General features: G+C 74.0%; 51 protein-coding genes and 2 pseudogenes (1 of these 53 cut by a window edge). 25 read left to right on the top strand and 28 right to left on the bottom strand.

Annotated elements, in window-relative coordinates; genetic code table 11:
• Nucleotides 1–2043, top strand: the 3' portion of a protein-coding gene (locus EDD32_RS00265; RefSeq protein ID WP_123919984.1) for an ATP-dependent DNA helicase RecG. It extends 180 nt beyond the left edge of the window; 2043 of the gene's 2223 nt are visible here — the last part of the coding sequence; the start codon falls outside the window, past its left edge; the stop codon is at nt 2041–2043.
• A gap of 91 nt (nt 2044–2134) precedes the next feature.
• Here EDD32_RS00265 and EDD32_RS00260 read toward each other — a convergent pair whose 3' ends face one another.
• Genes EDD32_RS00260 through idi form a run of 7 tightly spaced genes read right to left on the bottom strand, consistent with a single transcriptional unit; the run spans nt 2135 to nt 7912 of the window.
• Nucleotides 2135–3025, bottom strand: coding sequence for a prenyltransferase (locus EDD32_RS00260; RefSeq protein ID WP_123913596.1), 891 nt, complete (start codon nt 3023–3025; stop codon nt 2135–2137).
• Nucleotides 3022–3408, bottom strand: a complete 387-nt coding sequence (locus tag EDD32_RS00255; RefSeq protein WP_123913594.1) for a lycopene cyclase domain-containing protein — start codon at nt 3406–3408, stop codon at nt 3022–3024. The genes EDD32_RS00260 and EDD32_RS00255 overlap by 4 nt, the downstream gene beginning before the upstream one ends.
• Entirely contained in the window at nt 3405–3746 is a 342-nt protein-coding gene (locus EDD32_RS00250) for a lycopene cyclase domain-containing protein (RefSeq protein WP_123913592.1), read from the bottom strand. The genes EDD32_RS00255 and EDD32_RS00250 overlap by 4 nt, the downstream gene beginning before the upstream one ends.
• Entirely contained in the window at nt 3743–5386 is a 1644-nt protein-coding gene (gene crtI, locus EDD32_RS00245; protein WP_123919982.1) for a phytoene desaturase family protein, read from the bottom strand. Before crtI ends, EDD32_RS00250 begins: the two co-directional genes overlap by 4 nt.
• A 41-nt stretch (nt 5387–5427) precedes the next feature.
• Entirely contained in the window at nt 5428–6303 is an 876-nt protein-coding gene (locus EDD32_RS00240; protein ID WP_123913590.1) for a phytoene/squalene synthase family protein, read from the bottom strand.
• Nucleotides 6300–7322, bottom strand: coding sequence for a polyprenyl synthetase family protein (locus EDD32_RS00235; protein WP_123913588.1), 1023 nt, complete (start codon nt 7320–7322; stop codon nt 6300–6302). Before EDD32_RS00235 ends, EDD32_RS00240 begins: the two co-directional genes overlap by 4 nt.
• Entirely contained in the window at nt 7319–7912 is a 594-nt protein-coding gene (idi, locus tag EDD32_RS00230; protein ID WP_123913586.1) for an isopentenyl-diphosphate Delta-isomerase, read from the bottom strand. Before idi ends, EDD32_RS00235 begins: the two co-directional genes overlap by 4 nt.
• A 78-nt stretch (nt 7913–7990) precedes the next feature.
• On the opposite strand from idi, the gene EDD32_RS00225 reads away from it, so the two are divergent.
• Nucleotides 7991–8497, top strand: a complete 507-nt coding sequence (locus EDD32_RS00225; RefSeq protein ID WP_246005900.1) for a MarR family winged helix-turn-helix transcriptional regulator — start codon at nt 7991–7993, stop codon at nt 8495–8497.
• Between the two features lie 7 nt (nt 8498–8504).
• Here EDD32_RS00225 and EDD32_RS00220 read toward each other — a convergent pair whose 3' ends face one another.
• The 7 genes from EDD32_RS00220 to EDD32_RS00190 all read right to left on the bottom strand — a co-directional run bounded on the left by EDD32_RS00220 (nt 8505) and on the right by EDD32_RS00190 (nt 14982).
• Nucleotides 8505–9272, bottom strand: a complete 768-nt coding sequence (locus EDD32_RS00220) for an anti-sigma factor (protein WP_123913584.1) — start codon at nt 9270–9272, stop codon at nt 8505–8507.
• Entirely contained in the window at nt 9259–9867 is a 609-nt protein-coding gene (locus EDD32_RS00215) for an RNA polymerase sigma factor (protein ID WP_123913582.1), read from the bottom strand. Before EDD32_RS00215 ends, EDD32_RS00220 begins: the two co-directional genes overlap by 14 nt.
• 1 nt (nt 9868) lies before the next feature.
• Nucleotides 9869–10369, bottom strand: coding sequence for a class F sortase (locus tag EDD32_RS18665; RefSeq protein ID WP_170175150.1), 501 nt, complete (start codon nt 10367–10369; stop codon nt 9869–9871).
• A gap of 287 nt (nt 10370–10656) precedes the next feature.
• Entirely contained in the window at nt 10657–11460 is an 804-nt protein-coding gene (locus EDD32_RS00205; protein WP_123913580.1) for a DUF4397 domain-containing protein, read from the bottom strand.
• 160 nt (nt 11461–11620) lie between these two features.
• Complete coding sequence (locus EDD32_RS00200; RefSeq protein WP_123913578.1) at nt 11621–12448, bottom strand: tryptophan-rich sensory protein; 828 nt, start codon at nt 12446–12448, stop codon at nt 11621–11623.
• Nucleotides 12445–13956 carry an SDR family oxidoreductase gene (locus EDD32_RS00195; protein WP_123913576.1) on the bottom strand — a complete coding sequence of 504 codons (1512 nt, stop codon included), beginning with the start codon at nt 13954–13956 and terminating at the stop codon, nt 12445–12447. Before EDD32_RS00195 ends, EDD32_RS00200 begins: the two co-directional genes overlap by 4 nt.
• Before the next feature lie 39 nt (nt 13957–13995).
• Nucleotides 13996–14982, bottom strand: a complete 987-nt coding sequence (locus EDD32_RS00190; RefSeq protein WP_123913574.1) for an LLM class flavin-dependent oxidoreductase — start codon at nt 14980–14982, stop codon at nt 13996–13998.
• 132 nt (nt 14983–15114) lie between these two features.
• On the opposite strand from EDD32_RS00190, the gene EDD32_RS00185 reads away from it, so the two are divergent.
• The 8 genes from EDD32_RS00185 to EDD32_RS00150 all read left to right on the top strand — a co-directional run bounded on the left by EDD32_RS00185 (nt 15115) and on the right by EDD32_RS00150 (nt 20475).
• The gene (locus EDD32_RS00185) at nt 15115–15567 is read left to right on the top strand and encodes an LbetaH domain-containing protein (protein WP_123913572.1); all 453 of its coding nucleotides are present in this window, start codon (nt 15115–15117) and stop codon (nt 15565–15567) included.
• Between the two features lie 39 nt (nt 15568–15606).
• Nucleotides 15607–16188, top strand: a complete 582-nt coding sequence (gene rsmD / locus EDD32_RS00180; RefSeq protein ID WP_123913570.1) for a 16S rRNA (guanine(966)-N(2))-methyltransferase RsmD — start codon at nt 15607–15609, stop codon at nt 16186–16188.
• Nucleotides 16189–16248: 60 nt separating this feature from the next.
• Nucleotides 16249–16767: a pantetheine-phosphate adenylyltransferase gene (gene coaD / locus EDD32_RS00175; protein WP_123913568.1), complete on the top strand. Its 519-nt coding sequence runs from the start codon at nt 16249–16251 to the stop codon at nt 16765–16767.
• A complete protein-coding gene (locus EDD32_RS00170) occupies nt 16764–17270 on the top strand; it encodes a hypothetical protein (protein ID WP_123913566.1) in 507 nt (168 codons plus the stop codon). Before coaD ends, EDD32_RS00170 begins: the two co-directional genes overlap by 4 nt.
• A gap of 71 nt (nt 17271–17341) precedes the next feature.
• Nucleotides 17342–17926 carry a YceD family protein gene (locus EDD32_RS00165; protein WP_123913565.1) on the top strand — a complete coding sequence of 195 codons (585 nt, stop codon included), beginning with the start codon at nt 17342–17344 and terminating at the stop codon, nt 17924–17926.
• A complete protein-coding gene (rnc, locus tag EDD32_RS00160; protein WP_123913563.1) occupies nt 17923–18720 on the top strand; it encodes a ribonuclease III in 798 nt (265 codons plus the stop codon). Before EDD32_RS00165 ends, rnc begins: the two co-directional genes overlap by 4 nt.
• Nucleotides 18713–19726: a bifunctional DNA-formamidopyrimidine glycosylase/DNA-(apurinic or apyrimidinic site) lyase gene (gene mutM / locus EDD32_RS00155; protein WP_123913561.1), complete on the top strand. Its 1014-nt coding sequence runs from the start codon at nt 18713–18715 to the stop codon at nt 19724–19726. The genes rnc and mutM overlap by 8 nt, the downstream gene beginning before the upstream one ends.
• A gap of 134 nt (nt 19727–19860) precedes the next feature.
• Nucleotides 19861–20475, top strand: coding sequence for a response regulator (locus EDD32_RS00150; protein ID WP_123919976.1), 615 nt, complete (start codon nt 19861–19863; stop codon nt 20473–20475).
• 60 nt (nt 20476–20535) lie between these two features.
• Here EDD32_RS00150 and EDD32_RS00145 read toward each other — a convergent pair whose 3' ends face one another.
• The 5 genes from EDD32_RS00145 to EDD32_RS00125 are packed head-to-tail and all read right to left on the bottom strand — an operon-like array spanning nt 20536 to nt 28547.
• Nucleotides 20536–22281, bottom strand: coding sequence for a GAF domain-containing sensor histidine kinase (locus EDD32_RS00145; protein ID WP_123913559.1), 1746 nt, complete (start codon nt 22279–22281; stop codon nt 20536–20538).
• On the bottom strand, nt 22278–24224 hold the full coding sequence (gene cydC / locus EDD32_RS00140) for a thiol reductant ABC exporter subunit CydC (RefSeq protein ID WP_123913557.1): 1947 nt from the start codon (nt 24222–24224) through the stop codon (nt 22278–22280). The genes EDD32_RS00145 and cydC overlap by 4 nt, the downstream gene beginning before the upstream one ends.
• The gene (gene cydD, locus EDD32_RS00135) at nt 24221–25960 is read right to left on the bottom strand and encodes a thiol reductant ABC exporter subunit CydD (RefSeq protein WP_123913555.1); all 1740 of its coding nucleotides are present in this window, start codon (nt 25958–25960) and stop codon (nt 24221–24223) included. Before cydD ends, cydC begins: the two co-directional genes overlap by 4 nt.
• A gap of 4 nt (nt 25961–25964) precedes the next feature.
• The gene (gene cydB / locus EDD32_RS00130; protein WP_123913553.1) at nt 25965–27029 is read right to left on the bottom strand and encodes a cytochrome d ubiquinol oxidase subunit II; all 1065 of its coding nucleotides are present in this window, start codon (nt 27027–27029) and stop codon (nt 25965–25967) included.
• A gap of 24 nt (nt 27030–27053) precedes the next feature.
• Complete coding sequence (locus EDD32_RS00125; protein ID WP_123913551.1) at nt 27054–28547, bottom strand: cytochrome ubiquinol oxidase subunit I; 1494 nt, start codon at nt 28545–28547, stop codon at nt 27054–27056.
• A 508-nt stretch (nt 28548–29055) separates the two neighbouring features.
• Here EDD32_RS00125 and EDD32_RS00120 point away from each other — a divergent pair.
• The 7 genes from EDD32_RS00120 to EDD32_RS00090 all read left to right on the top strand — a co-directional run bounded on the left by EDD32_RS00120 (nt 29056) and on the right by EDD32_RS00090 (nt 38254).
• Nucleotides 29056–32676: an Rne/Rng family ribonuclease gene (locus EDD32_RS00120; RefSeq protein ID WP_123913549.1), complete on the top strand. Its 3621-nt coding sequence runs from the start codon at nt 29056–29058 to the stop codon at nt 32674–32676.
• Nucleotides 32677–32832: 156 nt separating this feature from the next.
• Entirely contained in the window at nt 32833–33468 is a 636-nt protein-coding gene (locus tag EDD32_RS00115; protein WP_123913547.1) for a DUF6318 family protein, read from the top strand.
• Nucleotides 33469–33737: 269 nt separating this feature from the next.
• Entirely contained in the window at nt 33738–34328 is a 591-nt protein-coding gene (locus EDD32_RS00110) for a PKD domain-containing protein (RefSeq protein ID WP_123913545.1), read from the top strand.
• Nucleotides 34329–34410: 82 nt separating this feature from the next.
• Nucleotides 34411–35799 (top strand): ABC transporter substrate-binding protein, encoded by a 1389-nt coding sequence (locus tag EDD32_RS00105; protein ID WP_123913543.1) that lies wholly within the window; start codon nt 34411–34413, stop codon nt 35797–35799.
• Nucleotides 35771–36706 carry a carbohydrate ABC transporter permease gene (locus EDD32_RS00100; protein ID WP_123913541.1) on the top strand — a complete coding sequence of 312 codons (936 nt, stop codon included), beginning with the start codon at nt 35771–35773 and terminating at the stop codon, nt 36704–36706. Before EDD32_RS00105 ends, EDD32_RS00100 begins: the two co-directional genes overlap by 29 nt.
• Nucleotides 36707–36731: 25 nt before the next feature.
• Nucleotides 36732–37550 carry a carbohydrate ABC transporter permease gene (locus tag EDD32_RS00095; protein ID WP_123913539.1) on the top strand — a complete coding sequence of 273 codons (819 nt, stop codon included), beginning with the start codon at nt 36732–36734 and terminating at the stop codon, nt 37548–37550.
• A gap of 50 nt (nt 37551–37600) precedes the next feature.
• Nucleotides 37601–38254: an SDR family oxidoreductase gene (locus EDD32_RS00090; protein WP_123913537.1), complete on the top strand. Its 654-nt coding sequence runs from the start codon at nt 37601–37603 to the stop codon at nt 38252–38254.
• On the opposite strand, the gene EDD32_RS00085 is transcribed toward EDD32_RS00090, so the two are convergent.
• Together EDD32_RS00085 and EDD32_RS00080 are read right to left on the bottom strand one after the other, a co-directional pair.
• Nucleotides 38193–38696, bottom strand: coding sequence for a hypothetical protein (locus tag EDD32_RS00085; protein ID WP_123913535.1), 504 nt, complete (start codon nt 38694–38696; stop codon nt 38193–38195). The genes EDD32_RS00090 and EDD32_RS00085 overlap by 62 nt on opposite strands.
• A gap of 34 nt (nt 38697–38730) precedes the next feature.
• Complete coding sequence (locus tag EDD32_RS00080) at nt 38731–39468, bottom strand: Type 1 glutamine amidotransferase-like domain-containing protein (RefSeq protein WP_123913533.1); 738 nt, start codon at nt 39466–39468, stop codon at nt 38731–38733.
• Between the two features lie 308 nt (nt 39469–39776).
• Here EDD32_RS00080 and rplU point away from each other — a divergent pair, with 308 nt between their 5' ends.
• The 4 genes from rplU (at nt 39777) to EDD32_RS00060 (ending at nt 42428) form a co-directional block, all read left to right on the top strand.
• Nucleotides 39777–40097, top strand: coding sequence for a 50S ribosomal protein L21 (gene rplU, locus EDD32_RS00075; protein ID WP_123913532.1), 321 nt, complete (start codon nt 39777–39779; stop codon nt 40095–40097).
• 52 nt (nt 40098–40149) lie between these two features.
• A complete protein-coding gene (gene rpmA, locus EDD32_RS00070) occupies nt 40150–40407 on the top strand; it encodes a 50S ribosomal protein L27 (RefSeq protein ID WP_123913530.1) in 258 nt (85 codons plus the stop codon).
• Between the two features lie 134 nt (nt 40408–40541).
• On the top strand, nt 40542–42074 hold the full coding sequence (gene obgE, locus EDD32_RS00065) for a GTPase ObgE (protein ID WP_123913528.1): 1533 nt from the start codon (nt 40542–40544) through the stop codon (nt 42072–42074).
• A gap of 108 nt (nt 42075–42182) precedes the next feature.
• Entirely contained in the window at nt 42183–42428 is a 246-nt protein-coding gene (locus tag EDD32_RS00060; protein ID WP_123913526.1) for a hypothetical protein, read from the top strand.
• Nucleotides 42429–42443: 15 nt separating this feature from the next.
• Here the strand turns inward: EDD32_RS00060 and EDD32_RS00055 are convergent, their stop codons facing one another.
• The 3 genes and pseudogenes from EDD32_RS00055 to EDD32_RS00045 form a co-directional block, all read right to left on the bottom strand.
• A complete protein-coding gene (locus EDD32_RS00055; protein WP_246005898.1) occupies nt 42444–43841 on the bottom strand; it encodes an FAD-binding oxidoreductase in 1398 nt (465 codons plus the stop codon).
• Nucleotides 43842–44237: 396 nt separating this feature from the next.
• On the bottom strand, nt 44238–46745 hold the full coding sequence (locus EDD32_RS00050) for an HNH endonuclease signature motif containing protein (RefSeq protein WP_123913522.1): 2508 nt from the start codon (nt 46743–46745) through the stop codon (nt 44238–44240).
• Nucleotides 46746–47198: 453 nt separating this feature from the next.
• Nucleotides 47199–47459, bottom strand: a pseudogene (locus EDD32_RS00045) (ATP-binding protein); the annotation flags it as partial.
• 175 nt (nt 47460–47634) lie between these two features.
• Here EDD32_RS00045 and EDD32_RS00040 point away from each other — a divergent pair.
• Genes EDD32_RS00040 through EDD32_RS00030 form a run of 3 tightly spaced genes read left to right on the top strand, consistent with a single transcriptional unit; the run spans nt 47635 to nt 50779 of the window.
• On the top strand, nt 47635–48852 hold the full coding sequence (locus tag EDD32_RS00040; protein ID WP_211338675.1) for a site-specific integrase: 1218 nt from the start codon (nt 47635–47637) through the stop codon (nt 48850–48852).
• Complete coding sequence (locus EDD32_RS00035; RefSeq protein ID WP_123913520.1) at nt 48849–49793, top strand: tyrosine-type recombinase/integrase; 945 nt, start codon at nt 48849–48851, stop codon at nt 49791–49793. The genes EDD32_RS00040 and EDD32_RS00035 overlap by 4 nt, the downstream gene beginning before the upstream one ends.
• On the top strand, nt 49790–50779 hold the full coding sequence (locus tag EDD32_RS00030; protein ID WP_123913518.1) for a tyrosine-type recombinase/integrase: 990 nt from the start codon (nt 49790–49792) through the stop codon (nt 50777–50779). Before EDD32_RS00035 ends, EDD32_RS00030 begins: the two co-directional genes overlap by 4 nt.
• 3 nt (nt 50780–50782) lie before the next feature.
• On the opposite strand, the pseudogene EDD32_RS00025 reads toward EDD32_RS00030, so the two are convergent.
• A pseudogene (locus EDD32_RS00025) lies at nt 50783–51439 on the bottom strand (ATP-binding protein); the annotation flags it as partial.
• Nucleotides 51439–52971, bottom strand: a complete 1533-nt coding sequence (istA, locus tag EDD32_RS00020) for an IS21 family transposase (protein WP_123913514.1) — start codon at nt 52969–52971, stop codon at nt 51439–51441. The gene istA and the pseudogene EDD32_RS00025, both read right to left, overlap by 1 nt.
• 250 nt (nt 52972–53221) lie before the next feature.
• On the opposite strand from istA, the gene proB reads away from it, so the two are divergent.
• Entirely contained in the window at nt 53222–54364 is a 1143-nt protein-coding gene (gene proB, locus EDD32_RS00015; RefSeq protein ID WP_246005897.1) for a glutamate 5-kinase, read from the top strand.
• Here the strand turns inward: proB and EDD32_RS00010 are convergent.
• Both EDD32_RS00010 and EDD32_RS00005 read right to left on the bottom strand, forming a co-directional pair.
• Entirely contained in the window at nt 54339–55238 is a 900-nt protein-coding gene (locus tag EDD32_RS00010) for a 2-phosphosulfolactate phosphatase (protein WP_123913512.1), read from the bottom strand. The genes proB and EDD32_RS00010 overlap by 26 nt on opposite strands.
• Before the next feature lie 117 nt (nt 55239–55355).
• Nucleotides 55356–55901: a flavin reductase family protein gene (locus EDD32_RS00005; RefSeq protein WP_123913510.1), complete on the bottom strand. Its 546-nt coding sequence runs from the start codon at nt 55899–55901 to the stop codon at nt 55356–55358.
• Nucleotides 55902–56512 lie beyond the last annotated feature (611 nt).

Raw genomic sequence — 56512 nt, 5'->3', positions numbered from 1 at the left:
ATCGCCCAGGTGGCCCGGACCTCGGCGCGGCGCATGCAGAACCGTCCCGGGGCGATCCTCACGTCGATCATCACCGACGGCACCAACGAGCTCACGCTGACGTTCTTCGGCAAGAACCTCGGCACGGTGAAGTACCACGAGGGCCGGCTCCGGCCCGGGGAGAGCGGGATGTTCACCGGGACGGTGAGCGACTACCGCGGGACCCGCCAGCTCACGCACCCGGACTACCGGACCTTCCGCGACGTCGACGACGAGGCCGCGGCGATGGAGAGCATGGACTGGCCGATCCCCATCTACCCGGCCAGCGCGGAGATGCCGTCCTGGAAGGTCGCCGACGCCGTGCAGACCGTCCTGCGGCCGCTGCGCCTCGAGGACGTGCCCGAGCCGCTGCCGGCGCAGTACCGCCGTGAGCACGGCCTGCCCGGGGCCCTCGAGGCCTTCCGCTCGATCCACCTGCCGCACAGCGAGGGGGAGTGGCGGCGCGCGCAGGACCGCATGCGTCACGAGGAGGCGTTCGTCCTGCAGACGGCGCTGGCGCGCCGCCGGGCCGCGGCGCTCGCCGAGCCCGCGACGGCCCGGCCGCCGCGCGCCGGCGGGATCCGTGAGGCCTTCGAGGCGCGTCTGCCCTTCACCCTGACCGCCGGGCAGCGCGAGGTCGGCGACGTCGTCGCCGAGGAGCTGGCCCGCCCCGTGCCCATGCAGCGCCTCCTCCAGGGCGAGGTGGGCTCGGGCAAGACCGTCGTCGCGCTCCGGGCGATGCTCCAGGTGGTCGACGCCGGCGGGCAGGCGGCCCTGCTCGCCCCGACCGAGGTCCTGGCCCACCAGCACCACCGCTCCATCACCGGGCTGCTCGGACCGCTGGCCGAGGGCGGGATGCTCGGCGGCGCCGAGGAGGGCACCCGCGTGGTGCTGCTCACCGGGTCGATGGGCGCCGCCGCCCGGCGCAAGGTGCTCGCCGCCGCCGCGTCCGGGGAGGCCGGCATCGTCGTGGGCACCCACGCCCTCCTCGGTGACGTGGTCCAGCTCGCCGACCTCGGCCTCGTCGTCGTCGACGAGCAGCACCGGTTCGGGGTGGAGCAGCGCGACGCCCTGCGGGCGAAGGCCCGGGTGAGCCCGCACCTGCTCGTCATGACCGCCACGCCGATCCCGCGCACGGTGGCGATGACGAGCTTCGGGGACCTCGAGACGTCCACGCTGCGCGAGCTGCCGGCAGGCCGGGCCGGGGTGACCACCTCGGTCGTGCCCGCCGGCAACGAGCGGTGGGTCCGGCGCATGTGGGAGCGCATCCGCGAGGAGGTCGACGGCGGGGGTCGCGCCTACGTCGTGTGCCCGCGGATCGACGCGGCGGACGACGCCGCCCTCGTGGCCGACGGGGACCCCGACGACGTGCCGGCCGACCTGCTCGACGCCGCCGCGCCGGCCGGCCCGCCGCTGGCGTCGGTGGAGGAGGTCACCGAGCTGCTCCGGGCCGTCCCGGCGCTGGCGGGGGTCGCCGTCGGGCAGATGCACGGGCGCCTGAGCGGGGAGGAGAAGGACGCTGCCATGCGCGCCTTCGCCACCGGCGAGACCCCGGTGCTGGTGTCCACCACCGTCATCGAGGTCGGGGTCGACGTCCCCGACGCCACCGTCATGGTCGTCCTCGACGCCGACCGGTTCGGGCTGTCCCAGCTGCACCAGCTGCGCGGCCGGATCGGCCGCGGTGACCGGCCGGGGGTGTGCATGGCGGTCACCGCGGCCGCGCCCGGCAGCCCCGCCTTCGCCCGGGTCGGGGCGTTCGCGACGACGGCGGACGGCTTCCGCCTCGCGGAGCTGGACCTGGAGATGCGACGGGAGGGCGACGTCCTGGGGGCAGCGCAGTCCGGGCGCGGCACGTCCTTGCGCCTCCTCCGGGTGACCAAGGACGCCGAGATCATCGACGCCGCCCGGGCGGCGGCGCGGGCGGTCGTCGCGGCCGACCCGGAGCTCGCCGAGCACACCGATCTCGCCGAGGTGCTGGCCCGGCACGTCGACGAGGAGACCGCCGCCTACCTCGAGCGGGCGTAGCGACGCGGCGGCCTCGCAGCCGCTCGCGGACGGGTCGGACGGGCGCGGGTCGGTGCACGGTTCGATGCGCGGGTCGGCAGGGCGGGTGCTGTCAGCCCCGCAGGGCGATCCAGATGAACAGCTGGGTGAGCAGGAACCCCGTGACCATGTTGAGCCAGATGAACCGGCGCCACCCGCCGTTCGCCCGTTCGCAGTCCTCGTCCGGCAGCGACCGGTAGGGGGCGACGCTGAGGACGTAGGGCACGACGAGGAGGCCGGCCAGCGCCCCGGGGAAGCCGGTGCCCAGCACGACCACGCCGGCGAGGACGTACAGCGCCATCGCCAGCCGGACGGTGCGGGCCGCGCCCAGCCAGGTGGCGATCGAGCCGATGCCCGCGGACCGGTCCGCCACGACGTCCTGGACGGCGCCGAAGGCCTGGGAGGCCATGCCCCAGAGGAAGAAGGCGACCATCGCCGCCACCGCCGCCCCGGTGGGTGCGGCTCCCGCGAGGGCGAGCCCGAAGACCGCCGGGCTGACGAAGTGCGTCGCCGAGGTGGCCGAGTCCAGGACGGGCCGCTCCTTGAACCGCAGGCCGGGCGCGGAGTAGGCCACCACCGCGAAGACGCTCACCGCGAGCACGAGCGCCGACGTCGCCGTGCCGATCAGGAGGAGGGCGAGGAGGAAGGGGAGGTTGCTCAGGACCGCCGACCACAGGGTGACCCGGTGCCACCGCCGCGCCAGGACGATGCCCTCGATGCCGCCCTTGCGCGGGTTGCGCAGGTCGGACTCGAAGTCGAAGACGTCGTTGATGCCGTACATGAGGAGGTTGTACGGGACGAGGAAGTACAGGGTGCCGACGAGGAGGGCGACGTCCACGCCACCGCCGGCCAGGAGGTACGCGGCCGCGAACGGGTACGCGGTGTTGATCCAGCTGACGGGTCGGGAGGAGCCGACGACCTGGCGCAGGGCCGCGCTCGCACCGCCTGTCTGCGACACGCTCATGCGTTCCTCCCGGTCGCTTCCGCCGCGGTGGTCTGGTTGGTCGAGGTGGCCGGACCGGCCGAGGCGGTCGACGCCGTCGACGACGACCGGCTGGCCCGCAGGGCCACCAGCGCCGGCAGCCCGAGCCCGGCGGCCACCGGCCACGCCAGGTCCTCCACGGGCGCCAGGCCGAGACGCAGCCCGGTCAGCGCGGCCTCGTCGAACCGGAACAGGTCCGCGGCGATCATCACGGAGTCGAACACGACGGTGAGCACGACGAGCGCCACGACCGTGACCGCCGTCGCGAGCCACCACCGGCGCGGCGGCCGCACCGTCCACCAGGCCACGACCAGGACCGCGACGGCCACGGCGACGAACAGCAGGCCCAGGCCGAGGTAGGTCACCGCCGTGCCCCCTGCCGGACGGGCGCCGCCGGGAGCAGGCGGAGCGCGAGGGCGTGCAGCACGAGGGTGAGGTAGCACAGGAAGGTGATGAAGAACAGCTCCTCGAGCGGCAGCTCGGGCAGCAGCTCGATCCCGGTCATCGCCGCCGACTCGCCGCGCTCGAAGAAGCCCAGCGCGATGGCGGTGAGGTCCCACAGGAGGAAGAACGCGACGCCGGCGAGGAGCGCCCCGGCCGCCCGGCGGGGCCGGCGCCACAGGACCAGGCGCCACCGGCGGTCCATGACCACCATCGACGCCAGCGAGACGGCCAGGGCGAGCAGGTACTCCCACCCCGTCACAGCGGGACCGCCAAGGGCTCGGTGGAGTGGTCGTGACGCAGCCGTTTGAGCATGATCTCGGCGCTGATGAGGCACATCGGCAGCCCGATCCCGGGGATCGTGCTCGACCCGGCGTAGTACAGCCCGGCCACCCGGCGCGAGGCGTTGGACCCGCGCAGGAACGCGCTCTGGCGGAGCGTGTGGGCGGGCCCGAGCACCCCGCCCGACCAGGCGTTGAGCTCCGCCGCGAAGTCCGCCGGACCGACCGTGCGGCGCACGACGACCCGCTCGCGCAGGTCCCCGATGTCCGCCCAGGCGGCGATCTGGTCGATGGCGGCGTCGGCGATCCGCTCGACGGCGGGGTCGCCGGCGCCGTCGACGCCCCCGCGCCCCAGGGTGACGTCGGCCGGGACCGGCACGAGGACGAAGACGTTCTCCGTGCCCGGCGGGGCGACCGTCGGGTCGGTCTGGGACGGCTTGCAGACGTACGACGACGCGGGTTCCGGCACCCGGGGGGAGCGGCCGAAGATGGCGTCGAAGTTGCTCTGCCAGTCCGTGGTGAAGAACAGCGAGTGGTGGGGGAGCTCGGGCAGGCTGCCGCGCACGCCGAGGTAGAGCAGGACGGCGCCCGGTCCGGAGGTCCGGCGGTCCCACCAGCGCTGCGGGTAGGTCCGGAGGGGCTCGGGGAGGAGCTGGGTCTCGACGTGGTGCAGGTCGGCCGCGGCGACGACGACCTCGGCCCGGACGGTGTGCTCGGCGCCGTCGGCGGTGCGGTAGCGCACCCCGCGCGCCCCGGCGCGGACGCCGGCGCGGCGGGCGGCGGCGGACAGGCCACGGCGGCGCGCGACCCGCTCGGGGACGGCGCCGGTGAGGATCGCGGTGACCGTCGCGCCGGTGTGCAGGCGCGCGCCCTCGCGCACGGCCAGTGCGGCGACGACCTCGATGAGGCGGGTGAAGCCGCCCTGGGGGTACCGCACGGCGTCGGCGATGTCCATGTGGCTCATGAGGTGGTACATGCTGGGCGCCCGGTCGGGCGAGGAGCCGAGGAAGACCGCCGGGTAGCCGAGCACCTGGCGCAGGCGCGGGTCCTGGAACCGGGCGGCGACGAACGAGCCCAGGGGCCGGAGCAGGAGCTCGGCCAGGCGCGGCGCCCGGACCAGGACGTCGCGGTGCAGCAGCGACCGCGGCGAGGCGAAGGTCGTGTAGAGGAACCGTCGCACCGCCAGGTCGTAGGCCTGCCGCGCGGAGGCGAGGTAGGCCTCGAGCCGGCGTCCCGCGCCGGTCTCGACCGACTCGAACGTCGCGATGTTCGCGGCCCGGTCGGCCCGGATGTCGAGGGGGGCGGAGCCGTCCTCGAAGAAGACCCGGTAACCGGGGTCCAGGACGCTGAGGTCGAGCTGCTCCGCGGCCGAGGTGCCGAGCAGCTCGAAGAAGTGGTCGAACACCTCGGGCATGAGGTACCACGACGGTCCGGTGTCGAACCGGAAGCCGCCGGACTCCCAGGACCCGGCCCGGCCGCCGAGCTCGTCGTTCTGCTCGAGCAGGTCCACCTCGTACCCCTCGCGGGCCAGGAGCGCGGCGGAGGCCAGACCGGCGATCCCGCCGCCGACGACGACGGCGCGCGGCCGGGCGCCGTCACCGGTCCCGGGCCGGTCCGGCACGGCACCGGCGTCGCCGGGCACGGCCGGGACGGTGCGGGCGCTCACGCCCCCACCCCCAGCAGCGAGCCGAGGAGGATGCGGGCCTTGACCGGTCCGGGCACCCGCACCCGCTCGGCGCGGATGCGGCGGGCCGGGGTGGTGCGCAGGCGCCGGGAGAGCTCGGCGAAGAGGCCGTGCGCCGCGCGGACGGCCCGGCGGCTGCTGGGCGGCAGCAGCGGGACCACGGCCGCGGCCGCTGCGAGGTCGGCGTCGATGTCGTCCAGGAGCGCGTCCTTGTGGGTGTCGGTGAAGTGCTCGGGGTCCAGCCCGGGGAAGTAGGTCCGGCCGAGGTCGTCGTGGTCCTCGGCGAGGTCGCGCAGGAAGTTGACCTTCTGGAACGCCGCACCGAGGCGGCGCGCGCCGGGTGCGAGCTCGTCGTAGCCGGAGCGCACGGCCGGGTCGGTGAGGAAGACCCGCAGGCACATGAGGCCCACCACCTCCGCGGAGCCGTACACGTAGGTGTCCAGGCTGGCCCGGTCGTGCTCGTGGACGGCGAGGTCGGCGCGCATCGAGGCGAAGAAGGGCGTGAGGAGCTCGGGGCCGATGCCGCAGGCACGGGCGGTGCCGGCGAAGGCGTGCACGACGAGGTTCGTGCTGTAGCCGGTCCGCAGGGCCTGGTAGGTCTCCTCCTCCAGGACGGTCAGGAGGTGGCCCCGGTGGACGGCCTCGGTGGCCGCGGCGGGGTCGTCGACGACCTCGTCGGCGATGCGGACCAGGGCGTAGACGTTGCGCACGTGGGTGCGCACCGGCTCGGCGAGGAGCCGGCACGCCCAGGCGAACGAGGTGGAGTACGCACGGATGACGACGGCGGCGCTGCGCCGGGCGACGTCGTCGTAGATCGCCCGCGCGGGTGTCGACGTGGTGTGGTCGAGGCTCATGCTGCCCTCCGGACGAGCTGGTCGGTCAGGGCGGTGAGGTGCGCGACGACGTCGTCGGCGACCCCGAGGTCGGCGGCCAGCCCCAGGGCGGCCGAGACGTAGTCCTCGGCGAGGTCCTCGATGAAGGTGCGCGAGCCGCACGTCGTGAGCAGCTCGCGGACCTCGCCCGCGTGGGCCTCGGTGAGGTCCGGGTCGCCGACGTAGGCCGCGATCCGCGGCCAGGCGGCGGTCGTTCGGGCGTGCGCCATGAGCGGGGTGTGCTTGCCCTCACGCAGATCGGCCAGGACGGACTTCCCGGTGAGGTCCTCGGAGCCGAAGACCCCCTGGAGGTCGTCGAGGAGCTGGAAGGAGATGCCGACGAGGCGGCCGAGCTCGGCGAGGCCGGCGACCAGCGGCTCCGGGGCGCCGGCGAGGACGGCGCCCGCCTGCAGCGGCAGCTCGAAGGAGTAGACGGCGGTCTTGCGCTCCTCCATGGTCAGCACCTCGCCGAGGGAGACCGGCGCGAGGTCGAGGGAGAGGTGGACGTCGGCCAGCTCGCCGGCCGCGGTGACGTGCAGCGCCTCGTCCATGAGGTCCAGCAGGCGGGTGGTCACGGCCGGGGCCGCGCCGCAGGTCGCCATGGCGCGCACCGCGGCGGCGAGAGCGAGGTCGCCCGCCAGGATCCCCGCGGTGTCGGCGTAGCCCCGGGCTGGCCCGTCGGCGGCGCCGGCCCGGCGGGCGGCGGCGTAGAAGGTCCCGGAGACGTTCGGGCGGCCACGGCGGGTGTCGTCGCCGTCGATGACGTCGTCGTGGATGACGAACGCGCAGTGCAGCAGCTCCACGGCCGCGCCGACCCGGGTGGCGAGCTCGTCGTCGCCGCCGCCGAGCGAGCGGTACATCGCCGCCACGAGCGCCGGCCGGAACCGCTTGCCGCCCTCGGCGGCGTCGCCCAGCGCCGCCCAGAGCCGGGCGTACTCCGGGCCGAGCGAGCCGCTGTCGCGGCGCAGGTGGGCCTCGAGGACGGCGTCGACGGCGTTCATCCCGCCAGCTCCGTCACTCCGGGGACGTCGTCGAGGTCGGCCTCGTCGAGGTCGGCCTCGGCGAGCGCCCGCACCTGCTCGACCGTCCAGGGGCTCAGCGCCCACGGCGCGGAGACCACCGCCCGGCCGAGGGACTCGGGCGCCACCCAGGCGAGGTCCATGACCTCCTCGGGGTTCGGGGCGGGGTCGTGCAGGGCGGTGGCGACGTAGACGGGGCACAGCTCGTTCTCCACGACGCCGGACGCGTCGGTCGCCCGGTAGCGGAAGTCGGGCAGCACGCACGTGACGTCGGTGAGGCTGAGGCCGAGCTCGGAGCGCGCGTGGCGGGCGATCGCCACCGTCATCGGCTCCCCGGACCGCGGGTGCCCGCAGAAGCTGTTCGTCCACACGCCCGGGAACGTGCGCTTGGCCAGGGCCCGCCGGGTCATGAGCAGGTCGCCGTCGGTCCGGAAGACGTAGCAGGAGAACGCCAGGTGCAGGGGCGTCCGTGGCCCGTGCACGCTCGCCCGGGGGGCCGTGCCGACGGCCCGGCCGTCGTCGTCGACGAGCACGACGTGGTCCGCGGTGGTGAGGGTGGTCGACGTCGGCATCTCGGCCTCCTGGAGGAGCGTCGGGGGATGACGGCAACTTACTAGATAAGCAAGCAAGTTGTCGAGTAAGGTAGTTGTGTGACCACCGAGCAGGTACCTGGATACTGGTACGACGACGACGATCCGGCCACCCTCGTCCTGGGTGCACTCCGGCGGTTCCGGCGGGCGGACCAGGAGATGCGCCGGCGCATGAGCGCCGACATGGACATGAACGTCAGCGACGTCCAGGCGCTGCAGCTGATCATCGCAGCGGAGAACCGCGGGGAGGTCGCCACCCCGCGCCAGGTGAGCGCCCACCTCGGGATCTCGACCGCCTCGACCACCAAGCTCGTCGACCGGCTCGCGGCGTCGGGACACCTCGAGCGTGTGCCGCACCCGCGGGACCGGCGCTCGGTGGTCCTGCGGGCCACGCCGTACGCGCACCGCGAGCTGCGCGAGCGGATGGCCCGCATGCACCGCCGGATGGGCGAGATCGCCCGGGCGGTGCGGCCCGAGGCCCGCCAGGACGTCGCGGACTTCCTCCACGCCATGGCCGAGGAGCTCGACCTCGCCGGCACCCCGCTGCGGGCGGCGTCGGACGGGTGAGGGACGGTCAGGCGCTCAGCTGCCCGCGGACGATGCTGTCCCCGGAGTGTGCCGGGTTTCCGTCCAGGGGCTCCCGGGAGACGTCGACGATGGGGTACTCGTCGATGTCCAGCCCGTCCGGCAGCTCGAACGTGCCCTGCTCGCCGGTGAGGATGCCCACGCTCACGAGCCGCTGGACCTCGGTGTCGATGAGCCAGACCTCGCGGTAGGCGTCCTCCGCCGCTCCCGGCACCTCGACGGTGAGCACGCGGCGGCCGTCGACCTCGTGGACCGAGGCGGTCCCCGTCTCGCTCCAGCCGGGCAGCGGGTCGAGCGCGGCCGAGGCCACGGCCGGTCCCGGACCGGTGGCGAGGAGGTTCTCCGCAGCCAGCGTGCCGGCGATGCCGAGCGCGAAGCTCGCGGCCGCCACCCAGGCCGTGCGGCGGCGCCACCACGGGCTGCCGGCCGCGCTCGCGGCGGGTGCGGCGGCGTCGGGTGCTGCGACCGGCCGGGGCGCAGCCGGGGTCGCGGACGCCGGTGCGGACGCCGGGGCGACGGGGGCGTCGCCGGCCGCGAGCTCGGCGGCGATCCGGTCCCAGACGTGCGGGCCGGGCCGCTCCAGCCCACGGGCGACCTCGGGGTGGCGGGCCAGACCCACGACGTCGGCGAGCTCGGCGAGGGAGGCGCGGCACACCGCGCAGTCGCGGGTGTGCGCGGCCACCGCCGGGTCCGCGGGCTCGCCCAGGGCGAGGAGGGCCAGGGTCTCGTCGTCGACGTGGTGGTCAGAGCGCGACATCGGGCACCTCCATCCTTGCTCGTAGTCGTCTGAGGCTTCGGGTGATGTGGGACTTCACGGTCCCCAGCGGCAGGTCGAGCCGGGCGGCGATCTGGCCGTGGGTGAGGTCCTCGAAGAACGCCAGGGACATGATCGCGCGCTGCGGGTCGCCCAGGCTCTCGATCGCGTCCGTGACGATCACCCGGTCGACCACCCGGTCGGGGTGCTCCTCGGGCGGGGCGGTCAGCGGCTCGGCGGTGGCGGACAGGGCGTCCTCCGTGCGCCGCTCCCGTGAGCGCCGCTCGTGGGCGTCGGCGACGGCGTGGCGCGTGATCCCCACCAGCCAGGCGCCGATCCGGGCGCGGTCGGGGTCGAACCGCTCGCGCGAGCGCCACGCCGAGACGAACACCTGCTGGGTGACGTCCTCGGCGTCCGCGACGTTGCCGAGCGAGCGCCGGGCGATGGAGAAGACCATCGGGGAGAAGCGCTCGTAGGCGTCGCGCACGGCCTCGGGCTGGCCGGCCCGGAAGGCGGCCCCGAGTGCGTCGAGATCCTCGTCGACGGCGGCCACCTCCCCTGCCGGGACCCGGCCGCGCGGCGGTGCGACCGTGGACATCTCAGCTCCCCACGAGCCTAGCGGTGACCGTGACGTTGTCGTCGTAGCTCTGCCGCTGCGCGTCCCACTCGCCGCCGCAGGTCACCAGGACCAGGCGGGGCTCGCCGTCGCGGCGGAAGTAGGCGGACCAGTCGATGACCGTCTTGGTGGTCTGCTCGACCGTCTCCACCTCGTACCGGACCTCGGACCCGTCGTCGCCGGTGAGGACGACGACGTCGCCGGGACGGGCGTCGGGCAGGTCGTAGAGCGGTCCGCGCGGGGTGACGTAGCTGCCGGCGTGCGCCGCCACGACGGCCGTGCCGGCGCCGGCGTCGAGCCCCGGACCGTGGCGGTACCAGCCGGCCCGGGCGGCGTCCTCCGGGATCTCCATCTGCCCGTCGGGGGCGACCCCGACGGCGTCGACCGGGATGTCGACCCCCAGGGCCTCGTAGACCAGGCGGACCGGCGCCGTCCGCGTCGGAACGGCGGGGACGCCGGTGGCGTCGCGCACGGACACGGGCACCGGCGCGGACGGTGGCGGGGGCACCACCGCCGCGCCGGGCTCCCCTGACGCCGGGGGACGGTCTGCCGTCGGGGGCTCCGCCGCGGCAGTATCCGCATCCCCCGCCGGAGCCCGCTCCGCCGAGGCGGAGCGGGACGGGGTCTCGGTGGGTGGCTGCACTGTCACGGCGCAGCCACCCAGGAGGAGGACGGCGACGGTGAGAGCTCGGGTGCCGGTCACGGGATCCTCCTGACGAGTGCGTTCTTGGTCGTGCGGGGTGGGGTCGCCGGCGACGTGCCGGTGACGGATCAGCTGCGGGCGGCGGCGAGGCGGCGGGCGCCGACCCCCAGGCCGAGCGCGAGCACACCGGCCAGGCCCAGGTACAGGGCCGGTGAGGTCGTCTCCTGGACCTCGACGAGGCCGGTCGGGACGCCGGCGGGCGCGGAGTGCAGGCCCTCGATGGTCTGCGTGGCCAGCGCGAGGTTGCCGTCCTCGAGGCTGCCCCAGGCGTAGACGATGGTGGCCACGCCGTCCTGGACGGGCACGTCGGCCGGCCCGATCACCGGGTCCGTGGTCCCGGCGGCGGCCACCGCGGCGGGCACGGTGGTGGCGTCGAGCTCGAGGGAGGCCTCGTCGGGGTTCGCCAGGCCCGTGATGACGGCCTGGTCGCCGGCGAGGACGTCGACGGCCGGTGCCGCGGCCACGTGGCGCACCGTCAGGCGGCCCTGGCCGGCCTCGGTGGCGCTGGTGTCGTTGGTGAAGAGGGTCGCCGTCGGCGTGCCGTCCTCGGCCAGGTGCGCCGCGGCGGTGTAGCTCATGCCGGCCTCCAGCGGGAGGTCGACCGGGCCGATGGCGGGCTCGGAGTCGTCGGCCGCGTCGGACGCGGTGATCGCCACGGTGTACGTGCCGGCGTCGAGATCGAGGGGACCGGCCAGCTCGCCGGGCTCGAAGTCGTCGAGGGTGAGCTCGCCGTTGACCCACACGTCGACGACGAGGTCGGGGACGCCGTGCAGGACGGAGAGCTGCGCCTGGTGCTCGTCCGCCTGGGCGGGGACGGCGGCGAAGGCGAGGATCGCGGCGACGGAGCCGCCGAGCGCTGCTGCAGTCTTCATGGTGGTCCTCCGTGTCGTGCCCCGTAGGGCGCTGTGGTGCTGACATGGAGGACTTCCCCCAGGTCGATGCGTCTGGATGCACTTCTCCCGAGGCAATTTCCTCTGCGGGGTCCGCCGCGCCCCCTCAGAGGCGGCGGCGAGCCCGTCCGGCGACGCCTCGTCAGGCGCTGCGGCGGCGGGCCCGCAGCGTCACGACAGCGATGACTGCCGCCGCGGCCCACGCGGCGTAGGCCGTCACCGGGACGAGGAGATCGCCCTGGGTGCGTCCGACGCCGATCCACACCAGGCCCCACACCATCGCCGCGGCGACGCCGTACCGGCCCGCGGCCGACACCCGGCCGGCGCCCGCGAGGGCGAGCCCTGCCCCGACCGCCGCGGCGACGGCGAGCACGCCCACCGACCACGCCTGCGGGGCGCCCGCCCCGGTGAAGCCCGCACCGAGCAGCGCCGCGGCCACGTTGGCCACCGTCGCCACGCTCACCCAGCCCAGGTAGGCCCCGAAGGTCCCGTCGACCACGAGCCGGTCGAGCCGCGAGCCGGCCACCAGCCGGCCGTGTCGCCGCGCGGACCGAAGGCCGCGCAGCCGCAGGAAGACCAGCACGAGCACGGCGAGCAGCGCAGCGATGACCGCGACCGACAGCGCCACGAGACCGGCCTGCACCACGAGGATCCAGGCCGCGTTGAGGAGCATGGATGCGGCGGCCGGCCACCCGATGGCGCGGTGGCGGCGGTCGGCGGCGCGCCCTGGCAGCCACTGGACGACCGTGTACGCACCCAGACCGAGGTAGATGAGCGACCAGACCGAGAAGGCCGGCGAGGCCGGTGCCAGATGGGTGGCGTCAGCGCCGAGGAGCCCGCCCGCTGCGCCCTGGATCGGCGTCCCGCCGAAGACCCCGACGCCGATCATCGACCCGACCACGCAGACGACGTAGCTGAGCGTCACCGCGACCTGCCGGGCGCGGTCCGTCCGGGCGGCGGGACGGCTCACGGCGCCGTGCCCGGGGTGGCCCCGTCCGTCGACTCCTTCGCCGCCTCCTCGGCGGCGCGCGCGATGTTGCGCTGCATGCCGCCGAAGACCACGCCGTGGAAGGGGTAGACCGCCCACCAGTACGCCTGGCCGAGCAGGCCGTGCGGGTGGTAGATCGCCCGCTGGCGGAAGACCGTCCGGCCGGCGTCGTCGGTGTCGGCCACGAGCTCGAGCCAGGCTTCGCCGGGCAGACGCATCTCCGCCCGCAGCCGCAGGAGGTGGCCGTCGTCGAGCTTCTCCACCCGCCACCAGTCCAGTGCGTCGCCGACGGCGAGCTGGTGCGGATGACGTCGGCCACGGCGCAGGCCCGGCCCGCCGAAGACGCGGTCCATGAGCCCGCGCGCCCCCCACCCCAGCCGCCAGGAGTACCAGCCGTGGGCCCCGCCGATGCCCTCGATGACCGTCCACAGGTCGTCGGCGCCGGCGTCGACGACCGTCTCGCGCTCGTCCACCTGGAGGGACCCGCCGGCCCAGTCCGGGTCGTCGGGCAGCGGGTCGGACGGCGCGCCGGCCGGGGAGGCGGACGACCAGCTCGTGGAGACGTCGAAGTCGCGGACACGCTGGAGGGCGAGCTCGACGGCCCGGTCGAAGCCGATGAGGCCCTCGGGCGGGTCGGGGACATAGGCCTTGATGTCCTCCTCCTTCGCCACGACCTCGTGGATGAGCGACTCCACGAGCGGGCGCGCGAGCCCGGCGGGCACCGGGGTGACCAGGCCGACCCAGTGGCTCGCCAGCCGTGGGGTGAGGACCGGGACGGTCCTGATGACCCGCGGAGGCAGGCCGGCGACAGCGGCGTAGCGCTGCATCATCTGCCGGTAGGTGAGGACCTCGGGGCCGCCGATGTCGAACGCGCGGCTGACCTCGGCCGGCATGGACGCCGCCCCGACGAGGTAGCGCAGGACGTCACGCACGGCGATGGGCTGGATACGGTTCTCCAGCCACTTCGGCGCGATCATCGCCGGGAGCCGCTCGGTGAGGTAGCGCATCATCTCGAAGGACGCGCTGCCCGAGCCGATGATCACCGCGGCCTGCAGGACGGCGGTCGGGACGCCCGAGGCGAGGAGGATCTCCCCGACCTCCTTGCGCGAGCTCAGGTGGGCGGAGAGCTCCTCCTCCTCGGGGTGCAGGCCGCCGAGGTAGACGATGCGCCCGACGCCGGCCCGGCGGGCCGCGACCCCGAAGGTGCGGGCGGTGCGACGGTCGCGCTCCTCGAACGTCGAGCCGGTGCCGAGGGAGTGGATGAGGTAGTAGGCGACGTCGACGCCGTCCATCGCCGCGGCGAGGGCATCCTCGTCGAGGGCGTCGGCTGCGACGACCTCGATGCTGCTCCGCCAGGGCCGCCCGTCGAGCCGGTCCGGGTGGCGCGCCATGGCGCGCACCCGCATGCCGGCGGCGAGGAGCTCGGGCACGAGGCGGCCGCCGATGTAGCCGGTGGCGCCGGAGACGAGGGCGAGGGGGGCGTCGGTCATGGGGCCAGTCTGCGGCAGGTGCCCGCGCCCCGCCCGCGCTCAGCCCGCCAGGTCGAGGGCCTCGGCGAGGATCTCGTAGGAGCGGCGGCGCTGCTCGTGCGTCGGGGCGTTCGTCGCCACGATGATCTCGTCCGCCGCCGCGTGCCGGACGAACATCTCGACCTGGTCCTGCAGGCCCTCGGGCCCGCCGACCGCGGAGTAGTGCGTCATCATCCTGATCTGGTCACCGGCGGGGGAGGCGAGGACGGCGTCGGCCTCGGCGGGGGTGAGGTCCTCGCCGCGGCGTGTCAGGCGGGCGGCACCCGCGCGCAGGGCGTCGGCGTGGAGCTCGCGCGCGGCGGCGTCGGTGTCGGCGGCGAAGACGTTGAGGCCGGCGATGACCCACGGCTCGGGGTGACGCTCGGACGGCCGGTACTCGCGGCGGTAGGTCTGCACGGCGTCGACGAGCGCCGTCGGGGCGAAGTGGGAGGCGAAGGCGTAGGGCAGGCCCAGCGCCGCCGCGAGCCGGGCACCGAAGAGGGAGGAGCCCAGGATGTACAGCGGGACCTCGGTGCCGGTGCCCGGGGTGGCGCGGACACTCTGACCGGGGGAGAGCGGCCCGAGGAGGGACTGCAGCTCGACCACGTCCTGCGGGAAGCTCTCCGCGGCCGAGGGGTCGCGGCGCAGCGCCCGCAGCATGGCCAGGTCCCCGCCGGGGGCGCGGCCCAGGCCCAGGTCGATGCGGCCGGGGTAGAGCGTCTCGAGCGTGCCGAACTGCTCGGCGACGACGAGCGGGGAGTGGTTGGGCAGCATGACCCCGCCCGCCCCGACCCGGATGGTGCTCGTGTGCGCCGCGACGTGCCCGACGAGCACGGCGGTGGCCGAGGACGCCACCGTGGGCATGTTGTGGTGCTCGGCGAACCAGTAGCGGCGATAGCCCCACCGCTCGGCGTGGCGGGCGAGGTCGACGGAGCTGTCCAGCGTCTCGCGGGCGGTGCCACCGGTGTGGACGGTCGCGAGGTCGAGGACGGAGACGGGGACGGACATGGTGCTCCCTGGAGGTACCGGACGCGTGAGGTCGTCAATCGATGTCGGTCCACGGTACGTCAGCGCACCCGGCGGAACACGTCTCGCTCGTCCTGCGTTGAACAGGTGTACGCATCGCACAGGGAGGGACGGATGCGCAACCAGCAGCGCAACGAGTTCGAGGACGACGAGGGCGTCACCCGACGCTACGCGCCCCACGCCAACGGTGGCGGGTACGTCGAGACGGCCGCGCGCGTGGACCCCACCGCGTTCGTCGGCGAGGGTGCCTACGTCGACCCCGGGGCGCAGGTCATGCCGAGGGCACGGGTCGCCGCCCGGGCCTGGGTCGACCGCGGGTCGGTGGTCGGCGCGGACGCCGAGATCGGGCCCGGCGCCCACGTGGGTCCGGGCGCCGTCGTCGGGAGCGGGGCCACGATCGGGGCACGCGCCCGGGTCGGGGAGTGGGTCCGGGTCGCGCCGGGGTCACGGGTGGCCCCCGACACCGTCCTGACGGCCGGGGTGACCACGGCGGCCGAAGCCGGCCCGGCCGGGACGACGTCCACCAGCTCCTCGAGGTCGTCCGCGCGGCGCCGGCGGGCCGCGTAGAGCCGCGGTGGCGGTCCGGGCGGAGCCTAGGCTGGCCCGATGACCAGGATCGTGGCCGGCTCGGCCGGCGGGCGGAGCCTCGACGTGCCGCGCAGCGGCACCCGGCCCACCTCCGAACGGGTCCGTGAGGCGCTGTTCTCCCGGCTGGACCACCTCGGCGTCGTCCGCGGCGCCGTCGTCCTGGACCTCTACGCCGGCTCGGGCGCGCTCGGGCTGGAGGCGGCCTCGCGCGGGGCGCGTCGCGTGACCCTCGTCGAGGCCGCCCGCCCGGCCGCGGCGCTGTGCCGGAAGAACGCCGCCGGCCTGGGCCTGGGCGGGGTCACCGTCGTCGGCGCACGCGTCCTGACCCACCTGGCCGGCCCGCCCCTGGCGGCCGACCTCGTCCTGCTCGACCCGCCCTACGAGATCGGCGAGGACGACCTCGCCGAGGTCCTGGCCCGGCTCGGGGACGGGTGGGTCGCCCCGGACGGGGTGGTCGTCGTCGAACGCTCGCGCCGCAGCCCCGAGCCGGCGTGGCCGGCCGGGATGGTCCGCACCGACTCCCGGACCTACGGCGACACCCAGGTCTGGTTCGCCGAGCCGGCCCCGCGGTCGGGCGAGCCGGCCCCGCAGTCGGGGTAGCACCGCCACGCGGGTCCCGCCTCCCCGGCGTCGGCCCGCGCGGCCGTTACGGTGACGCCCATGGACGCCACGCGGGACGGCACCCTGGCGGTGTGCCCCGGGTCGTACGACCCCATCACCCTCGGGCACGTCGACGTCGTCCGGCGGGCGCGCGGCCTCTTCGACGAGGTCGTCGTCGCCGTCGCGCACAACCCCGACAAGCGCTACCTCCTCGACCTCGACGAGCGCCTCGCGCTGGCCCGGTCCGCCACCGCCGCGATGGCGGGCGTGCGGGTGGCCGCCGTGCCCGGCCTCCTCGCCGACTTCTGCACCCGGGTGGGCGCCACCGCCGTCGTCAAGGGCCTGCGCGGTGCGGCCGACTTCGACGCCGAGCACTCGATGGCCCTCATGAACCGCCACCTCAGCGGCGTCGAGACCGTCTTCGTCATGGGTGACCCGGCACTCGCCCACGTCGCCTCCTCCCTCGTCAAGGACGTCGCCCGCCACGGCGGCCCGGTCGAGGACCTCGTCACCGCCGACGTCGCCGCGGCGCTGCGCCGCGTGCTCCCCGCACCACCCGTCCCTGGAGGTACGCGATGACCACGACCGAGCAGACCCGCGAGGGTGCCTCGCTGATGTCGATCCTCGACGAGCTCACCGAGATGCTCGGCAACGCCCGGGCGATGCCGATGTCGGCGTCGGTGCTGGTGAACAGGGCCGAGGTCCTCGACCTCCTCGACGCCGCCCGGGCCGTGGTGCCCGAGGAGATCCACGCCGCGGACGACATCGTCGCCGACGCCGACGCGATGCTCGAGCGGGCACGCGACCGGGCCGAGGCCGTCCTCGCCGACGCCCGCGCCCGCGCCGAGGAGCTCGTGGCGGGGGAGCGCGTGGTGCGGCTCGCGCAGGAGCGCGCCGCCCAGATCGTCGCCGAGGCGGAGGCGAGCGCCGCGAAGCTCGCCGCGGACGCCAACGACTACTGCGACCGCCAGCTGGCCCAGTTCGAGATCGACCTCGGGGCGATCGGCACCCAGGTCCGTGCCGGCCGGGAGGCGCTCGCCGCCAGGGTCGGCCGCGAGAGTGGCGCCGACACCGAGCGCTAGCGGCCCGGGCGGGTAGCATCGACGCCGGTCCGCGCACCGTCGCGGAGCCGCCGTCACCCTCAAGGAGAGCCATGGACCCCCGATCCCCGCTCGTGGTCAGCACGCACGACCTCGGCCGCCGGGCCGGGGCGATGCGCACCCTGCGCACGAGTGTCCCGGCCCCCGCCGACATGGGCACCGAGGTCATCGGCGTGCCTCTCGGTGCCGAGCTCGACCTGGACCTGACCCTGCAGGCGGTGGCCGACGGCGTCCTCGTCACCGGCACCGCCGCCGCGCCCCTGCACGGGGAGTGCGTGCGCTGCCTGCGCGACGTCGACTCCTCGATCACCGTCGACGTCTCGGAGCTGTACTACTACGAGGGTCGCAAGGCCGCGCTGACCGAGGAGGGCGACGAGGAGGCCGAGGACCTCCCCGAGCTCGAGGGCGAGCTCCTCGACCTCGAGCCCACCGTGCGTGACGCGGTCGTCCTCGCCCTGCCGTTCCAGCCCCTGTGCCGCGCGGACTGCGCCGGGCTGTGCCCGCACTGCGGGGTCCGGCTCGACGACGCCGAGCCCGGCCACCACCACGAGGAGCTGGACCCGCGCTGGGCCGCCCTCGGCTCGCTCTTCGCCGAGAACGAGGGGTCGGACCCCGAGGGCGGCGAGGAGGCTCGATGAGCCGGCGCCGGGCCAGGCACGACGACGTCGTGGAGACGCCCGCCCGCGACGACGTCCAGGCGCTGCTGGGGGCGCTCGGCACCGACATCGACCCCGAGCTGCTCGTCCTGGCGCTGACCCACCGGTCCTTCGCCCACGAGGCCGGGGGGCTGCCCACCAACGAGCGGCTGGAGTTCCTCGGCGACTCCGTGCTCGGCATCGTCGTGACGGAGTACCTCTACCGCCACCACCCCGACGTCCCCGAGGGGGACCTGGCCCGGATGCGGGCGGCGACGGTGAGCCAGCGGGCCCTCGCGGGCGTGGCGCGCGACCTCGACCTCGGCGCCTTCATCCTCCTGGGCCGCGGCGAGCTCGTGACCGGTGGACGGGAGAAGGACTCCATCCTCTCGGACACCGTCGAGGCGCTCATCGGCGCGACCTACCTGTGCCACGGCCTGGAGCACACCCGCAGGGTCGTCGAGCGGCTCGTGGCGCCGCTCCTGGGCCAGGCCGCCCGCCTCGGCGCGGGCCTGGACTGGAAGACCTCGCTCCAGGAGCTGGCGGCCGGGCGCGGGCTCGGCGCCCCCGGCTACGTGGTCAGCGGCACCGGGCCCGACCACGCCCGCACCTTCTCCGCCGTCGTCCTCCTCGAGGGCGAGCGGTACGGCCAGGGGGTGGGCCCCTCGAAGAAGGTCGCCGAGCAGAACGCCGCCGAGGACGCCTACGAGCGGCTCGACGGCGACGCCGGCCCGCTCCCCGGTGCGGACGAGGCCGAGCCTCTCGGTCCGGGGGCCGACGAGGTCCGGCGTGCCTGAGCTCCCCGAGGTCGAGACGGTCCGGGCCGGCCTCGCCGGCCGGGTCGTCGGGCGACGGGTGGCGACCGCGGAGGTGCTGCACCCCCGGGCGGTCCGCCGTCAGCCCGGCGGCGCCGCCGAGCTCGCCGCCCGGGTGGCCGGCCGCACGGTCACCGCGGCGGTCCGGCGCGGGAAGTACCTGTGGCTCAACCTCGGTGAGCCCGGCGGGCCCGGCGAGCAGGACGGGCCGCAGGAGGCGCTCGTCGCCCACCTGGGCATGTCGGGCCAGCTCCTCGTCCAGGAGCCCGACGGCAGCCGGCGTCACGACGCCGACGCTGCCGCGTTCCTCGCCGAGGTGCCCCGTCGCGACCTCACCGCGACCCTCCCGCCGACGCTCGTGCGCACCGTCCCGCTCTCGACCGCGCACCTGCGGGTGCGGCTGGTCTTCGACGACGGCGGCCAGCTCTGGTTCGTCGACCAGCGCACCTTCGGCCACGTCATGGTCGCCGGCACGGTCCCCACGGCCGACGGCGGGCCGGGCGGCCACGGCAGCGCGGCCCCGGTGCTGCCCGTACCGGTGGCGCACATCGCCCGCGACCTCCTCGACCCCGTGCTCGACCGCGCCGCGCTCGTCCGGCGCACCCGGGCCAGGCGCACCGAGGTCAAGCGCGCCCTCCTCGACCAGACCCTCGTCTCCGGCGTGGGCAACATCTACGCCGACGAGGCCCTGTGGCGCGCCCGCCTCCACGGCTCCCGGCCCACGGACCGCCTCGCGCCGGCGCGCGTGCGCGAGCTCCTCGACGCCGCGACCGACGTCATGCGCGAGGCGCTGGCGGTCGGGGGGACGTCCTTCGACGCCCTCTACGTCGACGTCGAGGGGGCCGCCGGGTACTTCGCGCGCTCCCTCAACGCCTACGGCCGCGAGGGCCTGCCGTGCCCGCGGTGCGGGCGGCCGATCCGGCGGGAGCAGTTCATGAACCGCAGCTCGTTCTCCTGCCCGGGCTGCCAGCGCCGGGTCCGCGCGTGACCACCGCGCCCCAGGCCCGTGATGTGGTCCGCGCCACGTCCGGTGGGCGCCGAGATGCCCGTAATCCCGGCCACCTTGGGTAGGCTCGGGGCGTGCCGAACACGCAGGAGACGCCCGTTCACGACATCCGGGTCATGATCATCGACGACCACGAGGTCGTGCGTCGTGGGATCGCGGAGATCGTCGACCGCGCCGAGGGCCTCACGGTCGTCGCGGAGGCCGGCTCGGTGGCCGAGGCCGTGCGCCGGGCGCAGCTCGTCCGGCCCGAGGTCCTCCTCGTCGACCTGCAGCTGCCCGACGGCACCGGCATCGACATCATCGCCACCCTGCGCGAGAAGGTGCCGGACGCCCGGCCCATCGTCCTGACGTCCTTCGACGACGACGACGCGCTCGCGTCCGCCCTCGCCGCCGGCGCCAAGGCCTACCTCCTCAAGACCGTCCGCGGCGCGGAGATCGCCGACGTCGTGCGGGCCGTGGCCGCGGGCCGCACCCTCCTGGACGAGCGGACGGTCACCCGCCGGCGCGCCGACCACGAGGACCCCACCGCCGACCTCACCCCGTCCGAGCGTCGCGTGCTCGAGCTCATCGGCGACGGCCTGTCCAACCGGGAGATCGGCGACCGGCTGGGCGTGGCGGAGAAGACCGTGAAGAACCACATCACGGCGCTGCTGTCGAAGATGGGTCTGCAGCGCCGCACCCAGGTCGCCGCCTGGGTCGCCGGGCAGCGCGCCGCCGGCTGGCGCGGCTGAACCTGCCGCACCGTGCGCCTGAGCCCGCCGGACCGGCTCGGCTGATCCTGCCGGCCGTGGCTAGCTGAGCGGCACCTGCCAGCTCATGAGGCTGCCCTGGCCGTGCTCGCTCTTGCCGAGGGAGAACGTCCCGCCGTGCCGCCGGGCACGGGTGGCGAGGTTGGCCAGTCCCGAGCGACGGCTCACGGTGGGGTCGACGCCGCCGCCGTCGTCCTCGACGTCGACCACCACCCGGCCGGTCGGGCCCGAGCCGAGCACGCTCACGCGCACCTGGACCGAGGCGGCCCGGGCGTGGCGGGCGGCGTTGGACAGTCCCTCGCGGACCACCGCGACGACGTCGTCGGAGATGTCGGCGTCGACCCGGTCGTCGATGATGTCGACCAGCCCGGCCTGGGCGTCGTCGTCGGAGATGACGGTGCCCTCGACGTCGATGACGAGCGAGGGCGCGTACCCCAGCGAGGTCCGGGCGAGCGAGGCCTCGCGCCGCAGCCGCTCGACGAGCACGACGGCGGTGTCCGGCTCGCGCAGGGAGTGCACGATGGCGCGGATCTGCTTGACGGACTCGTCCACGCTGGAGAGGGAGTCCTCGAGGAGGGTGGTCAGGGCGGGGTCGCCGCGCTCGGCGGCGGCGGTGCGGGCGGCCTCGAGCTGCATGCCGGTGGCGAAGAGCTGCTGGATGGCCAGGTCGTGGAGGTCCCGGCCGATGCGGGCGCGCTCGTCGAGCAGCGCCGCGACGTCCTGGGCGTGCCGGGCCGCGGCGAGCTCGAGGGCCAGCGCGGCCTGGCGGGCGACCGACTCGGCCATGGCCCGGTCGGAGGGGTCGAACTCCGGCCCGCCGATGCGCCGGAGCAGCAGGAGCACGCCCTTGCCCTCACCGCGCAGCATCATCGGCGCGTAGAGGGCCGGGCCGAACTGGGCGAGCTCGCGCAGGCGCAGCGTGCGCAGCCGGGTGAGGGAGTCGACGATGAGGCCGGTGCCCTCCTTGAGGACCGTCATCGCCCGGCCGTCGGGCGGGAAGACCAGGCCGAGGAGGTCCCCGGCGAGGTACCCGTCGGCGATCTCGCACGCCCAGGCGTCCCCGACCGAGGGCAGCACGATGAGCGCGGTGTCCGCCTCGGCGACGTCGCGGACCCGCGAGACGATCATCTCCAGGGCCTCCTCCTCCTCGGTGCCCTCGAGCAGCGTGGTGGTGATGTCCTGGCTCACGGCGATCCAGCGCTCGCGGTTGCGGGCCTCGGCGTAGAGGCGGGAGTTCTCGATGGCGACCGCGGCCGCCTCCGCCAGGCTCATCATGTCCTGGGCGTCGTGCTCGGTGAACCCACCCGGCTTCTCGGCCAGGTACAGCCGGCCGAAGACCTGCTCGTTGACCCGCACCGGCACCCCGAGGAAGGAGTGCATCGGGGGGTGGCCGGGTGGGAAGCCGCCGAAGTCGGGGTGCTGGGTGAGGTCGTCCAGCAGCAGCGGGCCGTCGACGGGGATGGCGCCGAGCACGCCGTACCCCCGCGGCGGGTGCTTGAGGACCGCCTGCTCCTCCTCGCTGACGCCCACCTGGACGAACGCGGTGGTGTTGCCGCGGCTGTCGAGGACGCCGAGCGCGGCGTAGCGGGCCCCGGACAGGCGGGCGGCCCGGTCGACGAAGTTCTTCAGCGCCGACTGGACGTCCAGGTGCGAGGTGAGGTCGATCGCCGCGCCGAGGAGGGAGGAGGTGTTCGAGGCGATGGTGTCCGGTCGCCGGTCCGCGCCGCCGGTGGCGTCGGTGGCCCGGCGGACGTGGATGCCGTCGTCGCGGGTGGCCTCGGCGCTCATCGTCGCTCCTCCTGCTCGGCGGCCCACCGGTAGGCGGGCACGGTGGCCAGGAGCTCCGCGTGCGAGCCCCTGGCCTGCACGGTAGCCGGTGCGGGCGGGCTCTCGCCCGCGTCCCCCGCCGGGCCGAGGACCACGACCTCGTCCGCGGCGCCGAGGGCGGCGAGCCGATGGGTCACCAGCAGGACCCCGCGGCCGGCGACGTCCCGCCCGGCACGCAGGAGGTCGGTGACCAGGCGGTCGGCGGTGGCCGGGTCCAGGTGCTCCGCGGGCTCGTCGAGCAGGAGGAGCCGGGCCGGGCTGGCGAGCGCCCGCGCCAGGAGCAGGCGCCGGCGCTCCCCGCCGGAGATCGTGGCGGCGTCGGTGCCGAGCCCGGTGGCCGTCCCGGCGGGCAGCCCGGCGAGCCACTCGCCCAGACCGGCGCGGCGCAGCAGGTCGGCGGCGGCGTCCTCGGTGAGGTCGCCGCGGGCGACGCGGAGGTTCTCCAGGACGGTCGTGGCGAAGACGTGCGCCTCCTCGGCCGTGAGGACGACCTGCCGGCTGACCTCCTCGCGGGAGCGGCCCCACACGTCCGTCCCGTCGAGGGTGACCGTGCCGGCCCGCGGCGGCAGCAGCCCGGCCAGGGTGAGGAGGAGCGTGGTCTTGCCGATGCCGCTGGGTCCGACGACGGCGAGCGCACGGCAGGGCGCGAGGTCCAGGTCCAGGCCTGCCGCGACGACCGGGCCGCCGGGCCAGCCCACGGCCAGGCCCCGGGCGCGCAGCCACGGTCCGCCGGGGTGGGCGCCGGTGGTCAGCGCCGGTGCCGCGAGGGCCGGCCCGACGGCTGCGGGTGCGGATCCGGCGGGTGCGGCTGCGGGTGCGGATCCGGCGGGTGCGGGTGCGGGTGTCGGTCCGGCGGGCGGCTCGGGCCCGTCCGGGTCGGCGGCGTCGAGCAGGGCCATGACCCGCACCGCCGAGCCGGCGGACCGGACGAGCTGGACGGCCGCCGGGCCGAGCATGGCGGTGCCCTCGAACGCGGCCAGCGGGGTGAGGACGACGACGGCGAGCTCGACCGGCTGGAGCGTGCCCGCCACGGTGGCGGGGATGCCCAGCACGAGGGCCCCGAGCACGGCCGCCCCCATGGCGAGGGTGTCGATGCCCGCGGCGAGCGCGGCCGGCCGCGCGGCGGCGTCCTTGGCGGCGGCCAGCTCGCGCTCGGTGCGGCCCAGGTCGCGCAGGAGCGGTGCGACGCGCCGCGAGACGGTGAGCTCGGCGGCGCCGTCGACCATCGTCATCGCCGTGGCGGCGAGCTCACCGCGGGCGAGGACCTGGGCGTGCTCGGCGAGCCGCGCCGACCGCATGCTCAGCCACGGCCCGAGGACGCCCGCGACGAGCAGGCAGACGGCCAGCACGGCGCCCGCGGCCGGGTGCAGCCACGCGACGAGGACGACCGACCCGACCCCGACGACCGCTGCGACCACCGCGGGCAGCAGGGCGCGGACGACGACGTCGCCGACTGCGTCGACGTCGGCCCCCGTCCGGGCCAGGAGGTCCCCGCGGCGCAGGCCGGCGACGGCGTCGGTGCGACCGGCGGCGAGCCGGCGGTAGACGGTCTCGCGCAGCGCCGCCATGCCGCGCAGCGCCACCAGGTGTGAGGCGAGGCGCTCGAGGTAGCGCAGCACCGCGCGGGAGATGCCGAAGGTCCGCACGGCCACCGCGGCGACCGACAGCTCCAGCACGGGCGGCATCTGGGAGGCGCGGGCGATGAGCCAGGCGGAGGTCGCCGTGAGCGCCACGGCGCTGCCGAGGCCCGCGCTGCCGGCGAGGACCGCCCACAGCAGGCGCACCCGGTCCAGGGCCAGCAGGCCGACGGCCCGGCGCAGCGCCTGGCGCTCGTCGGCCGGCAGCACACCGGCGCCGGGACGCTCGGCCACCGCCGGCGGTGCCGGTGGGGCGGGCGCGGTCATGACCGCACCTCGGCAGGCTCGGCGGTGGCCGGGGCCGAGGCGACCGTGACGACGTGGTCGGCCAGGTCGAGCAGGGCGGCCCGGTGGGCGATGACGACGACGGTGCGGCCCTGGTCGCGCAGGGCCGCCACGGCGTCCAGGACCTGCTGCTCGGCGGCCGCGTCGAGGTGGGCGGTCGGCTCGTCGAGGACGACGAGCGGGGCGCTCCCGAGGAGGGCCGCGGTCAGGGCGAGACGTTGACGCTGGCCCACGGAGAGCCCCACCCCGCCGTGGCCCAGGGGCGTCTCCCACCCGCGGGGGAGCTCGGCCAGGACGGTGTCGAGGCCGGTGGCGCGCGCGGCGGCCGTGGCGTCGTCGTCGACCGGCCGGTCACCGAGGACGTTCGCCCGCACGGTCCCGGGCACGATGACCGGGCGTTGCGGCACCCAGGTGACCTGGTCGAACCACGAGCCGGGCTCGACGTCGGCGAGGTCGAGCCCGGCGGGTCCGGCGTCGGCGTCGGCGGGCTCGGCGCCGGCCGGCCGGGTCCGGCCGGCGGCAGGAACGTCCTCCAGGCGCACCGACCCCTCCTCCGGCCGAAGGAGACCGAGGACCACCTGCGCGGCCGTCGTCTTGCCGGCGCCCGAGGGGCCGGCGAGGGCGACCACGCGACCGGGGTGCAGGCGCGCGCTCAGCCGCCACGGCGCCCACGTCGCCCGGCCCGGTGCCGCCACGCTCACGCCGTCGAGGACGATGTCGGTGCGGCGGAGGTCGGGTGCGGGCACGGTGCCGGGCGTGGCCGGGCGCTCCTCGAGGACGGCGAAGGCCTGCTCGGCGGCCGCGACGCCGTCCGCGGAGGCGTGGAAGTGCGATCCCACCTCGCGCAGCGGGCGGTACACCTCGGGCGCGAGCATGAGCACGGTCAGGCCGGTGGTGAGGTCGAGCCCGCCGTAGACCATGCGCATGCCGATCGTCACCGCCACGAGCGCCACGGAGATCGACGCGAGGAACTCCAGCACGGCGCCGGAGAGGAAGGCGACCTTGAGCGTGGCCATCGTCGTGCGGGTGTAGGCCTGCCCCAGCTCACGCACCCGCGCGGCGGGTCCGCGCTCCCGGCCGAGGGCCTTGAGGGTGGCCAGGCCGGCGAGGAGGTCGAGGAGCTGGGCGCCCAGACGCTGCATCGCGACGAGCCGCTCCGCGGCGAAACGCTGGGTGAGCACCCCGATGAGCCACATGAACACCGGGATGAGGGGGATCGTCGCGGCGACGATGAGCGCCGAGGTGAGGTCCAGGCCGAGGATCACCAGGACCGTGGCGGGGGTGACCGTGGCGGCGAGCAGCAGCTGGGGGAGGTAGCGCACGAAGTAGGGCTCGAGGTCGTCCAGCCCCCGCGTGGCGAGGGTGACAACCCGCGGGCCGTTGCCGTCGGCGAGCCACCGCGGGCCGAGCGCCACCGCCCGGGCGAGCACCTGCTCGCGGAGCTCGGCGACGACGTCACGGGCGGCGCGGTGGGCGAGGGACTCCTGGACGACCAGGACGACGGCGCGCAGCACCAGCACCCCGGCCAGGGCGGCCACGAGCGGCGCGGCCTGCGCCCAGCCCGCACGGCCCTCGACGACGGGGGAGACCGCGCGGGCGACGAGCACGGCCTGGGCGACCACGGCCGCGGCGGTGACGAGCCCTGTCACCGCCGTCAGGGCGATGTAGCGGCGGGCCGCCCGGGCGTGCCTGAGCAGGCGTGGGTCGAGCGGCTTCACCGCCTCAGTGTGCCCCAGTGGTCGACTCGAACGCGCGGACGTCGGTGGGGTGGAGGCCGTCGTCGCCACCGCCCGGGGCGGCGACGATGCGCTTGCGGAACACCCAGTACGTCCAGCCCTGGTAGGCCAGGACGACCGGCACGAAGAACAGGGCGACGATGCTCATCACCGTCAGGGTGGCGTCGGTCGAGGCCGCCTGGTCGATGCTCAGCGACCACGCCGGGTCCAGCGAGGAGGGCATGACGTTGGGGTACATGGTCCCGAAGATGAGGACCACGGCCGCGACGATCGCGACGGCGTTGAGGACGAACGCCCAGCCCTCGCGGCGCTCCCGGGCGGCCACGACGACGCCGACGAGCGCCACGGCGGCCACGACCAGCGGGACCCAGGTGAGGGCGTGGGCGGAGAACGCCAGCTGCGCCCACACGGCCCACACCCCGGCGACGACGAGGGACAGGACCGAGAGCCGGGCGGCCAGGGCGCCGGCGCGGTGGCGGATCTCGCCGTCGGTCTTCAGCGCGAGGAAGACCGCGCCGTGGGTGAGGAACACCGTGGCGGTCATGACGCCGCCGAGGAGGGTGAACGGGGTGATGAGCGAGAAGAACCCGCCGACGAGCTGGTGGTTGCCGTCGACCACCTCGATCTCCATGCCCTGGACGAGGTTGGCGAACGCCACGCCCCACAGGACCGCGGGGATCCAGGCGCCGACGGTGTGGGCCCAGTCCCAGCGGCCGCGCCAGCGCGGGTCGTCGATCTTGGCGCGCCACTCGATCGCGACGATGCGGATGATGAGCGCGAAGAGGATGAGCAGCAGCGGCAGGTAGAAGCCGGAGAACATCGTGGCGTACCACTCGGGGAACGCGGCGAAGGTGGCGCCGCCCGCGGTGAGCAGCCACACCTCGTTGCCGTCCCAGACGGGCCCGATGGTGCGCAGCATGGCGCGGCGCTCGTTCTCGTCACGGGCGAACGGGCGCAGCAGCATGCCCACGCCGAAGTCGAAGCCCTCGAGGACGAGGTAGCCGGTCCACAGGACCGCGATGAGCAGGAACCACAGGAGGGGGAGGTCCACGGCGTGTCTCCAGGTCGGGGGCGGTCAGTACGCGAAGGACAAGGTCGGCGCGGGCTCGTCGGTGCCCTGCGGCGCGTCGGTGACGTCCTCGGGCAGCGGGCGCACCCCTTCGCGGACGTAGCGCCGGATGAGCATGAACCACACCACGCCGAGCGCCGCGTACAGCAGGGTGAAGACCACCAGCGAGGTGATGACCGAGCCGGCCGAGACGACCGTGGAGACCCCGTTCTGGGTGAGGAGGTACACCTGGTCGACCGGGTTGGCGGGGTTGGGGTGGACGACCCAGGGCTGGCGGCCCATCTCGGTGAAGATCCAGCCGAAGGACGCCGCGAGGAACGGCATGGGCAGGGCCAGCAGGCTCAGCCGGGAGAACCACACCTTGTCGGTGACCCGGCCCTTGCGCAGGAGCCACAGGCCGGCCAGCGCCAGGGCGGCGGAGAAGACCGCCAGCCCGATCATGAGCCGGAAGCTCCAGTACGTGACCATGAGGTTGGGGGTGTAGTCGACCTCGCCGAAAGTCTCGGAGTAGCGCTCGGTGTACTCGGCCTGGATGTCGTTGACGCCGGGGAGGTAGCTCTCCGGGCCGCTGAAGGAGCCTGTGCCGAGGAAGGAGGTCAGGCCCGGGATCTCGAGGATGGCGTGGGCGCTCTCGCAGCTGTTGGACAGGTCGCCGATGGTCAGCAGCGAGAACGAGGCCCCCTCGGTGCCCTCGCACAGCGCCTCGGCGGCGGACATCTTCATGGGCTGCTGCTCGTACATGAGCTTGCCCTGGATGTCGCCGGTGCCGACGACGCCGATCCCGGCCAGGACGATCGTGACGAGGCCGACGTACGCCCCGCGGCGCCACACCTGGCGCGCCTCGTTCTCCCGCCCGGCGCGCACCGAGCGCACGATCCACCAGCCGCAGATGCCGGCGACGAACGTGCCCCCGACGAGGAACGCCGAGGTGATGGTGTGCGAGAACGCGGCGAGGAGGGTGTTGTTCGTCATCACCTCGAGGAAGCCGCCGACGCCGTCGAGCTCGGCCCGGCCTGTCTCGGGGTTGTAGACCGCGCCGACCGGGTGCTGCATCCACGAGTTCGCCGCGAGGATCCAGTACGCGGAGATCGTCGAGCCCAGTGCCACCATCCAGATGGAGAGGCTGTGCAGCCAGCGGGGGAGCTTGCCCTCGCCGAAGATCCACAGGCCGAGGAACGTCGACTCGAGGAAGAACGCCGCGAGCGCCTCCACGGCGAGCGGGGCGCCGAAGATGTCGCCGACGAAGCGGGAGTACTCCGACCAGTTCATCCCGAACTGGAACTCCTGCACGATGCCCGTGGCCACGCCCAGGGCGAAGTTGATGAGGAGGATCTTGCCGAAGAACTTCGTCAGGCGGTGCCAGTGCTCCTTGCCGGTGCGCACCCACGCGGTGTGCATGCCGGCCACCAGGGGCGCCAGGCCGATCGTCAGCGGGACGAGGACGAAGTGGTAGACGGTCGTGATGCCGAACTGCCACCGAGCCAGGTCGAGTGTCTCCACCTGCGAAGCCCTTCTCAGATGCGGGGAGGGGGTCGCGCCGCGCCCGGGACGGGCTGTGCGAGCACGAGTTCTGCCACGTCCAAACCTACGATCGGGCCCTGCCACCGACCGGGACCAAGGTCCCGGGAGATGACGGGACGTCAGGACCACCCGGTCCGCCCCGCGCGCGTCCCGCCCGGACGGGGCCGCCCTGTGAGATACTCCGTGATGGTCGGAGAGCAGATCCACACCCCGTTCTCCGGTCCGACGACGTCGCGACCGCCTCGTACCGGGCGCCCACCTCGCGCCGCCTCGCCAGACCAGGTGAGTGCGCTGCAGCAGGGGCACCGGTGCAGGCACCGCCGAGCCGGAGACGGCAGGCGGGTCGTCCCGTTCGTCGGCGGCGGGCCGCGCACCGGATGCGCACCCGACGTACACCAGGACTTCCGTCCACGGCTCGCCGCGGACGATTGACGCCCGAGGGCGCCGGCAGGGTGTGGACGGCGTCCCGGGTGGAGAGGCTCACCCCATGAGCGACAACGACAGCACCACCCCGGCCGAGACCACCACCGCCGAGGCCACCGGCGCCGAGGCCACCGAGGCCCCCAAGCGACGCACCCGGTCCCGCCGCGCCACCGCCCCCGCCGGCGCAGCGACGACGGCGGAGGGGGCCACCCCCGAGGCGGGTGCACCCGACGAGGCCGCCGCGGCCCCCGCGGCGAAGAAGGCACCCGCCCGGCGCAGCCGCGCCAAGACCCCGCCGGCCACCACGGAGGGTGGCGACGCCGGGCCGGCCGGGCAGGCACCTGCCGAGGCTCCCGCCGCGGACGCTCCCGCCGCGGACGCCGGCTCCACCGTGGCCCCGGCCGCGGAGGGCGAGGCGCCGAAGAAGCCCCGCACCCGCCGCGCGTCCACCCGCAAGACCGCCGAGGCCGTTCCTCCCGCCGGCGACGCACCTGTCCTCGCCGGGGACGCACCTGTCCTTGCCGGGGACGCACCTGTCCTTGCCGGGGACGCACCTGTCCCCGCGGGCGAGGCACCGGTCCCCGCCGAGACGGCCGACCGGTCCGAGGCCGAGCCGGCACCGAAGAAGACCCGCGCCCGCCGCACCATCAAGAAGGCGGCGTCCACCGACGCGGCCACCGACGCCCCGAGCGAGACGATCGCCGGGGGACAGACCTCGCCGGCCGCTGAGACCGCGGAGACCGGGTCTGCGCCGTCCGCCGAGGTCCGCAGCGCCGACGCAGCGCCCGTGGGGACCGCCACCGGGAGCGGCGCTGCCGAGACCGGCGTGTCCGAGACCGGCGTGTCCGGGACCGACGTGGCCGAGGACGGCGCGGCCGGGACCGGCAAGCGCCCGGCCCGTCGCAGCCGCCGGGCCACCGCGCCCGCCCGCTCGCCGGAGCAGAAGATCGACGTCCTCGCCGAGCTGGGGCTCGGCGGTCCCGCCGCTCCCGCCGACGAGCCGCCGACGGAGGAGACGGACGAGGACGAGGACGACGAGCTCGCCCTCGCCGACGAGACCCAGAACGCTGCTGAGGTCAGCGACTCCGGCGCGGAGCCGGCCGAGGGGCCGCGACTGCCCGCGGCCGCCCTGCTGTTCCAGGCGCCCGACACCAGCCGCGCCCGCCCGCGCCGCCGGGCCTCCGCCCCCGCGGGTGCACCGGTCCCGGCCACCGAGCGCGCCGAGCGGACCCAGTCCGAGACCGCGACCGCCGAGGCCGCGACCACCGAGTCGGAGCCGGCCGCCGAGGAGCCGCGTGGCCGTCGTCGCGGAGGCCGTCGCAAGCCGGCCGAGCAGCCGGTGACGGAGCAGCCGACCGCCGAGGACGAGCTGCCGGAGGAGACCGGTGGCGCCACCGAGGAGCCCGAGGAGGGCGCCGAGGACTCCGGCGACGAGGAGCGCGGCGGTCGCCGTCGTCGTCGCCGTGGCGGACGTGGACGTCGTAACCGCGGCGGCCAGGGCGAGAGCGGTGGCGAGGACGACGAGGAGCCGCCCACCGAGGACGAGCCCGAGGAGGAGCCCGAGTCCGGTGAGGACGAGGGCGAGGAGGGCGGCTCGAGCTCGCGTCGCCGTCGCCGGCGCCGCCGTTCGGGCCGGTCCGGGGAGGCCGAGGAGCCCCGTCCCGCCCGGGACGAGGTCACCGCGCTCAAGGGCTCGACGCGTCTGGAGGCCAAGCGTCAGCGTCGCCGGGAGGGCCGTGAGGCCGGGCGTCGCCGACCCACGCTGAGCGAGGCCGAGTTCCTCGCCCGCCGCGAGGCGGTCGACCGCAAGATGATCGTCCGGGAGAAGGACGGTCTCAACCAGATCGCCGTGCTCGAGGACGGCATCCTCGTCGAGCACTACGTCGCCCGTCACACGCAGACCTCGATGGTGGGCAACGTCTACCTCGGCCGCGTGCAGAACGTGCTGCCGTCGATGGAGGCCGCCTTCGTCGACCTCGGCAAGGGCCGCAACGCCGTCCTCTACGCCGGCGAGGTCAACTGGGACGCCGCCGGGATGGAGGGCCAGCCCCGCCGCATCGAGCAGGCGCTGAAGTCCGGCGACACCGTGCTCGTCCAGGTCACCAAGGACCCGATCGGGCACAAGGGCGCGCGTCTGACCTCGCAGATCACCCTCGCGGGGCGGCACCTCGTGCTCGTGCCGTCCGGGGCCATGACGGGGATCTCCCGCAAGCTCCCGGAGAACGAGCGGGCGCGGCTGAAGAAGCTCCTCAAGGAGATCGTCCCCGAGGGGGCCGGGGTCATCGTGCGCACGGCGGCCGAGGGTGCCTCGGAGGAGCAGCTGCGCGCCGACGTCGAGCGCCTCACCAAGCAGTGGGCCGACATCGAGTCCAAGGCCAAGAACGCCAAGGCCGCGCCGCTGCTGCTCAAGGGCGAGCCCGAGCTCGCCGTGCGGGTGGTCCGCGACGTCTTCAACGAGGACTTCGAGTCTCTCGTCGTCTCGGGTGGCGGGGCCTGGGAGACGATCTCGGGGTACGTCCGCGACCTCTCGCCGGACCTCGCCCACCGCATGCACCACTGGACGAGCGAGCGCGACGTCTTCGCCGAGCACCGCGTCGACGAGCAGCTGGCCAAGGCGATGGACCGCAAGGTCTGGCTGCCCTCCGGCGGCTCGCTCGTCATCGACCGCACCGAGGCCATGACCGTCGTCGACGTCAACACGGGCAAGTTCACCGGCTCCGGGGGCACGCTCGAGGAGACGGTCACCCGTAACAACCTCGAGGCCGCCGAGGAGATCGTCCGCCAGCTCCGCCTGCGTGACATCGGCGGGATCATCGTCATCGACTTCATCGACATGGTCCTCGAGTCCAACCGCGACCTGGTCATGCGCCGGCTCCTGGAGTGCCTGGGCCGGGACCGGACCCGTCACCAGGTCGCCGAGGTGACCTCGCTCGGCCTGGTCCAGATGACCCGCAAGCGCGTGGGCCAGGGCCTCGTCGAGGCCTTCTCCACCCCCTGCGAGGTCTGCAACGGCCGAGGGTTCGTCGTCCACGACGCCCCGGTCGAGCGCAGCGCCAACGGCACCGCCGTGGAGGAGGCGCCCCCGAGCGCACGTCGTCGTGGGGGCCGCAAGGGCAGTGGTGGCTCCCAGCCCGAGGCCGCACCCGAGCCGAAGGAACAGGCGGAGGACCCGGCCGCCGTCGCTGCGCGCGAGGCCGTCAAGGCCACGCTCGCGACGATCGCGGCGGCCGCCGCCAGCGCGCACGAGCACGACCACGAGCACGACACTGAGCACCCCAGGTCGGAGTCCGACAGCTCCGGGACGGGCTCGACGGGCAAGGAGACCGAGCTGACCGCACGCGCCATCGGCGAGGAGCTCGGCGCACTGCGGGCGTCCGCGGGCGCGCCGTCCGAGGTGGACGGGGCCCGGTCGGAGCAGAGTGCTGTCGCCGAGGTCTCTGCGGCCGACGTCACCACGGCCTCGGTCGCCGAGCCGGCGGAGGCCGCCGAGCCGGCCGTCGAGTCCACCGGCGTCATCGGTGCACCGGCCCCGGCCGCAGCGGTCACGCCGGCGTCGCCCGGCGATGTGGCAGCGGATGAGACGCCTTCCGCCCCCGCACCTCGGCGGGCGCGACGCAGCCGACGGGTCGTCGCGAGTGGCGTCGTCACGCCGCCGTCCTCGACGCCCGAGGGCCAGCAGCAGTAGTCGAGCGCAGGTCCTCGGACCTGGCAGGCGGGGGTCGGACCACACGGTCCGGCCCCCGCCTCGTCGTGGTCCGCTGGTTCGGCCGGAGTTCGCGAAGTTTCCACAGAAGCGGCCAAACGCTAGCCGGACACCGCGGGTCGCTAATACCGTCTGCCCATGGTGCTGGGGGAGAGACGACCGCGGACGATCGTCGGGGCGACGGCGGCGCTGTCGCTGTCCGTCCTGCTCGGCGGGTGCACTGACGGATCAGCGGGAACTCCGACCCCCACCGTCTCCGCGTCCGAGGCGCCGTCGGTGGCGCAGTCCAGCGCGGCGCCCGAGCCGACGACCGCCGCTCCCTCGGCGGAGGTCGAGAAGCCCGTGCCGCCAGAGGCGATGCGCCGCGACGACGTCGCCGGCGCGGAGGCCGCCGCGCAGTACTTCCTCGAGCTGTACCCGTATGTCTATGCCACCGGTGATCTGACCGAGTGGGACGCGATGTCGGATCCGGCGTGCAAGTTCTGCGAGAGCGTTGCTGAGAATGCGCTGCAATTGCACGCGTCCGGCGGGTACCAACTCAGTGACGGGTACGAGGTGACCGCTGTCGATTCTCGAAGTTCTGATGACGCGACCCCGTATACAGCCGTATGGGTTGATGCGACCGAGGGGCGCTCCACCCGTGTGACGGAATCGGGTGAGGCTGAGGAGTTCGAAGGAGGACCGGTCGAGTTTGATTTCGCCATGGCCCGACAGGGTGAGGAGTGGACGGTGCGAGGTGTAGAAGTTAGGCACGCTGAGGCGGAGGGCGCTTGATGCATTCGGCAATGAGGATCGCAGGCGCTTCAGTTCTGATTACCGCTGCCTCGCAAGCCCTACTGATGAGTGCTGCATCCGCCGCGCACAGTGGCTCAACAGTGGTTACCGGCGAGGCGAGCGACTCTTCCGTGGAACTCGGAGCGTCTCGAAGTGAATCCCATGGGGGCGTCCCAACAGGCTCGTCTCAGCCGAACCGCGGATCAGGTTCAGGTAATGCAGGTGGTGGTGGCTCGGCGTCGGGGCCAGCCGCGCCCCCGCCGTGCTTCGTGTACATCCCCATCGGCAACGGCGTCTACGAGATCGACTTCACCGCGTGCGGGGAGTCGTTCCTCGTCGACTACACCGACACTGCGCCGTGGATGATCGCTCCGGCCCCGGGGGACCCGGCAGCACCGGGCGCCCCTGCGCCGCTGCCCGTCGTCGTGACGGCGCAGGACATGCAGCGACTTCCCATCGAGCCGGGCGGCCTGACCGTGCAGCCGGACCGCGGCTGGGTGCTCGTCAACCTGGACACCGTGGTGTGGACCGACGGCGACGCCCAGACCTTCGACACGGTGGTGCTCGGCACGCCGGTCCAGGTGCGGGTGACCCCGGTGGACTACACGTGGGACTTCGGTGACGGCTCGGCGCCGCTGGTGACCACGGACCCCGGTGCGCCGTACCCGAACCACTCCGTCTCGCATGTCTACGACCGTGCCGCGGAGGGCACCGCCGTCGAGCTCACCACGAGGTGGTCGGGCGAGTTCCAGGTGGCCGGCTCCGGCACGTGGCTGCCGGTGGCGGGCCTGGCGACGACGACCGAGACCTCCGCGCCGTTCGACGTTCGCACCGCTGAGGCGAGCCTGACCGACGGCTGAGCGCAATGTCCCGAGTGGCGAGGCCCCCGACGGGGGCATCCTCGGTGACAATGAGGTGCTTGCACACGACGGGAGAACCAACATGACCAGCTCACTGCGCCATGCGCGCGGCGTCGTCGGGGTGGCCGCGCTCGCGGCCGCGTCCCTCGCCCTCGCAGCCTGCACCCCTGGCTCGAACACCGGCTCGGAGGAGACCTCGGAGCCCACCACCGGCGAGGCGGCCGAGGTGGTCACCGACATCTCGGACCTGGAGGACCAGACCCTCGTGGTGTGGGACCAGGAGGTCCGTGGCGGGCAGAACGAGCAGATGGAGCGCCTCAACGAGGCCTTCATGGAGCAGTACCCGAACATCACGATCGAGCGGAACTCGCAGGCCTTCGAGGACCTCGAGACCACCCTGCCGCTCGCCCTCACCGGTGACGACGCCCCCGACGTCGTCCAGGCGAACAACTCCCGCGGCCAGATGGGCCGGTTCGTCGGTGCCGGCCAGCTCGTGCCGCTCGACCCGTGGGCCGAGGCCTACGGCTGGACCGAGCGCTACCCCGAGTCGGTCCTGCAGTACTCCAGCTACAGCGAGGACGGCGCGACGTTCGGCGAGGGCAACCTCTACGGCATGCCGCAGGTCGGTGAGATCGTCGGCGTCTTCTACTCCAAGCCCAAGCTCGAGGAGCTCGGACTGGAGGTCCCCGAGACGTGGGCGGACTTCGAGGCCCAGCTCGCCACCATCAAGGACGCCGGCGAGACCCCGCTCCTGCTGGGCAACATCGAGCAGTGGCCCGCGCTGCACGTCTTCGGACCCGTCCAGGGCGCCTACGTCGACAGGGCTGAGATCCGCACCCTCGGCTTCGGCAACGAGGGCGCCAGCTGGACCGCCGACTCGAACCTCCAGGCGGCCACGACCATCCAGGAGTGGGCCGAGTCCGGCTACTTCAACGAGGGTTTCAACGGCGCCGACTACGACGCCGTCTGGCAGTCCCTCACCGAGGGTGGCGGTGTCTACCTCATCGGCGGCTCGTGGCTCGCGGCCGACCTCGAGGCTGCCATGGGCGAGGACGTCGGCTTCTTCCCGCCGCCGGCTGTCGAGGGCGCCGAGACGTCGGTGACCACCGGTGGCACCGGCCTGCCCTTCACCATCACCTCCGCAGCCGAGACGCCCGACGTCGCGGCGGCGTACATCGACTTCATCACCAGCGCCGACGCCATGGCGATCCTCGCCGAGACCGGCAACATGCCGGTGGTGGAGACGGCGGAGCACCTGCCCGAGGGCGGCGTCCAGTCGGAGATCTTCACCGCGTTCGACGAGGTCAGCCAGAACGACGGACTCGTGCCCTACCTCGACTACGCCACCCCGACGATGGCGGAGACCATCGGGCAGGCCCTGCAGGCGCTCATGGCTGGGGAGATGACCCCGGAGGAGTTCGCCGAGGCCGTCGAGGCGGACTATGCGGACTTCGTCGCCTCGAACCAGTGACGCGGCGGTGCGGGGCCCCGGCGGCCCCGCACCCGTCCGTCGGCGGAGCCGTTACGGCCTGACGCCCTACTGGTTCCTGCTGCCCGCGCTCGTCGTCTACGCGCTGTTCCTGCTCTACCCGCTCGGCCGGGCCGTGCAGATCTCCCTCTACGACTGGGACGGACTGAGCCTGGCGACCTTCGTCGGGCCGGCGAACTACGCCGACGTCCTCACCGACGACCGGCTCCGCAGCGCCTTCGGGCACTCCCTCGTGCTGATCTTCTTCTTCGCGGTGCTGCCGCTGGGCATCGGGCTCGTCCTGGCCGCCCTGCTGACCCGTGGCCAGGTCCGCGGCATGGGGTTCTTCCGCACGGTCATCTTTCTCCCGCAGGTCATCGCGATGGTCGTCGTCGCCGTCGCCTGGCGTCAGATCTACGCGCCGGACGGGCAGCTCAACACCCTGCTGCGTGCCGTGGGCCTCGACGCCCTCACGCGCACCTGGCTGGGGGACTTCACCCTCACCCTCCCCGCCGTGGGGCTGATCGGCACGTGGGTCTCCACCGGCCTGGTGACGGTCCTGCTCATGGCCGGGATGTCGCGGATCCCCACCGAGCTGTACGAGGCCGCCACCCTCGACGGCGCCGGTGCGGTGCGCAGCTTCCTCTTCATCACCGTGCCGTCGGTGCGTGCGGAGGTCGTCGTCGCCCTGACGATGACGATCATCGCCGCGCTGAAGACCTTCGACCTCGTCTACGTCACCACGTCCGGGGGCCCGGGGGCGACGACGACGGTCCCCAGCTTCGAGGTCTACCGTCGCGCCTTCCAGCTCGGCGAGGTGGGTTCCGCCGCCGCGGTCGCCGTCGTCCTGACGGTCCTCATCTTCGGGATCAACATCGCCGTGAACCGCATCGGGGAGCGGGAGTCATGAGCGCGTCCCGTCCGGCGGACGCGTCATGAGGATCTCCGCGGGGGAGCGCGCCACCAACTACGCCATCCTCATCCTCTTCGCCGTCGTGGCGCTCGCGCCCGTCCTGACGATCCTCCAGGCGGCGCTCGCCCCCGAGACACCGCAGGACGCCCTGACGGGCCCTCCGCTCCACGTGGAGAACTTCGGCCGCGCCTGGGAGCAGGGCCGGTTCAGCGAGTACATGCTCAACTCGGTCGTCGTGGGCGTCATCGTCGTCTCGATGGCCACGACCTTCTCGATCATGGCGGGGTACGCCTTCGGGGCGTTCACGTTCCGCGGCTCCCAGGCGCTGTTCTACCTGTTCCTGCTGGGCATCATGGTGCCCACCGAGGCCATCGTCGTGCCACTGTTCTTCGACCTCCAGGCCCTGGGGCTCACCAACACCGTGTGGGCGATCGCCCTGCCGCAGGTGGCCCAGTCGGTGGCCTTCGGCACCTTCTGGATGCGCGCGTACTTCCGGGGCGCGAACCGCTCCCTCATCGAGGCCGCCCGGCTGGACGGCGCCGGGCACCACCGGGTGCTGTGGCAGGTGCTCGTCCCGGTCGCGCGCCCCGCAATCGTCACGCTCGTCCTGCTGACGTTCATGTGGACGTGGAACGAGTTCCTCATCCCGCTGGTGATGTCGCCCAACGCGCAGCTGCGCACGGCGCCGCTCGGGCTCGCGCTCTTCCAGGGCCAGTACGTCCAGGGCACGACGCTGCTCGCCGCCGCGGCCGTGCTCGTGGCCCTGCCGGTCGTGGTGCTCTACCTCGTCCTCCAGCGCCACTTCATCCAGGGGATGCTCGAGGGAGCGGTGCGCGAGTAGCGGGACCGCGCCCCGGCGCGCGAGCGGCGGGTCCGGGTAACGTCGACGACATGAGAATCGTCATCGCCGGTGGACACGGCAAGATCGCCCTCATCCTCTCCCGTCAGCTCGCCGGCCGCGGCGACGAGGTGGTCGGCCTGATCCGGAACCCCGCCCACGAGGCCGATGTGCGCGACGCCCGCGCCGAGCCGGTCCTGCTGGATCTCGAGACGGCCTCCCTCGACGAGGTGGCCGCGGTCCTCGCCGGCGCCGACGCCGTCGTGTTCGCCGCCGGGGCGGGGGCGGGCAGCGGTGCCGCCCGCAAGGACACTGTCGACCGGGGCGCGGCCGTCCTCCTCGCCGACGCGGCGGAGCGCGCCGGGGTGCGGCGCTACGTGATGATCTCCTCGATGGGCGCCGCCACCGGCGGCGAGCCGGGCATGGACGACGTCTTCGCCGCCTACCTCGACGCGAAGAAGGCCGCCGACGACGACCTCATGGCCCGCGACCTCGACTGGACGGTCATCCGGCCCGGTGGGCTCACCGACGACCCGGGCACCGGCACGGTCAGCGTGGGCCGCCCCGGCCGGGGCACGATCCCGCGCGAGGACGTCGCCCGGGTCGTCGTCGCCGCCCTGGACGACCCGGCCACGGCCGGGGTGGTCACCGAGGTCGTCTCCGGGCCGCACCGGGTGGCAGTCGCCCTGGCGGATCTGACCGACTGAGCGCGCGGCGCCGGTCCAGCCCGGCCGCCGCTCGCGCCAGCCTGGTCTCGATCTCCAGGACCGAGCACGACATCTCGCCGGCGTCCACCGCCCCGGAGGCGAGGAGCCACCGCACGAGCGAGTCGACGACGAGCAGCTGGGCGTGCGCGTCGGCCACCGAGGGCAGGAGCCACTCGGCGTCGACGAACCCGGGCAGGGCGGCGACGAGTGCCTCCGGCCCGGTCACCCGGGCCACGGCGCCCGCCGGGTCGAGCTGGCGCTCGGCCTCGACGAGCGCCCGCTCCGGGGTGGTGAGCCACTGCTCGGCCTCGGTGTCGAGGTAGACGTCGAGGTGGCGGCGCACGAGGCGGCCGCGCGCGTGGAGCGCGGGGTGCTGCAGCAGCCGCGACCGCGCCCAGAAGACGCCGATCACCTGCTCGGCGGAGAGGGGCACCGTGTCCATGAGTGCACCGTCCCACCCACCACTGACATCGGGCTCAGCCGCGCCGGAGCAGCCGCGGCTCGATCCGCTCCTCCGCGGCGGCGCCGGCCGCCCGGCGAGTGACCACGTACGCGCCCTTGCCCGGCACCTCGGTCACCGCCTCGGCCAGCTCGGTGCCGCGATACAGCAGGCCGACCCCGTCGTCCGTGCAGTACGTGGTCCCCAGCTCCCCGGCGGCGACGAGCTCGTGCACGAGCGGCCGGCGGCGAGGCTCGGAGTCGTAGTGCACCCCGTTGGCGTACGGCACGAGTCCCAGCCCGTCGTGGACGGCGCGCAGCTCGGGCCCGAAGGAGTCGGTCGTGCCGGACGTGTGCCAGCAGATCGAACCGGCGCTGACGCCGGCCAGCACGACGCCGGCCTCCCACACCCGGCGGAAGATCGCGTCCAGACCGTGCACCCGCCACACCGCGAGGAGGTTGGCCACAGACCCGCCGTCGACCCACACGACGTCCTGCTCGAGCAGGTAACCCTCGACGTCGTCGACGTTGGGCATGGTGAACAGCCGCAGAGGGCTCAGCGTGTAACCGGCCAGGCGCGCCGCCTCGTACCGCTCGGCGATCACCCAGCGCTGGTCGCCGCCGGCGGTGCCGAGGTAGCCCAGCCGGGGCGCTCGCCCGCTCACCCCGGACAGCTCGACGGCGTGGTGGACCAGCGGACCGAGCTCGAGCTGGGTGCGCCGTCCGGGCACGTACCCGCCCGACGTGGCGAGGATGGTGGGGGAGTCGGCGGGCACAGGACCTCCAGGTCTCGGGACGACCGACGCTACCGGTGGGTGCGCCGGCTGACCCGACGTGACGGGCCCGGTCCCGCTGGGGCGGGGCCTCCGCGCTGCCCGAGCGGCTGCCGCGCTCGCGTATCCTTGTGCCGGATCCCACAGGGCAGGACCGCTGGTGGGGCCCCGTGGACATTTGCCCGTAGGACCCCCAGCGCGTAACCTAGAGCGTCGGTGCGCCTCCGCGGCGCGCCTGTTCCGTGAAGTCCGGCAGGCCCGGCGGGATCTCAGGTCCCCGGGCAGCTGTGACCCCACCCGTAACGACAGAGATGAGCAGCAACGTGGTGTACGCGATCGTCAAGGCCGGCGGCCGTCAGGAGAAGGTGTCCGTCGGCGACGTCGTCGTCGTCGACAGGCTGACCGGTGAGGTCGGCGAGACCGTCGAGCTCGAGCCGATCATGCTCGTCGACGGTGACAAGGTCACCACGGGCGCCGGCGACCTCGGCAAGGTCAAGGTCACCGCCGAGATCGTCCGGGCCGAGAAGGGCCCGAAGATCTCGATCATGAAGTTCAAGAACAAGACCGGCTACCGCAAGCGCCAGGGCTACCGCAGCCAGCGCACGCGCCTGAAGGTCACCGGCATCAACTGACTCGCGGCCCGCCAGGGTCCGTTCGTACCAACCACACGAAAGCAGGTTCGAGATGGCACACAAGAAGGGCGCCAGCTCCTCCCGGAACGGCCGCGACTCCAACGCCCAGCGTCTGGGCGTCAAGCGCTTCGGCGGCCAGGTCGTCAAGGCCGGCGAGATCATCGTCCGCCAGCGCGGCACCCACTTCCACCCCGGCCTGAACGTCGGCCGTGGCAAGGACGACACCCTCTTCGCCCTCGAGCCCGGCGCCGTCGCCTTCGGCCAGCGCCGCGGCCGCAAGGTCGTCGACATCGTCCTGGCCGACGCCTGAGCAACACCTTCAGCTCCGGGCAGGGGCGGACGGCGCACAGCCGTCCGCCCCTGTTCCATGCCTGAGGCAGGCAGGACCGCACCACCCACGGAGCGCCCCACGGCGCGCCGGACCCGAGAGAGAGGACGACGGCGATGGCCACCTTCGTCGACCGCGTGGTTCTCCACGTCGCCGCGGGCGACGGCGGGAACGGCTGCGCCTCCATCCGGCGCGAGAAGTTCAAGCCGCTCGCCGGCCCCGACGGCGCGAACGGCGGCAAGGGCGGTGACGTGATCCTCGTCGTCGACCCCCAGACGACGACGCTGCTGCCGTACCACCACTCCCCGCACCAGCGCGCGACGTCCGGGACCCAGGGTGCCGGTGACATGCGCGCGGGCAGGACGGGGGAGGACCTGGTGCTCCCGGTCCCCGACGGCACGGTCGTGAAGACTCTCGACGGTGACGTCCTCGCCGACCTCGTCGGTGCCGGCACCCGGTTCGTCGCCGCCCAGGGCGGTCACGGCGGGCTCGGCAACGCCGCCCTGTCCTCGCCGCGTCGCAAGGCTCCCGGCTTCGCCCTGCTGGGCGAGGAGGGCGAGCAGGTCGACCTCGTCCTCGAGCTGAAGTCCGTCGCCGACGTCGCGCTCGTGGGCTTCCCGAGCGCCGGGAAGTCCTCCCTCATCGCGGCCATGTCCGCTGCGCGTCCCAAGATCGCCGACTACCCGTTCACCACCCTCGTGCCCAACCTCGGCGTCGTCCAGGCCGGCTCGGAGCGCTACACCGTCGCCGACGTGCCGGGCCTCATCCCCGGTGCCTCGCAGGGCAAGGGCCTCGGGCTGGAGTTCCTGCGCCACATCGAGCGCTGCGCCGTCGTCGTCCACGTCCTCGACTGCGCCACGCTCGAGCCCGGCCGCGACCCGGTGAGCGACCTCGACACCATCGAGGCCGAGCTGGCCGCCTACGCCGGGGACCTCGACCTCGCCGGGGGGCGGGTGCCGCTCATGGAGCGCCCCCGCGTCGTCGTCCTCAACAAGATCGACGTCCCCGAGGCGCGGGACCTCGCCGAGATGGTCCGGCCCGAGCTGGAGCAGCGCGGCCTGCGGGTCTTCGAGATCTCGACGGCGAGCCACGAGGGTCTGCGGCAGCTGTCGTTCGCGCTGGCCGAGATCGTGGCGCGGGCGCGGGCCGAGGCCCCCACGCAGGAGGCCACCCGGGTGATCCTGCGGCCCACCGCCGTCGACGACGCCGGGTTCACCGTCACGCGCCGCAACGGCCCGGACGGGGTGTTCTACCAGGTGCGCGGCGCCAAGCCCGAGCGGTGGGTCCGTCAGACCGACTTCAACAACGACGAGGCCGTGGGCTACCTCGCCGACCGGCTCAACCGGATCGGCGTCGAGGACCAGCTCTACCGCGCCGGCGCCGTCGCGGGCGACACGGTCGTCATCGGCGCGGTCGAGGGCGGGGTCGTCTTCGACTGGGAGCCCACCATGCAGACCGGTGCCGAGCTGCTCGGTCCGCGCGGCACCGACCTGCGGCTGGAGGAGACCGCTCGGCCGACCCGTGCGGAGAAGCGCCGCGGCTACCACGAGCTCATGGACGCCAAGAGCGCCGCTCGCGACGAGCTGTGGACCGAGCGTCAGCACGGCGTGTGGACCGATCCCGAGGACGTCGACGACCAGACCTCCTGACGGGAGTCGGCTGACGGCTGGGGCGACGGGCGCCCCAGATGTCCGGCGGCGCCGGGGCGGTGCCCCACTTGCCGTGCCCCCGCGTGAGTTCGGTGCGACCGTAGGCGCATGAGCGAGGACGAGCGCATCGCACCGCCCGACGAGGACTCCGGCCGCCGCGCGGCGCGGCCGACCACCTCGGGTCCCGCCGACCGGACCTACGGCGCGGCGGACGCGGACCGGTCGGACGAGCTGGCCCCGTCGCCCGCCGTGCACGGCGAGGAGGGCGGGGGCGACCCCGCCGCCGGCGCCGAGGCGGACACGGCCGTCGGGGACGACGAGGACCGGGAGCGGCCTCGCGGCTTCACGCCGTAGCGGGGCTCCGGGCTCTCAGCCCGGCGGGATGTTGTGGTTGAGCCGGAAGAGGTTCTCCGGGTCATAGCGGCGCTTGAGCGCCACCAGCCTGGCCGTCGCCTGCTCGCCGTAGATCGTCCGTGCCCAGGCGGCACCGTCGCTCACCTCGGACCCGCCCATGAAGTTCACGTACAGCCCGCCGGTCGCGAACGGTGCCATGTCGGCCGCGAGGCCACGGACGAAGGCCGTGTGGTGGGCGTCGTCCGCGGGGTCGGCCCAGAAGCCGTAGACGTTGAGCCAGAACCTGGCCGACCGTGCCGGGAAGGGCGAGCCGCCCGCGGGCTCCCGCTCGTACGCCCCGGCCATGTGGTGGATGTCGTACCCGGTGCCGACCCAGGTCTGCTCGGTGCCGCGTCGGACGAGGACCTCGATCACCTCGTCGTCGAGACGGTCGAACGAGGCGTTCTTCCAGTAGGCGCGGGAGCCGGGGGGCAGGAAGGCGTCCTGCGCCGTCTGGACGTCCCTCCAGGTGGCCGGTCCCGACTCCTCGGCGTCCGGCGGGGCGACGGCCCGCAGCTCGGCGACGACGGCCTCGCCGGCGTCATGGTCGGGCAGGGCCCAGACGTAGCCGACCATGAGGATCGGGTCGTCGCCGGCGTTCAGCTCCGGGGGTGGAGTCATGACGGAGACGATGGTCTGCATGGCCTCGGGCATCTTGCGGGTCCACCGTTCGTAGGCAGCGAGCACCTCCCGCCAACGGGGCCGGCCGTACAGGAGCGTGCCCGCGAGGACCCGTTCGGGCAGGGGGTGGGCGCGGAACGTCAGGGAGACCGCGACACCGAAGTTCCCGCCGCCGCCCCGGAGGCCCCAGAGCAGCTCCGGGTCCCCGTCGTCGGCGGCGCGCACCACCTCGCCCGTCGCGGTCACCACGTCGGCCGCCAGGAGGTTGTCTGCCGCCAGCCCGTACGCCCGTGTCAGCCAGCCGACACCACCGCCGAGGGTGAGCCCACCGGCCCCCGTGCGTGAGACGACCCCCAGCGGGACGACGAGACCGTGCGGCGCCGTCGCGGCGTCCACGTCGGCGAGGAGCGCGCCGCCCCCGGCGGTCACGGTCCGTGCGCCGGGATCGGTCCTGACGGCGTTCAGCGCCCCGAGATCCAGGACGATGCCGCCGTCGACCGTGCCGTTGCCGGCGACGCCGTGCCCGCCGCCGCGCACAGCGAGCGTGAGCCCGTGGTCGCGGGCCACGAGAACGGTGTGCCGCACGTCCTCCACCGAGGAGGCCCGCACGACGGCGAGCGGACGCGCGTCGACCATGCCGTTCCAGACCCGCCGCGCGTCGTCGTAGCCGTCGTCGCCTGGCTCCAGTACCTCTCCTGCGACCCGCTCGCGCAGGCCGTCGACTGGTTCGGCCACGGTTGGTCCGTCGTCCATGTCCATCCCACCTCGACCGCCCGGCAGGGGCACGGACGACCCAGGGCGGCATCGGGCGAGCCCGCGACAGGGGCCGCGCACGCGCGCCGCGGCTCCTCGCCGTCGGGGTGCAGCAGCCCCGGCACCCCCTGCAGTCGCCGGAACGCGCGCCCGGCGGTGAGACCTCCATGGTGCGCCGGGGACGAACCGGGCACAAGGGTCAGGACTCGGGACGAGACGCCGCCGTACGGCCCTAGCGCCATCGGGGCTCTTCGCATCGGCGTCGCATCTGCATCGTCGTCGCAGCTGCATCCGAACCTCTCAGCGATGCTCTCGCTCCATCGAGTGACCTCGAACATCGGGTCTGACAACGGCCGCGGGATGACGTCCTGAGTCGTCAGCAGTCAGCGTGTCCGATCAGTACGGCGGGTCGTCGGGTGCGGGACCGTCCTGCCGTTCGTGCGCTGGTCGGCGGTTGTGGAGGTAGGGGGGTGTGTGGGGGAGCATGGTGATGGTGCCGTTGATCTGGCGTCGGTAGGCGTGTCCGGTGGGGGTGAGCCATTCGAAGATGCCGGGTTCGGGTTGGGCGACGGTGAAGATGCCGGCGGTTTTGATGGTGTGGTCGCGGGTGCACAGGGGTCCGCCGTTGTGTGCGGCGGTGTGGCCGCCGTGGGCCCAGGCTTGGGTGTGGTCGTACTGGCAGCGGTGGGCGGGGGTGGGGCAGCCGGGGCGGACGCAGGTGCGGTCGCGTTGGCGGACGTGGTCGAGGAGGTCGGCGGGGGGCCGGTAGCGGGTGCGTCCGACGTCGAGGACGGCGCCGGAGAGGGGGTCGGTGACGATCCGGCGCCATGTTCCGCCGGCGGCGAGGGCGCGGGCGACGTCGGGGGTGATGGGTCCGTAGCCGGCGAGGGTGGCGACGCCGGCGGGTGGGTCGTCGGGGAACTCGCCGGTCAGGGCGGGCGGGTCCTGCGGCGGGTCAGACGTCGGCGTCGTGGTCGGTGGCGGCGTGGTGGTCGGCGGCGGGGCGCTGGTGGGTGGTGGGAGGAGGACGGACAGGGGGACGTCGAGGCGGAGGTCGACTCGTGGGGGGTCGCCGAACCACTCGCCGTCGGCGGGGATGAGCAGGTGCAGCGGGGGCAGGCGGGGCCCGGGGTCCTGGGGGATCGGGCACCGGCACGTCGCCCCGGCCCCGACGGCCCTGGCCCCGACGCCCCCGGTCCCGATGGCCTCGCCCCCGGCGTCGGGTGCCCCGCGCCCGGGGTCCGGCCCGGCCCCGGGTGTGTGGGTGTCGGTGGTCGGTGGGGCTGCGTGGCCGTCGTCGCCGTCGCCGTGGCCGTCGTCGCCGTCGCCGTCGCCGTCCCCGTGGTCGTGGTCGTGGTTGTGGTCGTGGGTGTGGGTGGTGGGGCGGAAGCGGCCGGTGATGAGGGCGAGGAGGATGTCGGCTCGGAGCTGGTCGGTGGTGCGGGTGTCGCCGGCGGCGCGGGCGGATTGGGCCATGTGGTCCAGGACGAGGTCGATCTGGACGCAGCTGGTGGCGGTGGTGATGGCGCTGATGCGGCCCATGCCGTCGGGTAGGGGTTGGGTGTGGGTGACGTGGCGGTGGCCGCGGGCGCGGTGGTGGCGGGCCTGGGCGTCGGTGGGGTCGACGGCGATGAGCTTGTCGGCGAGGTCGCGGACGAGCTGGGGGTGGGTGCGCCGGTCGGCCTCGGTGAGGATGTCGTGCTCGACCATCCAGGCCACGGGGGTGGGGCTGTGGTGGAGGGTGGCGACGATGGTGGCGGCCTTGCGGTAGTCGATCTCGCCGGCCTCGAGCCGGTCCCGGGTCTGGTGGAAGGACCGGGTCAGGCCCTGCCCGGTGGCGACGAGCTTGGCGGCGTCCTGGCGGGTGGTGGCCAGGCGTAGGGCGAGCTCTTCGGCGGTGCCGTCGATGGTCTTGGGTGCGGCCGCGCCGGTCTGGGCGTACATCACCGGTTCGGTGGCGACGTGGGCGGCGGCGAGCGCGGCCCGTCCGGCGGACCAGGACTCCAGGCGTTTGTAGGCGGCGACGACCTCGACCTTGGCGAAGGGGGCGAGGGACTCCAGGTCGATCTCGTCCAGCAGTGCGGCGAGCTCGGGTCCTGGGGCCATGGCGGCCAGGACGTTCAGGGCGACCCCGAGGGTGGCCGCGTGCTCGGCGTAGACCTGCGCGATGACCTCCGCGATCGGCCGGTCCAACCGCCGCCGCCGAACCCGACCACCATCAGCGTCAGATTCAACGTCAGATTCAACGTCGGCACCGGCATCGGAGCCGGCGTCGGCGTGGGTGTCGGCAGTGGGGTCGTCGTCCTGGTCGTCGGGATCGAGGCGCGCGACGGAGCCGGACTCGGTGCCGGAGCCGGCGGCCGGGTCGGTGCCGGAGCCGGCGGCCGGGTCGGTGCCGGAATCGGCGGTCGAGTCGGAGTCGGTGCCGGAGTCGGTGCCGGAGTCGGTGCCGGAGCCGGCGGCCGAGCCGGGGTCGGCGGCCGGGCCGGTGCCGGAGTCGGCGGCGGTGCCGGTGGGCTGGGGGAGGGTCTCGGCGACGGCCTGGTACCCGCCGGGGCCCAGGAGCTGGTCGAAGACGCCCTGGGACCACCGGTTGCCGTCGTGGGCCCGCTCGGCCAGGCCCTTGAGACCGATCGCGGTCAGGGTCCGGGCCCGGGCGATGCGTTCCTCGGCCCGCCACTCCCGCTGCACCGCGATCAGGTGCTCGCACCCACCGTTGGTCAGCGCGTCGGCGTAACAGCAGTACCCGCGCTCCCGCGCCTGCGCATCCCGCGCCTCGGCATCCCCGACCGGGCCGCCGCCACGCCCCGGGGCGTCCCCCGCCCGGGCCTGGCCGTCGCGGCCCGGGGCGTCCCCGGGCTCAGCGTCACCGTCGGGGGCCGCCGCACCGGGGTCCTGGTCCACCGCTCCCACCTCCACCTCGAACTGGTGTTCCCACCGTAGAGCCGGGGTACGACATCGCCACCACGACTGTGGACACCACCCCCACCACGGCCCTGTGGGCTCGCCGCCACGCAGGGCGGCCTCGGCGCTACGCAGACGGCGGCCGGTACGCGGGACGGTCCAGCACGAGCTGCTCAGCGGTGACGGCTGCGTGCGGAAGCTGGAGAGGCAGTCTGCTGCAGGGTCCGGTACGTCGAGCAGGCAGCGGTCGTCGTCGCCACCGCACAGGGAGGAGGGTCCACGCAGAGGTTGCCCACCCGACGGGCCCCGGCGGCTCGTACGGACGCACGTCTGTCAAGGGACAGTGGGAACTGCCCAGGGGCGGTCGTGAGACCTGCCCGGTGACGGTCACGGGATGTGCCCGGTGATGGCCATGGGATCTGCCCAGGGGCTGGCCATCACCGGCCCGGGTGGTTAGGCCAAGGGCGTCACTCCTCGACCGGACAGGGCCTGGGACAGGCGGACGGACTCGCCGCTGGTCTGGCAGACGTGGGCGTGGTGGAGGAGCCGGTCGACGGTCGCGGTGGCGATGGTCTTGGGCATGAGCTCGTCGAACCCGGCGGGGTGGAGGTTGGAGCTGATCGCGACGGCTCGTTTCTCGTAGGCGGCGTCGACGAGGCGGTAGAGGCCCTCGGCGGCGTCGGTGGCGACCGGGAGGAGGCCGATGTCGTCAACCTATGCGGACATCCGCATAGGTTGATCTATGCCGATGCGGCGACTATGTCGAGGGCCGTGATCGGGCGGTGTGGGCGGCCGTGAGGTCGTGCGGGTTCACGCGCGTGCCGACGCTGCCCGGCTCGGCATAGTTGCGGGCTGAGAGCAGCCTCGTTCGTGGGAGCACCGCGCTCCCGTGGAGGAGGCGGGTGCAATGTCAGGAACGAGGAGGAAGCCTGGGCAGCTCGGCCCACACGTCGAGGGTTATCGGTCTTGGTTGGCTCGACGGGGCTACACGCCCGGCACGATCCGGAACATGCTCAAGGATCTCGGCCGGGTCGGTCGGTGGCTTTCCGGGGAGGGGCTGGTCGCCGGGCAGCTCAACGAGGAGCGGATGGAGGCGTTTCTCGCTTCCCTGGGTGCGGCGGGCCAGCGCAGAGTTCCTGGGCCGCGCGCGATGGCGCCACTCTTGGGCTATCTCCGGGAGATCGGGGTCACCCCGGCGGCGCAGCTGTCACCGACGGCGTTGAGTGAACTGCTGAGGTGTTACCGGTCCTGGATGGTTCAGGAACGAGGCCTGGCCCCGACCACGGTGTTGCGTTATGAGAACACCGCACGCCGCTTCCTGCAGGAGCGGGCAACCGAGGATGGGGTGTTTGCACCCTCGGCCCTGACCGGGGAGGACGTCAACGCGTTCCTCCTGCGTGAGTGCGCTCGAGTCTCGTCCGGGTCGGCGAAGGGGCGGGTCGCCGAGCTCCGCTCGGTCTTGAGGTTCTTGTACTTGCAGGAGATCACGCCGCTCGGGCTCGGGTCAGCGGTGCCTGCGGTGGGTGGGTGGCGGTTGGCCACGCTGCCGCCCACGGTCAGCGCCGCGGACGTCCAGCTGCTACTCGACAGCTGTGACCGCAACACCTCGGTAGGCCTACGCGACTTCGCGATGATGACGGTGGTCGCGCGGCTGGGCCTGCGGTCCATCGAGGTCGCCCGCCTGGAACTGCGGGACGTGGAGTGGCGAGCCGGTGAACTCCTGGTCCGCGGTAAGGGCCGCAGGCAGGACCGGCTACCGCTGTTGGCGGACGTCGGCGAAGCGTTCGCCGACTACCTCTCGGCCGGCCGCAACCCCGCCGGGGCCCGTCACGTCTTCTTGACCTGTCGTGCTCCCCGCGGACCGATCCGCGCCGACCTTGTCGGCGATGTCGTCGAGCGGGCCTGCAAACGAGCAGGGCAGCCGGTGGTCGGACCACACCGGCTCCGACATGCCCTGGCCGGCGATCTGCTTCGTCACGGCGCCGGTCTGGTCGCAATCAGCCAGGTCCTGCGCCATCAGGACCTGGCCACCACTGCCCTCTACGCCAAGGTCGACCTGGACACGCTGCGTCACGTTGCCCAGCCCTGGCCCGGAGCGGCGCGATGAGCGCCCTGGAGCAGGACCTGGCCCAGTACCTGCAGCTGCGTCGTTCATTGGGCCACGAACTGGCCGAGGCGGGGTGGCTGCTGCCCAGTTTCGTGGCCTACCTCGACGCCCACGGATCACCCACGGTGACCATCAGCGCGGCCCTGGCCTGGATCCACGAGACCAGCACCGGCTCCGAGACCACTCTCGCGGCACGGCGGATGACGTCCGTCCGCGGCTTCGCCCGCTACCTGGTCGGCATCCACGCCGACACCGAAGTTCCACCGCTCGGGTTGGTGCCGCATCGGCAGCGGTGGCGGCAACCGTTCATCTACTCGGCGGCCGACATCGATGCGGTGATGGTCCGGGCCAGATCGTCGATCGCCTCCCCGCTACGGGCCGCGACCTACGACACCCTGATCGGGCTCCTCGCAGCAAGTGGCCTGCGGATAGGCGAGGCGATCAAGCTCGACCGCAGCGACATCGACTGGACACACGGCGTGTTGTTGATCCGCGAGTCCAAGTTCGGCAAGACCCGCCTGGTTCCCCTGCACGAGACCAGCATGCGGTTCCTGGCCGAGTACGCCGCGTTGCGCGACGACGTCCAACCCCACCCGGAGGACGGCAGCTTCTTCGTGTCTCTGACCCGTCACCGGCTGTGCTACGCAGTCGTGTCGCAGACCTTCCGGCAGTTGGTCGACACCGCTGGCGTCGGCGCTGCCGCCCCCGCCGCGCCGAGGCTTCACGACCTGCGCCACACCTTCGCGGTCCGCACCCTGCTCGGCTGGTATCGCGCCGGCGAGGACGTGCAGGCGAAGATTCCCTCGCTGTCGACCTACCTGGGGCATCGCGAGCCGTCCTCGACGTACTGGTATCTGTCCGCGGCGCCCGAACTGCTCGCCCTGGCCGCCCGTCGTCAGCACACCGCCTGGTCGGCGGCCCGACCAGGGGCCCAGCCATGACGCTGATCGCGCCAACGCTGCAGGCGTTCTTCTCCGACCGGCTCGCCCAGCAGCGCCAGGCCAGCCCCCGCACCATCGCGGCGTACCGAGACACCCTGCGGCTGCTGCTCGGATTCGTACACACCAAGACCGGCAAGCTGCCCGCCCAGCTCGACTGGTCCGACCTGGACGCCGCCACGATCTCCGCGTTCCTCAACCACCTGGAAAACGAGCGCCGCAACAGCATCCGCACCCGCAACGTCCGGCTTACCGCGATCCGGTCACTGTTCTCCTACGCCGCCCTGCGCCACCCCGAGCACGCTCTCCTCATCCAGCGCGTCCTGGCCATCCCACCAAAACGGTTCGACAAACGGGTCATCACCTTCCTGACACCGCTCGAGGTCGACGCCCTCGTCGCAGCCCCGGACCAGTCCCGATGGGAAGGACGACGAGACCGGGCCCTGCTGCTGCTGGCCGTCCAGACCGGGCTTCGGGTCTCCGAGCTCACCGGGTTGAACTGCCGCGACGTCACCCTCGGCACCGGCGCGAACATCCGCTGCGAAGGCAAAGGCCGCAAGCACCGCGCAGTCCCGCTCACCACCCCAGTCACGACACTGCTTCGAGCCTGGATGGCCGAGCGAGCCGGACTTCCCCACGACCCACTATTCCCGACCCGCACCGGACGGCGCCTCAGCCGCGACGCCATCGCACTACGTGTCAGCACCCACGCCGCGACCGCAGCCCGGGACTGCCCCTCACTGCTGGGCAAGCGAGTCCACCCCCACGTCCTCCGCCACACCTGCGCGATGTCCCTCCTACAAGCCGGCGTCGACACCTCAGTGATCGCCCTCTGGCTCGGCCACGCCGGCGTCCGCTCCACCGACGCCTACATCCACGCCGACATCACCATCAAGGAGAAAGCACTCGCCCTCACCACACCAGCCTCCGCGAAGCCAGGACGCTACCGACCCACAGACAAGGTCCTCGCCTTCCTCGAGAGCCTGTGACTATGCCGAGACGGCCAGCGGTCGCCGGCCCGTGAACCCGCACGACCTCACGGCCGCCCACACCGCCCGATCACGGCCCTCGACATAGTCGCCGCATCGGCATAGGTCAACGACCACGAGGTCGGCTCGCAGTACCTTCGCGATGGCCTTGGTGACGGTGTCGTCGGCGCGGTGCCTGCGCAGGAGTGCGCCGAGGTCTTCGAGGGTGAACCACGAGACCCGCAGGCCTTGCTCGACGGCTTGGTGACCCAGGGCCTCGAGCAGGAACGTCTTCCCGGTCCCCGACGGCCCGCAGACGACGAGGTTCTCCTTGCGGTGGACCCATTCCAGGGTTCGTAGCGCGTGCTGGGTCGGGACCGGGATCGAGGACGCTGCCTCGTCCCAGGCGTCGAACGTCTTGCCGGTGGGGAACCCGGCGGCGGTCCGGCGGGTGGCCAGGGAGGCCCGGTCCCGGCCGGCGGCCTCCTCGGCGAACAGGGCCCGCAGGACCTCGACGGGTTCCCAGCGTTGGGCCTTGGCGGTGGCGATGATCTCGGGTGCCTGGTGGCGGATGTGGGGCAGCCGCAGCCGGCGGAGCAGGGTCTCCAGGTCCGCGGGGAGCGGCGGCGCGGACGGCACCCCCAGGGCCGGCACGCTCGTGCGTGTGGTCGTGGTGGTCATCAGGCCACCTCCTCGACGCCGGGGCTGGCTGGCGGTTGCTGGCCCAGGGCGGCCCAGCCGGCGGTGCCCTGGGTCAAGGAGCGGTCCTCCCCGGCGCGGTGGACCTCACCGTCGCTCGTGCCCGCGTGGTTCAGGATCGAGGGCAGGTCGGCCTCGGCGAAGCGGGCGTGGACGGCGGCGTGGCCCAGGGCCCAGTCGACCTCTCCGGGGTCGAAGAGCTTGGCCAGGGCGACGGCCTCGGCCATCTTGACCCGCATCTTCGTCGTGCCGGCCGCGGCGGCCTCGCTCAGCCAGAGCCGGGCCCCGTCGCCCAGGGCGAGGAACTCGATCTCCGCGGCGCTCTTCGGACGCGGCCGGCGCTCCAGGGCACCGGCCGGGGCGGGCGGGAAGTGCGCGTCGTCGATGCTCGGGGAGCCCGGTGTGGCGCGGGCGTGGCGGGCGACCTCGACCGGGCCGGACTCGCCGGCGTGGACGATGACGACCTGCTCCCCAGGCCCGGCGCCGTAGGTGCGGACCCACACCCTCTCCCCGAGGAGGTGGTGCGGCACGGAGTACTGCCCGGCCTCGAAGGTCACCATCGGCGAGTTCGCCGGCACCTGCCGGGTCAGCCCGAACGCGACCGTGTGCGGCGCCGCCGGCAGGGCATGCAGGCGGGCGCGTTCCTCGGCCAGCATCTCCGCCGGGACCCGCCGGGTGACCCGGTGGACCCGGTGATTGACCAGATCGGTGAACGCCTGACAGGCCGCCTCGAGCTCGGCGAACGAGGCGTAACCGGGCAGCAGGTTCGTCTCCTTCGGGACCAGGTCGGCCTTGGCGACCTTGACCGTGGCCTCCGTCCCACCCTTGCTCGCCGGGTCGGCCGGCTCGCACGTGAGCACGCTGACCCCGTAGTGCCGGGCGAAGGCCACCATCTGCGGGTTCCGCACCGCCATCCCGGCGATGTGCTCGACGGTGACGGTCTTCTCGTTGTCGGTCAGCACATACGTCGGCACCCCACCCAGAACCCGGAAGACCTGGTCCAGGGCGGCGAACACGCTCGGCATCGTCTTGTCCCTGATCGCCAGCACGACCCGGAACCTCGACCACGCCAGCCACGCGCAGAACAACACCGTCCGTCCGCCGTCGATGACCGGGCCGTCACCGAAGTCGTACTGCAACCACAGCCCCGGCTCGGTGACCCAGGGCCGATGCACCCGGGCCCTGCCCTGCCGGTAAGCCTTCTTCACCGCCGCGACCGCCCGGCGGGTTGTCCGCTCCGAACCGGTGAACCCCAGGGCAACCAGCTTGCCATGGGCGATGTCGGCGCGGATCTTGCCGTTGCTCTTGTCCACCCACTCCTCGACCTTGGGCAAGAACTCATCGATCAGCTGCGGACGGGCCGCCGGCCTCTCGCTCAACCGCCCCGCGTCACGAGCGGCGACGTACCGGGCGACGGTGTGATGGGACACCCCGGCGAGCTCGCCGGCGTCCCTGTACGAACCAGTCAGATCAAACGCTTCGAGAATTTCCATGATCTCCTCGGCAGACTTCACGTTGTCCCTCCTCGGGGCGATGGGCGCTTCAGCACCGCTATCGCACCCGAGGAGGGGCCCCGAACCACGTCAGCGCGGCAGGGCAGGAATGTCGTGTCGGGCAGATCCCATGACCGTCAGCGGGCAACTCTCACGACCGCCACCGGGCAGCTATCTGGCCGCCTCCGGGCAGTCTCCCGTGGCCGCCAACACACGTCCACCGGACGACCAGGGGCACCACCCGGAGCTGCTCATGGGGAAGGATGGGATCGTGAACAAGCCCCTCGCCGACCGCTCCGGGATCGCCACCGCCACCCGGGTCGTGGTCAAGGTCGGGTCCTCCTCGCTCACCGCCGTCGACGGGCGACTGAGCATGCCGGCCCTGCACACCCTGGTGGAGATCCTCGCGGCGCGGCGCGCCAGAGGACAGCAGATCGTGCTCGTCTCATCCGGTGCCATCGCCGCCGGCATCACGCCGCTCGGTCTCACCGGCCGTCCGCGGGACCTCGCGACGGCCCAGGCCACAGCCTCCGTGGGCCAGGGCATCCTCGTGGCGCGCTACACCGAGGCGTTCGCCTACTACGGCCAGCGGGTGGGCCAGGTGCTCCTCACGGCCGAGGACCTCATCCGACGCACGAACTACGCCAACGCCCAGCGCGCCCTCGAGCGCCTCCTGGCCCTCGGCGTCGTGCCGATCGTCAACGAGAACGACACCGTCGCCACCGACGAGATCCGCTTCGGGGACAACGACCGACTCGCCGCACTCGTCTCCCACCTCGTCCGCGCCGACGCCATGGTCCTGCTCACCGACGTCGACGGCCTCTACGACGGTCCGCCGGGACGCCCCGGCAGCCGGCTCGTCCCCCAGGTCGACGGGCCGGCGGACCTCTCGCACGTGGAGGTCACCGGGCGCGGGAGCGAGATCGGTACCGGCGGGATGGTCACCAAGCTCGACGCCGCCGCGATCGCCACCGGATCAGGGATCCCGGTGGTCCTGACCTCGGCCGACCGTGCCCGCCAGGCTCTCGACGGCGAGAACGTCGGCACATGGTTCTCGGCCACCGGCAAGCGCAAGTCGGCCCGACGGCTCTGGCTCGCCCACGCAGCCCAGATCCGCGGCCGGCTGCACCTCGACGCCGGAGCCGCCCGGGCCGTCACCGACGGCAAGCGCTCACTCCTCGCGGCGGGGGTGGTCGGGGTCGACGGCGAGTTCGAGGCCGGCGACGCCGTCGAGCTCGTCGGTCCCGACGGCGTGGTCGCGCGCGGGCTCAGCGCCTACGGCTCCGCCGAGATCCCGGAGATGATGGGCAAGTCCACCGACCAGCTGCGCGGACCGGAGGACGACCGCCACCCGCGCGCGGTGGTCCACCGGGACGACCTCGTTCAGGTCAGGGTGCGGCTGCGGCGTCCCTGAACGCACCGCCGCTCAGGAGCGGCACCACGGTGTCGGCGTCGACGTCCGCCGCGGCGGCGAGGTCGTCCTGCCAGCCGATGGCCGCGAGCTCGCGGCCCGAGGCGCAGCCGTTCAGCGCCGCGTCGAGGTCGCCCACGCCGTCGAGCGCTGCGGCGGCCGCGCGTGCCTCGGGGGAGGGGCGGCCGGGCTCGACCTCGAGGGCGCGCAGGACGGCGGCGGCGCCCAGAAGGTCCTCCAGGGCCGGGCGCAACGTGCCGTCGGGCCAGCGTTCACCAGCCGCCACGACGTTCACAGGCCGGTCCGGCGTGCCGTAGCCGCGGGCGCTGGCCCACTCCGCCACGGCCCGCGCGTTCCGGAGGGCGGCGGTGACGACGGCGGGTGCCGTGGCGCCGTCGGCGGGCGTGGCGCCAGTGGCCGGCGTGGTGCCAATGGCGGGCGTGGCGCCCGCGGCGGGCGTGGCGCCCGTGGCGGGCGTGGCGTGGGCACCAGACGGGGCGACGGCCCGCATGGCCTCCGCATGACCAGCCGCGGCAGCGATGGCGGAGCCGTTGCGCGAGGGCAGGACGAGCCGGGGCACCGCCGGGGCGCGCAGGGCCAGCGCGGGGGAGAGCGACCACGGGCGCTCCGGTGTCGCCTGGCGGCGCGGCACGGCCAGGGTCGCGCCGGTCCGGTGCGCGAGGTCTGCGGCCGAGTCGTCGTCGGTGCACGGGTGAACCGCGGTGCCGCGGGCGACGGCGATGGCGACGGTGGTACTGAAGGAGAGCACGTCGACGACGACCACGAGCGCGTGGGGGTGCGCCAGGGCCCGAGCACCGGCGAGGCCCCAGTCGAACCGCAACCCGTAGCCCGCCTGGGCGCGGGGGTCGGCGTCCATGACGCACACGATACGGAGAGGGGCTGATCGGCCCGGCCCCGCGCAGGCGGACGAACGGGATCGCGTGGGCGACGGGAACGTGCGCGGACAGACGAGTGGGACCCGGAAGTTGGAGGCTCAGGTCAGCGTGTGCCCGCCGAGGCGGTGGTACGTGCGGTTCTCGTAGACGAGCGGAGCGGCGGCCCGGTCGTCGGCGCGGACCGCCCGCAGCGTGACGAGCAGGCTGTCGCCGACCGGGACGCGCTGCTCGACGGTGCCCCGGACCCAGGCCCGGACTCCCGGCAGCACGGGCTCACCGGTGGGCAGCGAGAGCCAGTCCAGGCCGGCGAACCGGTCGACCCCGCGGCGGGCGAACCGTGCCGCGAGGTCCTCCTGGTCGGCCGCGAGGAAGTTCACCGCGACCCCGCGCGCCGCCTCGACCGCGGTCCGCGCGGAGGAGGTCGAGGCGAGGGAGAAGGCGAGCATCGCGGGCGCGGCGGACACCGAGATGACCGAGGTAGCGGTGAAGCCCACCGGCCCGTGCGGGCCGGCGAGGGTGATCACCGCGACGCCGCCCGGGTGGTGGCGGAAGATCCGCTTGAACTCCTCGGGACCGATCTCCGCGCCGTGGCGGCCCGGGTCCTCGGCCGCGCGGGGGAGCGCGACCACGTCCTCGGCGCTCATGCGGCTCTCCTCGGTCAGGTGACAGGTCTGATGGACCTTACGACGGGCGCGCGCCGTAGGCGCGGGGTCGGACCCGGTCGTCTCGCGGACGGAGACATCGACGCTTCACGGACCCTGGCGTCTCGCTGCGCGAGACGGACAAGACGGACAACGGCGGGGCTGGGGCGAGCCGGGCAGTCTTCCTCCACGAAGGCCCCGGAGACGCCGGAGCCGGCCCCCGCCCGCAAGACGGAGGAACGATGACGGAGAGCACGGGTCCGGCCCGCACCTTCCTCGGTGGTGCGCCCGTGACGGGCACCCGCTGCTGTCGTCCGATGACCGTGCGGGCCTGTATGCGCAGGTCCTGCGCCGCCTGACCGACCTCCCGTCGGACTCCGGCCAGGACCTTCCCCACCAGCCCCGAAGGCGGCGCACCCCGGCGGCGCCGGCCGTAGCCCGGGCACCAGAGGACAGCCTCGTCCTGTTCGGCGGGTACCTGCCAGTTTCCGTCTGGACAGCACCGCCGTCCTGAGACGGAGCCGTCACGGCCTCGGCCGTTGCCCCGGCACATCGTGGCACCGCGTCGCCGGTGCCCGGGCGTACGAGTCAGCGAGACCGGGCGCCTCGACCGG

It is taken from the genome of Georgenia muralis, assembly GCF_003814705.1.
Classification (GTDB): domain Bacteria; phylum Actinomycetota; class Actinomycetes; order Actinomycetales; family Actinomycetaceae; genus Georgenia; species Georgenia muralis.
Note: the sequence above shows the minus strand (reverse complement) of the source record. Positions and strands in the feature narration are given on the sequence as shown.

Coding starts and splice junctions, on each gene's coding strand:
- cydC (WP_123913557.1), bottom strand. CDS start 24,224: ATGACCGCGCCCGCCCCACCGGCACCGCCGGCGGTGGCCGAGCGTCCC.
- EDD32_RS00190 (WP_123913574.1), bottom strand. CDS start 14,982: ATGTCCGTCCCCGTCTCCGTCCTCGACCTCGCGACCGTCCACACCGGT.
- EDD32_RS00005 (WP_123913510.1), bottom strand. CDS start 55,901: ATGAGCGCCGAGGACGTGGTCGCGCTCCCCCGCGCGGCCGAGGACCCG.
- EDD32_RS00120 (WP_123913549.1), top strand. CDS start 29,056: ATGAGCGACAACGACAGCACCACCCCGGCCGAGACCACCACCGCCGAG.
- rpmA (WP_123913530.1), top strand. CDS start 40,150: ATGGCACACAAGAAGGGCGCCAGCTCCTCCCGGAACGGCCGCGACTCC.
- EDD32_RS00170 (WP_123913566.1), top strand. CDS start 16,764: ATGACCACGACCGAGCAGACCCGCGAGGGTGCCTCGCTGATGTCGATC.
- EDD32_RS00185 (WP_123913572.1), top strand. CDS start 15,115: ATGCGCAACCAGCAGCGCAACGAGTTCGAGGACGACGAGGGCGTCACC.
- EDD32_RS00090 (WP_123913537.1), top strand. CDS start 37,601: ATGAGAATCGTCATCGCCGGTGGACACGGCAAGATCGCCCTCATCCTC.
- obgE (WP_123913528.1), top strand. CDS start 40,542: ATGGCCACCTTCGTCGACCGCGTGGTTCTCCACGTCGCCGCGGGCGAC.
- EDD32_RS00235 (WP_123913588.1), bottom strand. CDS start 7,322: ATGAACGCCGTCGACGCCGTCCTCGAGGCCCACCTGCGCCGCGACAGC.
- EDD32_RS00145 (WP_123913559.1), bottom strand. CDS start 22,281: ATGAGCGCCGAGGCCACCCGCGACGACGGCATCCACGTCCGCCGGGCC.
- EDD32_RS00115 (WP_123913547.1), top strand. CDS start 32,833: ATGGTGCTGGGGGAGAGACGACCGCGGACGATCGTCGGGGCGACGGCG.
- rplU (WP_123913532.1), top strand. CDS start 39,777: ATGAGCAGCAACGTGGTGTACGCGATCGTCAAGGCCGGCGGCCGTCAG.
- rnc (WP_123913563.1), top strand. CDS start 17,923: ATGAGCCGGCGCCGGGCCAGGCACGACGACGTCGTGGAGACGCCCGCC.
- rsmD (WP_123913570.1), top strand. CDS start 15,607: ATGACCAGGATCGTGGCCGGCTCGGCCGGCGGGCGGAGCCTCGACGTG.
- EDD32_RS00030 (WP_123913518.1), top strand. CDS start 49,790: ATGACGCTGATCGCGCCAACGCTGCAGGCGTTCTTCTCCGACCGGCTC.
- EDD32_RS00060 (WP_123913526.1), top strand. CDS start 42,183: ATGAGCGAGGACGAGCGCATCGCACCGCCCGACGAGGACTCCGGCCGC.
- EDD32_RS00105 (WP_123913543.1), top strand. CDS start 34,411: ATGACCAGCTCACTGCGCCATGCGCGCGGCGTCGTCGGGGTGGCCGCG.
- EDD32_RS00150 (WP_123919976.1), top strand. CDS start 19,861: ATGATCATCGACGACCACGAGGTCGTGCGTCGTGGGATCGCGGAGATC.
- EDD32_RS00035 (WP_123913520.1), top strand. CDS start 48,849: ATGAGCGCCCTGGAGCAGGACCTGGCCCAGTACCTGCAGCTGCGTCGT.
- EDD32_RS00220 (WP_123913584.1), bottom strand. CDS start 9,272: ATGTCGCGCTCTGACCACCACGTCGACGACGAGACCCTGGCCCTCCTC.
- EDD32_RS00165 (WP_123913565.1), top strand. CDS start 17,342: ATGGACCCCCGATCCCCGCTCGTGGTCAGCACGCACGACCTCGGCCGC.
- EDD32_RS00055 (WP_246005898.1), bottom strand. CDS start 43,841: ATGGACGACGGACCAACCGTGGCCGAACCAGTCGACGGCCTGCGCGAG.
- EDD32_RS00010 (WP_123913512.1), bottom strand. CDS start 55,238: ATGGACGCCGACCCCCGCGCCCAGGCGGGCTACGGGTTGCGGTTCGAC.
- EDD32_RS00205 (WP_123913580.1), bottom strand. CDS start 11,460: ATGAAGACTGCAGCAGCGCTCGGCGGCTCCGTCGCCGCGATCCTCGCC.
- EDD32_RS00095 (WP_123913539.1), top strand. CDS start 36,732: ATGAGGATCTCCGCGGGGGAGCGCGCCACCAACTACGCCATCCTCATC.
- EDD32_RS00085 (WP_123913535.1), bottom strand. CDS start 38,696: ATGGACACGGTGCCCCTCTCCGCCGAGCAGGTGATCGGCGTCTTCTGG.
- idi (WP_123913586.1), bottom strand. CDS start 7,912: ATGCCGACGTCGACCACCCTCACCACCGCGGACCACGTCGTGCTCGTC.
- EDD32_RS00195 (WP_123913576.1), bottom strand. CDS start 13,956: ATGACCGACGCCCCCCTCGCCCTCGTCTCCGGCGCCACCGGCTACATC.
- EDD32_RS00240 (WP_123913590.1), bottom strand. CDS start 6,303: ATGAGCCTCGACCACACCACGTCGACACCCGCGCGGGCGATCTACGAC.
- EDD32_RS00260 (WP_123913596.1), bottom strand. CDS start 3,025: ATGAGCGTGTCGCAGACAGGCGGTGCGAGCGCGGCCCTGCGCCAGGTC.
- EDD32_RS00100 (WP_123913541.1), top strand. CDS start 35,771: ATGCGGACTTCGTCGCCTCGAACCAGTGACGCGGCGGTGCGGGGCCCC.
- EDD32_RS00215 (WP_123913582.1), bottom strand. CDS start 9,867: ATGTCCACGGTCGCACCGCCGCGCGGCCGGGTCCCGGCAGGGGAGGTG.
- coaD (WP_123913568.1), top strand. CDS start 16,249: ATGGACGCCACGCGGGACGGCACCCTGGCGGTGTGCCCCGGGTCGTAC.